General features: G+C 34.0%; 53 protein-coding genes (1 of these 53 only partly in view). 29 read left to right on the plus strand and 24 right to left on the minus strand.

The window, feature by feature from the left end; all coding sequences use genetic code 11:
• Positions 1–42: 42 nt before the first annotated feature.
• From ASG22_RS17810 to ASG22_RS17855, 10 genes are all read right to left on the minus strand, one after another.
• On the minus strand, positions 43–984 hold the full coding sequence (locus ASG22_RS17810) for a transporter (RefSeq protein ID WP_055987567.1): 942 nt from the start codon (positions 982–984) through the stop codon (positions 43–45).
• 9 nt (positions 985–993) lie between these two features.
• Entirely contained in the window at positions 994–2079 is a 1086-nt protein-coding gene (locus ASG22_RS17815) for a cytochrome-c peroxidase (RefSeq protein ID WP_055987569.1), read from the minus strand.
• On the minus strand, positions 2063–2890 hold the full coding sequence (locus ASG22_RS17820; RefSeq protein WP_055987571.1) for an MbnP family protein: 828 nt from the start codon (positions 2888–2890) through the stop codon (positions 2063–2065). The genes ASG22_RS17815 and ASG22_RS17820 overlap by 17 nt, the downstream gene beginning before the upstream one ends.
• Positions 2891–3063: 173 nt before the next feature.
• Complete coding sequence (locus ASG22_RS17825) at positions 3064–3438, minus strand: hypothetical protein (RefSeq protein ID WP_055987573.1); 375 nt, start codon at positions 3436–3438, stop codon at positions 3064–3066.
• Positions 3439–3441: 3 nt separating this feature from the next.
• A complete protein-coding gene (locus ASG22_RS17830; protein WP_055987575.1) occupies positions 3442–4116 on the minus strand; it encodes a superoxide dismutase in 675 nt (224 codons plus the stop codon).
• Between the two features lie 27 nt (positions 4117–4143).
• Entirely contained in the window at positions 4144–4824 is a 681-nt protein-coding gene (locus ASG22_RS17835) for an SCO family protein (RefSeq protein ID WP_055987577.1), read from the minus strand.
• A complete protein-coding gene (locus ASG22_RS17840; protein WP_055987579.1) occupies positions 4811–5086 on the minus strand; it encodes a YHS domain-containing protein in 276 nt (91 codons plus the stop codon). Before ASG22_RS17840 ends, ASG22_RS17835 begins: the two co-directional genes overlap by 14 nt.
• 189 nt (positions 5087–5275) lie before the next feature.
• Positions 5276–5638, minus strand: a complete 363-nt coding sequence (locus tag ASG22_RS17845) for a hypothetical protein (protein WP_055987581.1) — start codon at positions 5636–5638, stop codon at positions 5276–5278.
• Between the two features lie 124 nt (positions 5639–5762).
• On the minus strand, positions 5763–7715 hold the full coding sequence (locus ASG22_RS17850) for a heavy metal translocating P-type ATPase (protein WP_055987583.1): 1953 nt from the start codon (positions 7713–7715) through the stop codon (positions 5763–5765).
• A 44-nt stretch (positions 7716–7759) separates the two neighbouring features.
• The gene (locus tag ASG22_RS17855; RefSeq protein WP_055987586.1) at positions 7760–8179 is read right to left on the minus strand and encodes a Fur family transcriptional regulator; all 420 of its coding nucleotides are present in this window, start codon (positions 8177–8179) and stop codon (positions 7760–7762) included.
• 107 nt (positions 8180–8286) lie between these two features.
• On the opposite strand from ASG22_RS17855, the gene ASG22_RS17860 reads away from it, so the two are divergent.
• Positions 8287–9504 carry a glycosyltransferase family 39 protein gene (locus ASG22_RS17860; RefSeq protein ID WP_055987588.1) on the plus strand — a complete coding sequence of 406 codons (1218 nt, stop codon included), beginning with the start codon at positions 8287–8289 and terminating at the stop codon, positions 9502–9504.
• A gap of 51 nt (positions 9505–9555) precedes the next feature.
• Entirely contained in the window at positions 9556–9969 is a 414-nt protein-coding gene (locus ASG22_RS17865) for a type II 3-dehydroquinate dehydratase (RefSeq protein ID WP_055987589.1), read from the plus strand.
• A gap of 78 nt (positions 9970–10047) precedes the next feature.
• Here ASG22_RS17865 and pckA read toward each other — a convergent pair whose 3' ends face one another.
• From pckA to ASG22_RS17905, 8 genes are all read right to left on the minus strand, one after another.
• Complete coding sequence (gene pckA / locus ASG22_RS17870; RefSeq protein WP_055987591.1) at positions 10048–11667, minus strand: phosphoenolpyruvate carboxykinase (ATP); 1620 nt, start codon at positions 11665–11667, stop codon at positions 10048–10050.
• Positions 11668–11794: 127 nt separating this feature from the next.
• Positions 11795–12700, minus strand: coding sequence for a GYDIA family GHMP kinase (locus ASG22_RS17875; protein WP_055987593.1), 906 nt, complete (start codon positions 12698–12700; stop codon positions 11795–11797).
• Positions 12701–12714: 14 nt separating this feature from the next.
• The gene (fabD, locus tag ASG22_RS17880) at positions 12715–13590 is read right to left on the minus strand and encodes an ACP S-malonyltransferase (RefSeq protein WP_055987596.1); all 876 of its coding nucleotides are present in this window, start codon (positions 13588–13590) and stop codon (positions 12715–12717) included.
• A 70-nt stretch (positions 13591–13660) separates the two neighbouring features.
• On the minus strand, positions 13661–15589 hold the full coding sequence (locus ASG22_RS17885) for a LysM peptidoglycan-binding domain-containing protein (protein WP_055987598.1): 1929 nt from the start codon (positions 15587–15589) through the stop codon (positions 13661–13663).
• Positions 15590–15626: 37 nt separating this feature from the next.
• The gene (gene bshC / locus ASG22_RS17890) at positions 15627–17213 is read right to left on the minus strand and encodes a bacillithiol biosynthesis cysteine-adding enzyme BshC (RefSeq protein ID WP_055987600.1); all 1587 of its coding nucleotides are present in this window, start codon (positions 17211–17213) and stop codon (positions 15627–15629) included.
• A gap of 13 nt (positions 17214–17226) precedes the next feature.
• A complete protein-coding gene (locus tag ASG22_RS17895) occupies positions 17227–19164 on the minus strand; it encodes a putative porin (protein ID WP_055987602.1) in 1938 nt (645 codons plus the stop codon).
• Positions 19165–19306: 142 nt separating this feature from the next.
• Positions 19307–20905 (minus strand): RagB/SusD family nutrient uptake outer membrane protein, encoded by a 1599-nt coding sequence (locus tag ASG22_RS17900; RefSeq protein WP_055987604.1) that lies wholly within the window; start codon positions 20903–20905, stop codon positions 19307–19309.
• A 15-nt stretch (positions 20906–20920) separates the two neighbouring features.
• Complete coding sequence (locus ASG22_RS17905) at positions 20921–23773, minus strand: SusC/RagA family TonB-linked outer membrane protein (RefSeq protein ID WP_055987606.1); 2853 nt, start codon at positions 23771–23773, stop codon at positions 20921–20923.
• 328 nt (positions 23774–24101) lie between these two features.
• Here ASG22_RS17905 and ASG22_RS17910 point away from each other — a divergent pair, with 328 nt between their 5' ends.
• Positions 24102–24776, plus strand: coding sequence for a hypothetical protein (locus ASG22_RS17910; RefSeq protein WP_055987607.1), 675 nt, complete (start codon positions 24102–24104; stop codon positions 24774–24776).
• A 52-nt stretch (positions 24777–24828) separates the two neighbouring features.
• On the opposite strand, the gene infB is transcribed toward ASG22_RS17910, so the two are convergent.
• From infB to rimP, 3 genes are all read right to left on the minus strand, one after another.
• Positions 24829–27876, minus strand: coding sequence for a translation initiation factor IF-2 (infB, locus tag ASG22_RS17915; RefSeq protein WP_055987609.1), 3048 nt, complete (start codon positions 27874–27876; stop codon positions 24829–24831).
• Between the two features lie 80 nt (positions 27877–27956).
• Positions 27957–29192: a transcription termination factor NusA gene (gene nusA, locus ASG22_RS17920; RefSeq protein ID WP_055987612.1), complete on the minus strand. Its 1236-nt coding sequence runs from the start codon at positions 29190–29192 to the stop codon at positions 27957–27959.
• Between the two features lie 15 nt (positions 29193–29207).
• Positions 29208–29675, minus strand: a complete 468-nt coding sequence (gene rimP, locus ASG22_RS17925) for a ribosome assembly cofactor RimP (protein WP_055987614.1) — start codon at positions 29673–29675, stop codon at positions 29208–29210.
• Positions 29676–29893: 218 nt separating this feature from the next.
• Here rimP and ASG22_RS17930 point away from each other — a divergent pair, with 218 nt between their 5' ends.
• The 21 genes from ASG22_RS17930 (at position 29894) to ASG22_RS18030 (ending at position 50367) form a co-directional block, all read left to right on the plus strand.
• On the plus strand, positions 29894–31207 hold the full coding sequence (locus ASG22_RS17930; RefSeq protein ID WP_055987665.1) for a UDP-glucose dehydrogenase family protein: 1314 nt from the start codon (positions 29894–29896) through the stop codon (positions 31205–31207).
• Positions 31208–31211: 4 nt separating this feature from the next.
• Complete coding sequence (gene rfbB / locus ASG22_RS17935) at positions 31212–32291, plus strand: dTDP-glucose 4,6-dehydratase (RefSeq protein WP_055987616.1); 1080 nt, start codon at positions 31212–31214, stop codon at positions 32289–32291.
• Positions 32292–32294: 3 nt separating this feature from the next.
• A complete protein-coding gene (locus ASG22_RS17940; protein ID WP_055987617.1) occupies positions 32295–32756 on the plus strand; it encodes a hypothetical protein in 462 nt (153 codons plus the stop codon).
• Positions 32753–33616, plus strand: coding sequence for a glucose-1-phosphate thymidylyltransferase RfbA (gene rfbA / locus ASG22_RS17945; RefSeq protein ID WP_055987619.1), 864 nt, complete (start codon positions 32753–32755; stop codon positions 33614–33616). Before ASG22_RS17940 ends, rfbA begins: the two co-directional genes overlap by 4 nt.
• A gap of 174 nt (positions 33617–33790) precedes the next feature.
• On the plus strand, positions 33791–34639 hold the full coding sequence (locus ASG22_RS17950) for an ABC transporter permease (protein WP_055987621.1): 849 nt from the start codon (positions 33791–33793) through the stop codon (positions 34637–34639).
• Positions 34640–34672: 33 nt separating this feature from the next.
• A complete protein-coding gene (locus ASG22_RS17955) occupies positions 34673–35938 on the plus strand; it encodes an ABC transporter ATP-binding protein (protein WP_055987623.1) in 1266 nt (421 codons plus the stop codon).
• Positions 35928–36332 (plus strand): sugar 3,4-ketoisomerase, encoded by a 405-nt coding sequence (locus ASG22_RS17960; protein WP_055987625.1) that lies wholly within the window; start codon positions 35928–35930, stop codon positions 36330–36332. The genes ASG22_RS17955 and ASG22_RS17960 overlap by 11 nt, the downstream gene beginning before the upstream one ends.
• Positions 36332–37258 carry a DegT/DnrJ/EryC1/StrS family aminotransferase gene (locus ASG22_RS17965; RefSeq protein ID WP_055987627.1) on the plus strand — a complete coding sequence of 309 codons (927 nt, stop codon included), beginning with the start codon at positions 36332–36334 and terminating at the stop codon, positions 37256–37258. The genes ASG22_RS17960 and ASG22_RS17965 overlap by 1 nt, the downstream gene beginning before the upstream one ends.
• Complete coding sequence (locus tag ASG22_RS17970; protein ID WP_055987629.1) at positions 37245–37733, plus strand: acyltransferase; 489 nt, start codon at positions 37245–37247, stop codon at positions 37731–37733. Before ASG22_RS17965 ends, ASG22_RS17970 begins: the two co-directional genes overlap by 14 nt.
• Complete coding sequence (locus tag ASG22_RS17975) at positions 37723–38655, plus strand: GNAT family N-acetyltransferase (protein WP_055987631.1); 933 nt, start codon at positions 37723–37725, stop codon at positions 38653–38655. Before ASG22_RS17970 ends, ASG22_RS17975 begins: the two co-directional genes overlap by 11 nt.
• A gap of 3 nt (positions 38656–38658) precedes the next feature.
• Positions 38659–39759, plus strand: coding sequence for a DegT/DnrJ/EryC1/StrS family aminotransferase (locus ASG22_RS17980; RefSeq protein WP_055987633.1), 1101 nt, complete (start codon positions 38659–38661; stop codon positions 39757–39759).
• A gap of 2 nt (positions 39760–39761) precedes the next feature.
• On the plus strand, positions 39762–41267 hold the full coding sequence (locus tag ASG22_RS17985; protein WP_055987635.1) for a hypothetical protein: 1506 nt from the start codon (positions 39762–39764) through the stop codon (positions 41265–41267).
• Positions 41267–42139, plus strand: coding sequence for a glycosyltransferase (locus ASG22_RS17990; protein ID WP_055987667.1), 873 nt, complete (start codon positions 41267–41269; stop codon positions 42137–42139). The genes ASG22_RS17985 and ASG22_RS17990 overlap by 1 nt, the downstream gene beginning before the upstream one ends.
• 25 nt (positions 42140–42164) lie before the next feature.
• Positions 42165–42998 (plus strand): 2OG-Fe(II) oxygenase, encoded by an 834-nt coding sequence (locus ASG22_RS17995; protein WP_055987636.1) that lies wholly within the window; start codon positions 42165–42167, stop codon positions 42996–42998.
• Between the two features lie 75 nt (positions 42999–43073).
• Positions 43074–43709, plus strand: coding sequence for a hypothetical protein (locus tag ASG22_RS18000; protein ID WP_238586944.1), 636 nt, complete (start codon positions 43074–43076; stop codon positions 43707–43709).
• A gap of 3 nt (positions 43710–43712) precedes the next feature.
• Positions 43713–44642 carry a glycosyltransferase family 2 protein gene (locus ASG22_RS18005; protein WP_238586945.1) on the plus strand — a complete coding sequence of 310 codons (930 nt, stop codon included), beginning with the start codon at positions 43713–43715 and terminating at the stop codon, positions 44640–44642.
• A gap of 37 nt (positions 44643–44679) precedes the next feature.
• Positions 44680–46476, plus strand: coding sequence for an asparagine synthase (glutamine-hydrolyzing) (gene asnB, locus ASG22_RS18010; protein ID WP_055987640.1), 1797 nt, complete (start codon positions 44680–44682; stop codon positions 46474–46476).
• A 27-nt stretch (positions 46477–46503) separates the two neighbouring features.
• Positions 46504–47505 (plus strand): acyltransferase family protein, encoded by a 1002-nt coding sequence (locus tag ASG22_RS18015; RefSeq protein ID WP_082505043.1) that lies wholly within the window; start codon positions 46504–46506, stop codon positions 47503–47505.
• A gap of 2 nt (positions 47506–47507) precedes the next feature.
• Positions 47508–48440 carry a glycosyltransferase family 2 protein gene (locus ASG22_RS18020; protein ID WP_055987670.1) on the plus strand — a complete coding sequence of 311 codons (933 nt, stop codon included), beginning with the start codon at positions 47508–47510 and terminating at the stop codon, positions 48438–48440.
• The gene (locus ASG22_RS18025) at positions 48437–49375 is read left to right on the plus strand and encodes a glycosyltransferase family 2 protein (RefSeq protein WP_055987643.1); all 939 of its coding nucleotides are present in this window, start codon (positions 48437–48439) and stop codon (positions 49373–49375) included. The genes ASG22_RS18020 and ASG22_RS18025 overlap by 4 nt, the downstream gene beginning before the upstream one ends.
• A 50-nt stretch (positions 49376–49425) precedes the next feature.
• On the plus strand, positions 49426–50367 hold the full coding sequence (locus ASG22_RS18030; RefSeq protein WP_055987645.1) for a glycosyltransferase family 2 protein: 942 nt from the start codon (positions 49426–49428) through the stop codon (positions 50365–50367).
• Here the strand turns inward: ASG22_RS18030 and ASG22_RS18035 are convergent.
• The 3 genes from ASG22_RS18035 to ASG22_RS18045 all read right to left on the minus strand — a co-directional run bounded on the left by ASG22_RS18035 (position 50359) and on the right by ASG22_RS18045 (position 53636).
• Complete coding sequence (locus tag ASG22_RS18035) at positions 50359–51285, minus strand: hypothetical protein (RefSeq protein WP_238586946.1); 927 nt, start codon at positions 51283–51285, stop codon at positions 50359–50361. The two genes, ASG22_RS18030 and ASG22_RS18035, sit on opposite strands and share 9 nt — an antisense overlap.
• Positions 51286–52719 carry an MBOAT family O-acyltransferase gene (locus tag ASG22_RS18040; RefSeq protein WP_055987648.1) on the minus strand — a complete coding sequence of 478 codons (1434 nt, stop codon included), beginning with the start codon at positions 52717–52719 and terminating at the stop codon, positions 51286–51288.
• A gap of 146 nt (positions 52720–52865) precedes the next feature.
• On the minus strand, positions 52866–53636 hold the full coding sequence (locus ASG22_RS18045) for a class I SAM-dependent methyltransferase (RefSeq protein ID WP_055987649.1): 771 nt from the start codon (positions 53634–53636) through the stop codon (positions 52866–52868).
• A gap of 87 nt (positions 53637–53723) precedes the next feature.
• Here ASG22_RS18045 and ASG22_RS18050 point away from each other — a divergent pair, with 87 nt between their 5' ends.
• The 5 genes in view from ASG22_RS18050 to ASG22_RS18070 are tightly spaced (at most 39 nt apart) and all read left to right on the plus strand, a layout consistent with a single transcriptional unit that may run on beyond the window.
• Complete coding sequence (locus ASG22_RS18050) at positions 53724–54563, plus strand: glycosyltransferase family 2 protein (RefSeq protein WP_055987651.1); 840 nt, start codon at positions 53724–53726, stop codon at positions 54561–54563.
• Position 54564: 1 nt separating this feature from the next.
• The gene (locus tag ASG22_RS18055; RefSeq protein ID WP_055987653.1) at positions 54565–55722 is read left to right on the plus strand and encodes a glycosyltransferase; all 1158 of its coding nucleotides are present in this window, start codon (positions 54565–54567) and stop codon (positions 55720–55722) included.
• Between the two features lie 2 nt (positions 55723–55724).
• Complete coding sequence (locus tag ASG22_RS18060) at positions 55725–56288, plus strand: acyltransferase (protein ID WP_055987655.1); 564 nt, start codon at positions 55725–55727, stop codon at positions 56286–56288.
• Positions 56289–57440: a glycosyltransferase gene (locus ASG22_RS18065; RefSeq protein WP_055987657.1), complete on the plus strand. Its 1152-nt coding sequence runs from the start codon at positions 56289–56291 to the stop codon at positions 57438–57440.
• A gap of 39 nt (positions 57441–57479) precedes the next feature.
• Positions 57480–57671, plus strand: the 5' end (the start) of a protein-coding gene (locus ASG22_RS18070) for a serine acetyltransferase (RefSeq protein WP_055987659.1). Its footprint extends 366 nt past the window's final position; 192 of the gene's 558 nt are visible here — the first part of the coding sequence; its start codon is at positions 57480–57482; the stop codon falls past the right edge of the window.

Below are 57671 nucleotides of genomic sequence, written 5' to 3' on the forward strand. Positions count from 1 at the left end.
AAATGAAGAGTTTTTGAATAAACCTTCGTTAAAATTATTCGGTTAAATTCCAAAATTAAGGAAAATACTGAAACGTGATTTTGCTTCAATGTCACCTCCCGCCAAATTGGAATAAGCAGGAAGCATCATTTCACTTCCCAGACTGAATTTTTTGTAAGAAGCCTCAAAGCCGAGCTTTCCGTACAAAGCACTTCCTGCCGTATTGGGTAACACCTCATCAAATTGTTTATTTCCGTTGTAAACTTCTCCCTGCATTCCCAATTTTCCAGAGAAAATTACTTTTTCATTTCCTACAATCCGATAAAATCCTGTCGCTACATAATTCCACTGATTTCCGAAATGATACTGTTTTTTATTTTCTGTTTTAATAGTGTAATCGGTATTTAACAAAAATGCGACTTTATTTTTCTGAAATTTATAATTCAAAACCATCTGATAATCCCAGCTTCCTGTTCCCAACTGAAAACTAGGATTGACGCCTGAAATTCCTTTTTCATCAAATTTTCCCAAAGGAACTTTCAATCCAACTCCAGCGTTTATTTGGTGAATATTCTCATTTGAATTGAATAGCTGATAAATTCCCATCAAATTCAAATCTCCGATTCCATTGATTTTAATATTGCCCTGCATTGTTTTCTTTTCATGAAAATGAAATGGCAAACTTGCATAGACACTCAACTTTTTAGTCAGCGGAATTTTTGCCCAAAGCTGAATGGTATTAAAATATTGATCCTGCGTTAAATTTTTTACGAACAAATTTTCTTTTGCTTTATAATATTGGGCAAAATATTTAATTCCGATAAACTGAGGATTCAGTAAAGATTCAAAACCGGAAGATCCGTTTCCGGCAGCGCAACCGCAGGCATCACAGTCATCAAAAACGATTTGATTAACATGATCCGGAATAAAAAGGCTGTCGCTGACTGTTTTAGCTTGATTTAATGTAAACAAAATCAAACTTATAATTAAAAATATTTTTTTCATGTTCAATAATTATTCTGCAAATTTTGGATTAGAGATAAAACTTTTATCAGACAACGTTTTTAGAAAAGCAATAATGAGCTGTTTTTCCTGTGTATCCATTGCAATTCCGATATGCCCGTTTTGTTTTAACTGAGGATCAAGATTGGGTTGATTTTCCACGTTATTAGAATAAAAATTCATGACAGCATCCAACGTATAAAATCTTCCGTCGTGCATATAGGGAGCAGTATATTCTACATTTCGAAGACTTGGAACTCTGAATTTCATATTGTCATTCCAGTCTAAAGTCACCCGATATCTTCCTCTGTCGTCAAACTGAGTATTGTAATACATTCCCGTATTCCTGAAGCTTTCATCGGTAAACAATTCTCCGCTGTGGCAGGAAGCACATTTATTCTGAAACAATGCCATTCCCTGAGTTTCTTCGCTCGTAACAGCAACCTGCCCTTTTTTATACTGATCATATTTGGAATTCGCAGAAACCATTGTGACCATAAACTGAGAAATCGCTTTCAGAATTCTGTCTCCGGTAATATTTTCATCTCCAAAAGCAGCTTTAAACATTTTCTTGTAATTGTTATCTGAATTTAATTTTCCTACGGCTTCAGGCAATGAGCTATCCATTTCAAAATCAGTCGTAATGGGTACTAATGATCTTTCATCGAGATTATGACTCACTCCATCCCAAGTGTAATTTTTTAAGAAAGCCATATTCTGAATCGGCGGTGTATTTCTTATACCGAGCCTGTCATCAATTCCGTGGCTTACAGTATGCCCGTGATGCGTAAACGCATATTCCTGAATATGACAGAAACCGCATGAAATAGTATTGTTTCGGGAGAGTTTTCCTTCATAAAAAAGTTTTTTTCCTAATGCTACTCCATTCACAGTTACTGGATTTCCTGTGACATCAAAAGTCATTTTGGGGAAACCGGAAGGAGTTTCTAATGTATACGCCTCATCTTTCTGCAAAGGTTCTATGATTTCATCAGAACATGAAGAAAATGTCAAAAGAATAAAGATGAAAGAAATCAAAAGAGAGCTGTGATGCCTTCTTTCAGATTGTTTTATATTATTATTAATCATTGTGTACATGGTCTACTTTAAACATTTTTGTTATGTTGTCAGTAACTTTCACCAAATGCTGGTTTGAACCCATTGCCATATCATTGGAAGAATCTAAAACCAGCGCAGTCTGTCCGCTTAGATATTGATTCAAATCTGCCAGAATATGAATAGCAGGTGTAATACTTTGTGTAACTCTTGCTGTCGTCGGAAGATCAAGCGTAATTTCACGATAGAGATCTGCTGTATTATTAGCCGTTACATTTCCCATATTTCCACAGTGATTCATAAATTCTGAAGTGGGTGAAGACGTTCCGTATTTCCCCTCTAATTTGGTAAAAATATATCCCGCTGCCCAGGACCAAGCCATTCCCGCAGCTTTTGCTTTCTGCCAGAAAACGCCCTGCCCTTCCTGTCCGATCAGATAAGCCGACTGGTTGATACCTAAGCCAATTCTGATCTTTTTGTAATTGTTTTTAGGAATTTCAGTAAGATTGAGATAATTAATTCCGACAGCAGCTTCCGCCTGATCTACAATAAATGCCCCTTTGTCCGGATCGTTGTAGTGGTATTTGAATTCACCTCCGTTCTCATCAATTAATGTAATATTACTAATTACATACTTTAAAGTTGAAAATTGAAATTTCTGTCCACTGGAAGAAGTCTGAGTCGTTTGGTTTAAGACAATATCTCCGAGATTATTAAATCCATTCTCAAATTTAAGCTGAAGATTTCCTGTTGTTTCAGATGATGAATCTTCTTCATCGTTATTTCTACAAGACGTTAAAGTGAAAAAAGTAAGAGCAATAAAGAATAATGATAAAAATTTATAAATTTTCATTGTTGATTTTTTAGTGATAAATATGTTGAAATGCCCCACCGCGATAGGGATGGAAGCGGTTATCCTTTTTTTGGATTCTGACGTAAGGAAGAATCTAAAAAAAGATATGAGCGGACAGCCCGACCCAAGCGGTCGGAAAAGCTGGGGCAAGGGGATCGCCCAAAAAGATAAAATTATACACTAAAAACCGGTGGTCGGAAAATATTCTTCAGAAACAGAAAAGAATAGTCTGTTGTATAAGTAAATTTGAAATTAAATCGAGAAATCTTCTCCGTATTTTGAATTTCTGTGATTTCAGGGAGAACGTAAATATCCAGTAATTTCTGTCCTGATCTTTTTGTTTTATTTAAAGGTGAAGAATCGGTATCATTAGCTTTTGCGAGTTGTTTCTTCAGGTAACATTTTCCGTTACAGTGAAGCTCGGAATCGCTTTTATTAATACACAATACTTCGGAAATATAATCATAATTTACAGCATATTCCACCAATGGCACCAAAGGTCTGAATACCACAAATAAAGTGAGGAATATGCTGCAAATAAAGTTCATGAATTATTTTTTGGTAATCGCTTCTTCGTATCTTCTGCTGATTTCTTTCCAGTTGGTCACATTCCAGATCGCAGTTAAATAATCGGCTCTTTTATTCTGATATTTAAGATAATAAGCATGTTCCCAAACATCAATTCCGAAAATGGGTGTTCCTTTTTCTTCCACAACATCCATCAACGGATTATCCTGATTCGGCGTTGAAGAAACAAACAATTTTCCGTTTTTATCGACAGACAACCAAGCCCAACCAGAGCCAAAACGGTCTGCCCCGGCCTTAGCCATTTTTTCTTTAAAAGCATCCATACTTCCAAAAGTTTCCGTGATTGCTTTTGCTAATTTTTCTGATGGCTGCGTATTTTTTTGAGGAGTAAGAACCGTCCAGAACAATTCGTGGTTGTAATGCCCCCCTGCATTATTTCTGATCGCCGGACTTAGTTTTGAAACATTCGACATGATCTGAAACAACGTCTGTTTTTCCTGTGGAGTTCCCGCAATTGCCTTATTCAAATTTGCCACATATGCCGCCGCATGTTTTGAATAGTGAATTTCCATAGTTTTTGCATCTATATTCCCTTCTAATGCATTGTAAGCGTAAGGCAAAGGTGTCTGCTTAAACTGTCCGAACGCAAACTGCGCCGCAAATACTGCACTTAAAGCAGCAATTTTCATAATCTTCATAACGTTTTGTTTTTGTGTGGTTAAATATTATTGTAATAATTTCTTAATATCCTCAATTAATATTTCTCTATCTGGATGGTATTTTCCCGTTAATTTTGGAGTTTTCCCTTCCCTGTCTTCATAATTTAATCCTGAGTAATACAGAATCGGCACATTTTCTTTATTATATCGACAACGGATATTTCCATCCTGGTCAACAAGCGCAATCATTCCGCTGTGGTTGAGGCTTTCACTTTCATCTTCTCTGTCACCAACATAAATATTAAACTGATCTGCAATTTTACCGATATAGTCTCTATTTCCCGTTAAAAAATGCCAGTTTGGAGATTTTACACCAATTCTTTGCGCGTGTTCCTTCAATAATTCCGGAGTGTCATTTTCCGGATCGATGCTTATGGAGATGATCCCAAAATTCGGATCGTTAATTTCATCCTCGATAGCTCTCATATTGGTATTCATCACCGGACAAATCGTAGGACATTTGCTAAAGAAGAATTCCACCAAATAGACTTTTCCAAGCATATCCTTATTGGTAATTTTCCTATTATTCTGATCAGTCAGTTGAAAATCCGGAACTTTCATCACCGTATAAAGATTCTTTTTGAAGTAGCCCATTCCAATACCGATCCCTAAAAAAAGCAAAGCAATAATTACAATCGGAATGATGACTTTACTTTTTGTATTGTTTGGTTTCTTACTTTTGGACATACTTCTCCGGATTTTTTTTGAATTCGTCTTTACACAGTGAACTGCAAAAACCGTACGTTTTATTTTTATACACCGCTGTATCTTTCATTTCCGGTTCTGTAGGCATGTGACAAATAGGGTCTACTGCGTTCGCAAATTTTACCGTTTTTGTATCTATTTTTGCAACTGTTTTTGCTTTCTTATGCTTTACTTTGGGTGTTTCCTGGGCACACGCCATTAATGAAACCGACAATAATGCCGTTAAAATAATTTTTGATTTCATTTTAAATTAAATTGAAATTAATAATTGGATTGAATGGAAATTGATTGATTTTTAAACTAAACTTAATATTGAACTATTTTTATTTAAACACAACGTTCGCTAAGATTTCATTTGCAAAGACGTTAACAGTCAACAATAAATACTAATTTTCAATATTAAATTTAATTAAGAAATTAGTTTAAAATAAAATTAAGCTAAAGGAGGATGAAATATTCTAGAGAAATATTCTGAAGCGTGAAGATTGATATAATCCGAAGCTGGATTTTTTGCTGGAATATCAAATTGGGTTGTATCCGTAAAAGATTGTATTTCGTTGGATAAGAAAACATCTAATCCTGCAATTTTCACATTTTGATTATTATTGGATTGCTTTTCTGTTTTCGCCAATTCTTTTTCAATGTAGCATTTTCCTTTACAGGTAGATTGAGGAACATTTCTGTTTTCGCAAAGGTTTTTTACGATATAATCATAGTTTACAGCATAATTGATCAATGGCAAAACTGGTCGTAATGCAATCGTAAAAATTACGAATATGGAAATGAAAAACTTCAATTATACTTTTGTACCACAAATATACTACTGAAATTGTTTCTATAATTCATTTATGATGAAAGTCATTGATATTTCTTTCCGGCAGCTTGCAACTCACTGCAGGAAAATTTAATAATATAAAATTCTAAAATTTCATCCGTTGAATTCTAACTGCATTTAAAATTGCCAGTAATGCAACGCCAACATCAGCAAAAACTGCTTCCCACATGGTCGCCAAACCACCTGCGCCCAAAACCAGAACAACCGCTTTGATAGCAAATGCTAAAATAATATTCTGCCAGACTATTTTTCTTGTTTGCTTTCCAATATTGATTGCCACTGGGATTTTACTTGGCATATCGTCCTGAATAACAACATCCGCAGTTTCAATCGTCGCATCGCTTCCCAATCCGCCCATTGCAATTCCGACATCGCTTAAAGCAACAACCGGAGCGTCATTCACACCGTCTCCGACAAAAGCTACGGTTTGATTTTTAGCTTTAATTTCTTTTACTTTATTCACTTTATCTTCTGGAAGTAAATCGCCGAAAGCATTTTCAATTCCCAATGTATCGGCAACATGCTGTACAACCGAAGTTTTATCACCACTCAACATAGTGGTTTTTACGTGTAATGCTTTTAATTTATTGATGGTTAATTGTGCATCAGCTTTGATAGAATCTGCAATCGTTAAGTAACCGACAAACTTTCTATCGTACGCAACAGCAATTACCGTGTAAACAATGTCTTCAGATTTAGTATCATAATTAATGTTGAATTTATCCATCAATTTGAAATTTCCAACTAACAATTCTTTTCCGTTGATGATTGCTTTTAAACCATGCCCTGCAATTTCTTCTACATTTTGTAATTCTATGGAATGATCGATTTCTCCGACGTATTCGTGGATGGCTGTTGCAACGGGGTGCGAACTTTTGCTTTCCAAAGCATTTATGAATTTTAAAATTTCATCTTTATTAAATTCATTGTTAAAATTCACTTCCTGAACTTTAAAAACACCTTCCGTCATCGTTCCGGTTTTATCCATTACCACATTTTGAATATTCGCCAAAACATCAAGAAAATTACTTCCTTTAAATAAAATTCCGTTTCGGCTTCCCGCTCCGATTCCTCCAAAATACCCTAACGGAATAGAAATCACCAACGCACAAGGACAGGAAATTACCAAAAAGACCAAAGCCCTGTAAAGCCAGTCTCTGAATATATAATCTTCAACAAAAAAATACGGCAACAGGGTGATTCCGACTGCAAGAAAAACGACAATTGGTGTATAAATTTTTGCAAATTTCCTGATGAACAATTCTGTTGGTGCTTTTTGAGATGTTGCATTTTGCACCATCTCTAAGATTTTACTCAACTTGCTGTCTTTGTAAGCTGTCGTTACTTTTACCTGACTGACGGTATTCAAATTAATCATTCCGGCTAAAACAGTTTCACCTTTTGCTTTGGTATCGGGTTTACTTTCTCCTGTCAAGGCAGAAGTATTGAATGAGGCAGTTTCAGATAATAATTCTCCATCCAATCCTAATTTTTCGCCTGATTTTAACTGAATAATGTCTCCAATATCTACTTTTTCAGGTTTTACGGTTTCAGGTTTTCCATCTTTTAAAATTGTAACCTCATCAGGACGCTGATCGAGCAACAATTTAATATTGCTTTTCGCTTTTGTCACCGCCATTGCCTGAAAAACTTCACCAACAGAATAGAAAAGCATTACAGCAACACCTTCAGGATATTCTCCGATACCGAAAGCGCCGACTGTAGCAATTCCCATTAAGAAAAACTCAGAAAAAATATCACCGTTTTTGATACTCTCAAAAGCTTCTTTTAAAACAGGTAATCCAACAGGGATATAAGCTGCTAAATACCACACCAGACGAATCCAGCCGGTAAACCAATCGGTTTTTATATAATGATCTAAAGCGATACCTATTAACAGTAATCCAAAAGAGATTATCGCCGGGAGAAACATCTGAAACGTAGATTTATCTCCTATATCGTGAGAATGCTCGTGGTCATGAGCTTCATGATTGTGGTTGTGTTGTTTCTTTGGTTTTGTACTGCAACATTCTTCCATAACTGAATAATTTAATCAAAATTAGGCTTAAACTTAATGCAATACTATTGCAAACTTTCCAGACAGTTTTCACAGATTCCTTTGGCGAAAAGTCTGATTTCATCAATCCTGAAATTGGTCTGAACATTTTCGGGAAATGAAACATCTTCTCTACAGGTCGTCTGTTTGCAGATTTTACAGTAGAAATGAAGATGCCAGTCTTTATGAGTACTTTCATTACAACCGTCGTGACAAAGTTTATATCTTGTTGTCGTATTTTCCTGAATACTGTGAACAATTCCTTTTTCTTCGAAAGTTTTTAAGGTTCGATAAATGGTTGTTCTATCGGCATTTTCAAAATGATTTTCAATTTCAGACAAAGACAAGGCGGCTTCCTGAGAACTCAAAAAGTCATACACCAAAATCCTCATGCTGGTGGGTTTGGTATTTTTGTCGATTAACTTGTTTTCGATATTTTTATTCATGACTGTTGAAAATAAAGTAATGGTGTGCGATCGGTTTAATTCAAGCTGAAATTAGTAGTTTTGTATTTCAAAATACTGATTTTAACTTTAAAATCATATTAAATATAATGAATAACAAATATTCTGCCTACTTATTTTTCTGTATTGTACTGATCGGGATTCTGTATTTTTTCTCCATCTCAAAAGATCCGATGTTGGGAGACAGTCTCGTTTTTAATTTACAGATGTCTGAAGGTTTTATATTTAGTTCCAATGCTACTAACCATCTTTTGTACACCAATTTTTTAGTGCTTTTACATAAGATGATGCCTTTTATACATATTCATTTACTAAGTGTAAGCGTGAGTATTTTGTCTGGTGTATTATGCTTATTTTATTTACAGAAATTGCTTAAAGTTTTTGATATTTCAGATAAATCAATCTTAATGTGTACACTCATTTTAGGACTTTCTTTTACTTTCTGGAGAGTTTCCGTAATTACAGAAGTGTATACATTTTACATACTTTTTGTCATTCTGTTTTTATTGAATTTATTTAAATTTTTAAAATCTCAGAAAATAAAATATTTTTATTATTTATCAGTTTTCCTGGGAATTCTCTTCTTAATCCATATTCAGACTATTCTTTTCGGACCGCTTTATATATATCTGATTATTAAGAATTATAAAATATTAAAACAGCATATTATTTACGGTGGATTTATTACTTTTTTACTTGCTTTTATCTTGATTATTCCTGTACTGATGGGCAAACATGGATTTATCAATATTTTCACCATGGAGATTGATAAAGGTTCTATTTTTCAGACTTCTCTCCCTATTATTTTAAAAAGTCTTATCAGAAATTCAGGATTTTTCATTTACAATTTCCTGTTTTTCAGTATATTTATTTTTTTCGGACTTAAAAATAAAACCTATCTTAATTATATTTTGATTGGCATTGCTCCTTTTTTGCTTTTTTGTCTAAAGCATGATGTTTCGGATTCTTACGTTTTTCATTTGGTTCCTTATGTATTTTTGATGATTTTGATAGGACGGGGATTAGATTATTTTCCTAAAATCTATTTCGCTCTTCCTTTATTGCTTCCTATTTTTTATTTTATTTCATTTAAAATTGTAGAACAAACATCTGTTGGAGAAAATTTTGAAAAAGAAAAAGGATTTAAAGGTGGAACACGATATATGCTTTTCCCGATGCTGAACGGAAATCCTGACCTTGATTATTTTTTAAAGCAGTACGAAAAAGATTCATTATATAAAAAACCGGAACTTAAAGCAATGCATCCGTTGGTTTTGAAATGGAAAAGTATTGAAAATAACCATTGATTTATTTGCGTCAAGCAAAGTTTAATTGAAAAAAGTTCTTACTTTTATTCTATGAAAATTTTAATTGTGAACGGTCCGAATCTTAATCTTTTAGGAACCAGAGAACCAGAAATCTATGGAACTGTTTCGATGGAAGATTATCTTGAAACTTTAGAAACCCAGTTTTCTTCTTTTGAATTAGATTATTATCAGTCAAATATTGAAGGAGAAATCATTAATAGGCTGCAGAAAGATAATTTTGATGCATTGGTCATTAATCCCGGAGCTTTTACCCATTATTCTTACGCCATTGCTGACTGTTTAAAAAACATTCAGAAGCCTAAGGTTGAAGTTCACATCAGTAATATTTACAAAAGAGAAGAATTTCGACAAAAGTCTGTAACCGCTGCAAATTCAGACGCCGTTTTATCCGGCTTTGGTATGGATGGATATCGATTGGCCATTTTAAGTTTAAGTAAATTTTGAAATTTGTAGATGCTTCGACTCCGATTAGCATGAAAATTACATAAAAAAATCCTCATCAAATTGATGAGGATTTATATTTTAGTTAGTTGTTTGTTCCTGCAACTGAGGACCTGAAGCAATTAACTTTTTACCTTCTTCCGTATTGCAATATTGTTCGAAGTTTTTGATGTATTTTGCAGCAAGATCTTTTGCTTTTTCTTCCCATTCAGCAACATCGCTGTAGGTATCTCTCGGATCTAAAATTCCTTCAGAAACGTTTGGCAATTCTGTAGGAACTTCAAGATTCATAATCGGAATTCTTGTTTTTGGAGCATCTTCAATGGAACCATCGATGATTGCATCAATAATTGCTCTCGTGTCTTTCAGAGAAATTCTCTTTCCGGTGCCGTTCCAACCCGTATTTACCAAATATGCTTTAGCTCCGTGCTCTTTCATTTTTCCGATCAATGTTTTTGAATACATTGTTGGATGTAATGTTAAGAAAGCTTCACCAAATGCCGGTGAGAAAGATGGTTCAGGTTCTGTAATTCCTCTCTCGGTTCCTGCTAATTTTGAAGTATATCCGCAAAGGAAATGATATTGTGCCTGATCTTCATCCAAAACAGAAACCGGAGGCAATACTCCGAATGCATCTGCCGAAAGATAGACAATCTTGCTTGCGTGTCCCGCTTTTGAAGGCAAAACAATTTTATTAATATGATAAATCGGATAAGAAACTCTCGTGTTTTCTGTAATTGATCCGTCTGTATAATCAGCGATTCCGTCGTTCACGACAACATTTTCAAGAAGTGCGTCTCTCTTGATAGCTCTGAAAATATCAGGTTCTTTTTCTGCTGAAAGGTCAATCACTTTTGCATAACAACCCCCTTCATAATTGAATACACCGTTATTATCCCAACCGTGCTCATCATCACCTATCAAATATCTTTTCGGATCTGCTGACAAAGTAGTTTTTCCTGTACCCGAAAGTCCGAAGAAAAGAGCAACATCGCCTTCTTCACCTACATTTGCAGAACAGTGCATTGATGCCATACCTTTTAACGGAAGGTAATAATTCATCATCGCAAACATCCCTTTCTTCATTTCTCCGCCGTACCATGTTCCACCGATGATCTGAAGTTTTTCAGTAAGGTTGAACATCACAAAGTTTTCGGAATTTAATTCCTGTTCCTCCCAGTTCGGATTGGTAGTTTTAGAACCGTTGATTACTGTGAAATCTGGTTCTCCAAAGTTTTCTAATTCATAATGAGAAGGACGGATGAACATATTGGTAACGAAATGCGCCTGCCAAGCTACCTCAACGATAAATCTTACTTTTAATCTTGTATCTGCGTTGGTTCCACAGAAAGCATCTACAATGTAGATTTTTTTGGCATCAGAAAGTTGGGTAAGCACTAATTCTTTACAAGACTGAAAAATTTCCGGTGTTGTAGGCAAGTTTACTTTACCATCCCAGAAAATCGTGTCTTTTGTAACCTCATCCTGTACAATGTACCTGTCTTTAGGCGAACGGCCTGTGAAAATTCCTGTTTTTACCGATACTGAACCAGATTCCGTAAGCTCAGCCTTTTCAAAACCCTGGTTTTCAGGAGAAACTTCAGCCTGATACAATTCTTCGTAAGAAGGATTACAGACGACTTCGTAATTTCCTTTAATCCCTAATTTTTCTAAATCTTGGATGATTTTAGTGTGTTTCATTTTACTTATATTTTCTATTTCTTTTTGACGTTTAACAAGATTAATATTAATTAATTGTTAAAAGTGGTTTAAATATAATGATATAAGTAAGAATAGCAAATAAAATATAGAGTTTACAATTGTTTGATTATAAGCAAATTAAGTCTTTCCATTCAAAGATAGTGCGAAAACCTTTTCCCCAAAAATAGTCCTCAAAGCCATCAAATTTTGAGCTCATGATAAAATCTCCGCCCCAGGCGCCCAAACTTTTCACAAAAACAGGGCAATCTTCAAAAAACTTAGCCTTAACTGTGGGAATTTCAAGGAAATTCGATATTTTTTGCTCATGAATTAACATTAGTTCAGAAAAATTTTCCAATTCATTACATAGTAAAATATTTCTTGTAAGATTCGAAAATTCATCGACCAGTTTTTGAGACTTATTTTTTGACTTATAAAAACTGATTCCTTCACGGCTATCCTGCTTCTGATTTAAATGAATAAAAATCAACTCATCTTTAAAAGAAGGACTGAAATTCACCTTCTCATATTTAATCTCAGGAACACTTTGGTATAAAACAGCAGATTTCTCCTTTGCTACCGCAATATCATACCCGCTTCCACCCAAACTTATCGTATTTAAATAGAAAGGATCGATCTCTGCCCACTCTGCAAGATTGTTCATTAAAGTAGAGCTGCTTCCCAAACCATAATCCGCAGGAAACTGAAGATTGGTCTTTAAATGATAGGTAAAATCGTTTTTGAATTTAATTTTAGAAAGTGTCTGAACGTTTTTTAATGTCTTTAAAATGAATTCAGCACTTGTAGGAATATTGGTTTTTAAGATATGCCAGTTTTTATAATCGATAACAGCTTTCAACCATAATTTGTTCTGATGATAAGCTTCCCAAAAAATCAGGAATTTGTTATCATTTTTTTCTTCAAAAAAAAACTCTTGTCCAAGCTTTGTGGGTACAGCAAGGACAAGAGCTCCGTCTATTGCGAAATATTCTGAAGTAAGCATCAGCTTTCCCGGTGAAAATATTTCGCCCATAATTTTTAGTTTAATTAAATCGCAGATGCAACATCTACGGAAGAATCAATTTTCTTGATTAATCCCTGAAGTGTTTTTCCCGGTCCAACTTCAATAAAGTTTGTTGCACCGTCTTTAATCATATTCTGTACAGACTGCGTCCATTTTACAGCACCTGTTAACTGTGCAATAAGATTTTGCTTAATTTCGTCAGGATTCGTAACTGCTGTAGTTGTGATATTCTGATATACAGGAATCGTCGCTTTTCTGAATTTTGTCTGCTCTATCGCCGCCGCCAATCTCTCTTGTGCAGGCTGCATCAATGGAGAGTGGAATGCTCCGTTTACAGGCAATAACAGTGCTCTTTTCGCTCCTGCTTCTTTTAATTTAGCACAAGCTTCTTCAACCGCAACTGTTTCTCCGGAAATTACCAACTGTCCCGGACAGTTATAATTGGCAGGAACTACAATCCCGCTGATTGTTGCGCAGATTTCTTCCACTTTAGCATCTTCCAATCCTAAAATTGCAGCCATAGAACTTGGATTGGCATCACAAGCCGCCTGCATTGCTTTTGCTCTTTCGGAAACCAATTTCAGACCGTCGTCAAAAGACAATACTCCGTTGGCAACTAATGCTGAGAATTCTCCCAAAGAATGTCCTGCAACCATTTCGGCTCCAAGACCGTTTACCGCTTTCAACGCAGCAACCGAATGTATAAAAATTGAAGGTTGGGTAACCTCCGTTTTTTTAAGATCTTCATCCGCTCCATTAAACATAATAGAAAGGATATCAAACCCTAAAATTTCGTTGGCAGATTCCATCAGATCTTTAATGTCTTTTCTAGAATCGTACAATTCTTTTCCCATTCCTACGAACTGAGAACCCTGCCCTGGAAATACAAGTGCTTTCATGTATTAATTTAAAATATTACGCAAATATAAATATAATGTTAACAATATTCTTTAAACTGATTCAAATCATTTATGGAACCAGTCTAATCACACGATAACCTGTATTTACATAAGCTCCGTTTGCTTTAGCTTTTACAAACTCAAATTTGGTAGCCAACTGAGTCTGAACTTTATTAATTTGTCTGAAGATTTCTCCTTTTTTGTTTTCTCTGGTCAACATATCGTTTACGACATCAAAACCTACAATCGCATATCTAGGAGGAGTTTTACAGTATTTACTTTTGTATGCAGCAAGAATTTCTTTTTCAAAATTTCCTTCTGTATTGATTTTTCTATCCATCAGATAAACCAGATTTGCCTGACTTAAATCATCTACTCTTCTCTCGAAAACAGGAGCATAATACATACTAAATGCTTTTACACCCTGAACTTCTTTTGACAAAGCAATTACTTTATTGGCAAAAGCTTCACCTGCGGCATCATTATCAGACGCCAAAATTGCGATTACAGGAGCAGATTGCCCCGTCATCATATTCTGATCAAGCTGAATGTCTGCAGGAGAATTTACGACTACCACATTTGCATTTTTTACTGCTTTTTCAATTCCTGCCTTAATATAATTTGCATTTTCCTTTTTACTGTCTGCAACTACATAGATTTTCTGATCAGAATAAGCGGCTTTCACTTCATCTACAATTTTATCTGCATAGGTTGCATCACTGGTTTCAATAATAACCAGATTGCTGTAACCATACAGTTCCGGAGAGTTGGCAAAAGGTGCAACAATCGGGATTTTCTGATTTTTGGTGAAATCTAAAACGTCAACAACATTCGACTTAAAAAATGGCCCGATAATTAAATCTGTATTATCAGGATTTATCTGCGTTAATGAATTTCTGAAAGATGCTTCGTTTCCTGAATCCACTATTTTTATATCTAATTTTTGTCCGTTTCTGGCATTTCTTTCGATCGCAAGTTTTGCACCTGTCAGGAAATCTATTGCCATTGCTCTGTACTGGGTTTCACCTGTACTGTATCCGAAAGGAAGCATTATCACAACGCTTAATGCATCACCGTTTTTCTTAACGTAAGCAGGATCCAGTTTTTTAATTTTCAACACCATTCCAGACTTTAATCCGTGAGATAATTCCGGGTTTAAAGCGATTAACTCATCAATGGTAATTCCGAATTTATTAACAATAGAAAAAACCGTATCGCCAGACTGAACCGTGTAGGTCACATAGTCGTCTGCTACCACTGTATTGGTATTGGAAGAAGATCTTTCGTTTCCGGAATCTACTTTAGCCTTTGAATTTGTTTTCTCTTCAAAAACTGCAGTTGCCGTATAAGTTGCTCCAGATTTTTTTACTTTAATAGATTCTCCCGGTTTTAAACCTTTATCTTCCAATCCCGGATTTAAAGCAAAAAGTTCTTCTTTGGTAATATTGAACTGTTTAGAAATTCTGTAATAATTATCCTTTTGCTGAATAACATATTCATTATCTGAAACCGTGGTTTTTGTTGTATTTTCAACAGGTTTTACAGTTGTTGTCACAACATTCTGCTGATCTCCGCCATATTTTTTTATATTTTCTAAAGGAAGAACAACTTCATCACCTATTTTTGTATGAGAATCCAATTCAGGATTTAATTTTCTCAAATCAGTTTCAGAAATATGGTACTGTTTTGTGATTCCGTAAACCGTCTGTTTAGGCTGAAGAATAATTTTCCCCAGCTGAGAATTGTTTGTCGGTTTTGCAGCGACCACAGGCTTCGGAGTTGAAGCAGGAGTTTTATCGTTTTTAACCGTCAAAACATCACCAAGTGCCAGCTTTCCGTCTTTTACTTTAGGATTCAGCTTCAGCAGTTCATCTACCGTTATTCCGTACTTTTTGGCGATATTATACGGAGTATCTCCTTTGATGACGGTGTGTGATTTCTGAGCTGAGACACCCAAAAACAGACATAAACTTGATAGAACAAAAAACCTCTTTAACATATTTGATGATTATGGTTACAAAAATACTTCTTTAAAATTAAATGGCAAGAATTATTAGTTTCGACTCTCTTATTTCCATTTCTTCTAAACAAGTCTCAAGCCAAGAATATCCATAATCTGCGAAAAATACGCTAAAATTATAAACCCTTTCCTGCCATGTTTTAGAAGGATGTACATCTAAAAAGATATTTTCCAGTCTTTCTAATAATTCGTTTTGTTTTATTTTTTCTGCGTGAAGAAGGCGTTTTTTAAGTCTTTTAAAAGATTTCAACTGACGAACTTCTTCGGCTTTCACCATATTTCCAAAAGATTTTTCGGTGGTTTCGGCGATTGTTTTTAACTCAGAAAACTGGTTTAATAAAATATTTTCTTTCTCATTCAGCAATTTCAGAATTTCGTTATTATCTAATACCTTTCCGTTGGTAATTGTTGTGAAGTTTTGAAAAAAATCTTCAATTTTAAGATCTAATTTTTCAATTTTATTTAAAGTTTTTTCCTTTAAAAATAACATCGAATTTCTGGGAATCAGAATTGGGAAAGGAATATTGATTTTGGTGAAATAATCTTTCAATTCAAGCCAATACATAATCTCTGCGTTTCCACCGATATAAGCCAGATTTGGCAAAACTGTTTCCTGATAAACAGGTCTCATTAATGCATTCGGGCTGAATTTTTCAGGAGAATTTTCCAATTCATTTAAAATTTCTTCTTCTGTGAATTGAATATTTTTATCAACAATATTATAATTCTGTCCGTCGAAATCTATTCTGTCGCGCGTTTCTGAAAGATAAAACAAATTAATTTCACGCGGATTAACCTGAACTTTCCCGTATTTCTTTGTTAACAAGTTTACTTTTTCCTGAGAAGTTTTATGCAAACTGAAATTCAGTAATTCGTCTCTGAAAGTATCTTTTATCTGATTTTTTAATTCCTTAGAATCTCCATCAATAATCAGTAAACCAAAATCTGAGAACAATCTGTTCACCAAAATCTGAATCGCTTGTGTTAAAGTATTTCCCGGTGTATACGCTTCTTTCAACATTAAAATCAACTCCGTTCCAAAAATAGAATCCTTGAATTCTTTCTCAAATTCTGAAATGAAAAAAGTATCGTTGATTTTTATTCTTCCGACTGCCCCACCCGATTTTTCATTGATTTCGTAGTAATTATTTTCGGTTTTAAAATGATTGATTTCGACAAAATCATGATCTTCCGAAGCCATCCAATAGACAGGAACAAAATTAAAATCAGGAAAATTTTCCTTTAAATAAAAACAGGTTTTAATCGTCTGTAAAATTTTATACACGAAAAAAACAGGTCCTGAGAAAAGATTCAATTGGTGACCGGTAGTAATCGTAAATGTATTTGGACCTCTTAAATTCTCTATATTTTCGATTTGTTTTGAAGAAAGTGTAAGACCGGAAAGTTGCTTATCAAAAATACTTGACAAAACATTTCTTTGATCTGATGTAAAAGAATTCTGCTTTAAATGAATCTGCTTTTTAAAATTATCTAAAGAAAATGTGCTTTCTTCAAACCCCTCAATATCGTGATTCAAAAAATCTTTTATTAATTGAGGAATGCTTTCTATATCGTGAAATGATATTTTATTGATTGTTTTCAACTTTGATTAAATTTTAGTTGAACAAATACCAAACAATCCCAATATTTAACCTGAAATCATACACCGGATAACTTGGAAATGCGTAGGCTTTATTATTTGAAAAAACAGTCCCGATCTGTTGTCCTTCGATGAAAAAGAACATTTTTTTAACTTTTAAATTAAAATAAATATCGGCAATCGGCTGTCCTCCAATTGAAAATGAGTTGGAGTTTGGTAAAATATATTCGTTAATAATCGGGAAATATTGTCTGGACGCAAATTTTGAAAAATAATAAATCTTAATTCCCGCCTGAATTTCTCCCGCTTTTTTAAATGCTTTTGACTGATAAAAAATATTGGCACGACCGATGAATCCGGGCATTGGCAACAAATCTTTATTGGTAAGTGCATTCTGAAACTGCAATCTTGTATTCAAATGAAAACTTCCATAACTGAAAGTTGCATCACCTCCAATCTGAGAAATATTCAGAGAATTGGCACTTTGTCTCGGCATTGCTGCAGCATCAAAATAGGTGTAATTATCAATTCTGAAATAATTGGCAAATAGTTCTGTCTTAAACCATTTTAGATTAATACTTCCACCTAATTCAGTGACCGCCTGATTTTTAGCATCCTGAAGATAATAATTGAAATTATTGTAATTCGAAGTATTAATTAAATAATTGAAAGATGGGTAAACACTTTGAAAATTACCTTTAAGCGTAACAAAATAATCTTTAATGGGCTCAAATTTCAAATTGTTTGTCGTTCTTACATAAGTTCCGAATCGGCTTCCATTGGAAAATTCTGCAAATGAATTCAACTGAAATTTATCGAAAAGTCTGATCTGTAAATTCCCAACCGCTCCAATTCTACTTTCTTTTAATTCTGTCGGAATTTCTAAGAGTGGTAACACAATTGAACTGCTTCCAAATTTTAACATCTGATAACGCACTCCCGCATCAAGCTTAAATTTTTCATTATCCCAAACCAAGCTCACTGTATTGCTGAAATTGTCGGAATACTTTTTTGACTGAAGCGGCGCACCTTCAACGAGTTCTGCAGGACTGTCGTACCAATAAGCTTCTGCTGAGGTTTGATTATAGTAATATTTATTTCCCTGATGAGAAATCGTGTGTCTGATTCTGAAAGGGTATTTTTCCGGATTAAAAGGTGTAAACTGATGCGTCAGATAATATCTTCTGTAAGAAAACTGTGAACTCGATGCTGCAAGATTTACCTGCATATTCTGCCTGTTGCTGGAGTTGCTGTCACCATTTAAGAAGAGACTGTCTACAGCAATTCCTCCATTTTCCTGATTGTTGACATTTTGATGTAAATAATGTGCGAACAATTCGTAATTTCCACTTTTGGAAACATAATGACCTGAAAATAACGTATTATTATTTGCGGCTAATGTATTTCTGTACATTCCCTGAGAACGCAATCCCATATATTCCACCGCAAAGTTGAATCTTTTCCCAATATTTTGAGTATATGTAGACTTCAAAGCAGCCCCGTTTTTCATTGCATTATGATAAACGAAAGTTGCTGTTGGTGTTTTAACATCATAGTAATGAATATCATCAATTCCTAAAATTCCGTATGATTTGTTGGATGGCAATAATGATAAATTCTGCTCGGCATCGACTTCATAAGATAACGGATTAAATCCAGCACCTATGTTAGCAACCTGAGCTCTTCCAAAATTATCTCTGTTGTTATATTGTGAGAAAATATAGGTTTTATCGAAAGTCATTACAGTATCAAATACCTTTTTCTCTCCAAACTGTTTTTGGTACAGATAGTCATTAATTGTCGGTTTAAAGATTTTTAAAGAATCTTTCTTTCCAGAATCGATTACCAAAGTGTCTTCTTTCTGATCCGGAAGTTTGTTGGAATCTGTCTTATTCACAACCTGTGCTTGAGCCGTGAGACTGAAGAAGAGTATTATTGAAAGTATATACTTCATGCTTTATTTATATTTTCAAACTTCAAAGTCAAAACAATTTGCATTGAAATTTTGTAAGGCAAAAATAAGAAATAATAGGGAATAAAAAACCCACATCTATAATGTGGGTTTATGTAAAAAATATTCAATTTAATTTTGATTATTAATAACCAGGATTTTGTTGAGCATTCGGATTAGCCGAAGTTTCTTTTACTGGTATAGGTAAAGTATACTTATAACTATTATTTGGAAGATTAGTTACTGGAACTGTATCATCTATTTCATTTCTATCCATAGTAACACCTGCCAAAGTAGCCAGTCTTTTTAAGTCTAAATAACGGTGTCCCTCTAATGCTAACTCAATCCTACGCTCTTTTAAAATATCAGAATATGCAAATTGTGCATTAGTATAAAGAGGAGTTGTTGCTAAATTTGCGTAATTTCTCGCAACTCGTACTTGTTGGATCAAATCATGAGCCACAGTTAGATTACCTGCTGCAACTTCAGCTTCAGCTAAAATGAAATACATTTCTGACAATCTAAATACTTTGATATCATTTCTCGTTGCCGCACTTGTTTTACCCGGATATTTATCAATAATTAATGCATCGTCTAACGGGTCTTCATTTGGATCCTGATAATTGGGATTTGGTTCTGAAGATGGATCCACATAAGCGTACTTTCTGATATCTCCAGGGATATTCTGAAATAGATTGTATAGATTTCTTCCCCATACCCACATTGGTACTCCATTAATACTAGATTGATTAGTATTCCATCTAGTTCCGATACTTTGTCCGGCTCCTAAAGGAAGTCTATTGAGAGAAAATATAATTTCTCCCCTTGCAGAGTCATTCCATAAGTTTCTGTAAGGATTAAATGAAGATGCAGTTGCATAGAACGCAGTATTCCAAGTTGCTGAACCTATTGCAGGATCACCAGTTGGTTGAGATGGTGTTGCAACAGTAAGAGAAAGCCCAGAGTTAGTAATCACATCTTGAGCATATTGTTTTGCTAAAGCAGTATTTCCTCTATATAAATTAAAACGAGCACTAAGTGCATTAACAAAACCTCTACCTACAATATATCTAGACGCAGCAGTATTTGAATATGTTAATATTGCTCTTGCATAATCTAAATCTGAATTAATCAGATCATAAACATCTTGGTTTTTAGCTCTTGGTAATTTTGCATCAGTAGCAGGAACTCCGGGTACAATGATTACTCCTAAAGCATTAGGATCTTTCATATTAGTGGAAAAATAAGATTCCAGCTGAATATAGCAGAAAGCTCTTATGGCTCTTGCCTGAGCAATAATACTGTTATATGTACCTTGCTCAACCGTAGAAGTAGGTGTAATGCTTTTTGCACCTTCTAACAACCTATTTACTCTATTAATAACTCTATAATTATTAAGCCAAATACCATCGCTAGTTGTTGTACTTACAGTACCACCACCAACAACCTGAGTAGCAGGATCTAAAAAATATCTATGTAATTCGAATTCTTGGCCCCCACTTCCGAAACCTGGTTTCAGCTCATCAGTAAAAACTCCAGTAAAATATATTTCATCGATCGGATCTAATTGACCGTAAATAGATCCGTTCAACACGTCATTTAAATTTGAAACACTCGTATATACTTCTTCTTCCTGTAATTCACCAGCTTGCGTAATATCAAGTGCATCACGACAACTATTCAACATTATAGATGCTGATGATAATGTTGCCACAATTAAAACTGTATTTATAATTCTTTTCATAACTCTATCTATATATTAAAAATCAACATTAACTCCAACTGAGACTGTTCTAGGATTAGGATATACATTCAAAGAATAATTGGTAATTGGCTCTGGATCAAACCCTTTCCAATCGCTCCATGTATATAAATTTTCTGCTTGTACAAATACCTTGATTCCTCTCACTGGTAACTGACCTAACTGCTCTTTAGTAAAACTATATCCTAAAGAAATATTTTTAAGTCTTATAAAATCTGATTTATATAAAAACCTATCAGAAGAACCATCTAGGCCAGCATTTGCAGCTCTTAATGCAGGTACATCAGAACCTGTATTTTGGGGAGTCCATGCATTTAATAAATTAGAAGATACATTAATATTATTAGCAGCATAATTAGGATTCATAACCCATGAATATAAGTTATCATAGATGTATCCACCTTGTTGGAATGAGAATAATGTATCTAAAAACCATCCTTTATGCTGGAAATTGAAACCAAAACCTCCCGTAAATTTAGCATAAGGTGATTTACCTGTTAATACTCTATCTGCCGAGGTTGGAGTCTCAGTAGAATTTCCATTCTTATCTAAAAATAACATGTTTCCATTTGCTGAATTAACTCCAAGATATTGATATAATTGATATTGGCTAGCTGGCCCTCCAATAGCATTAACAATATCATCTGATAAATCCTCATTGCTCATTGACACAATCTTATTAGAATTATAAGATGCATTTACAAAAACTGACAATTTAGTATTTTCTGTTTTTATTGCATTGTATCTGATTAAACCTTCAATTCCCTTATTGTCAAGAATTCCATCATTCCCTCTAAAAGAATACGTTCCTGTTATAGCAGACCTCTGCAAGTCATTAAACATTCTCGTCGTTCTTTTTTGATAGTAATCAATACTACCTTCTACAATGCCTTTATAATTATAATCTAAACCAATATTTGACTGTTTTACCTGTTCCCATTTTAAATATGGATTAGATAAGTTTACAAAATTATATCCTAATAAATTTTGATAACCCGAAACCCCTGAATAAAGATCCAAGAAATTATTAGGAAGTAAAGCCAAAGGATTTTGGTTATTCGCAGAAATACCTAAATTTTGATTTCCTGTTGTACCTATAGAAGCTCTTATTTTAAGTAATCTGAATCCAGAGTTCTCCATAAAATCTTCTTTATCTATGTTCCATCTAACAGCCGCTGACCAAAAAGTTTCCCATCTATTTGTCGGCAGAAAACGATAAGATCCATCTCTTCGCACAACTCCACTTATTCCATACTTGTCTTTGTAATCATAATCAACAGTTCCGAAATATGCCAATGTTCCTGCAGTTATCTTTGACGCAGATACAGTTGGTCTATAAATATTGGGTGTATCTGGATTAAACGGAATATATCCTGTACCAGCACCAAAAGACCATTGTAATGGATTTAATCCATTTTGTACCTGTTGATTAGTCATTACATGTGCCTTTATATAATCCATATAGGCAGCCGCAGAAATCGTATGATCACCAAATGTCTTATTAAATGTAATATTAGTAATATTATTAAAAGTTAAGTCTTGAGTTGTTGTAAATTGCTCAAATCCTCCATATTTAGCTCCCTGCCCCGTCGCAACAGAAATTGCTAAATATCCTTGTGGTGATCTGGCAAATATTCTTTCATATTCTTTATATTCAATACCTGTTCTATTTCCAACACTTAACCAGTCAGTCAATTTATAATTGACATTAGCATTAGCAGAAATACTTAATTCCGTAAATCTATTTTTAATACCACCATTAATATTATCCTGAAGAATATATGCTCTATTAGCAGCACTACTTTGTCCTATAGCATTAAATAATTCTTGTCCATTAGCATATGGAGATGGAGCTACATATGTAGGCGATAGTACCCCCCCAAATAATGGATTTTGCAAAACGTTACCAGCAATACCTGTATTAGTTTCATCATCTAATTGATTTCTTTTAGAATACCCTAAGCCAATTATTGAACCAAATGTTAATCTCCCATCTTTGGATTTCCCATTTAAATTATTTCTTAATGTAAATCTTTTAAAATCGGTTGATTTTATAGTTCCTTCACTATCTAAATATCCTAATGACAAATAATTATTAATATTTTCACCTCCACCAGTAATCGCTAAATTATGTTGTTGAGATACACCAACTTTCGTAAATTGCTTATTCCAATCAGTATCTATCGCCCAATTATCAATTTCATCTTGTGTTTTAGTATTTCCAAAACCGCTTTTTAAATTTTTTTGAACTTGTAACATCTGTCTTCCACTAGACATATTATAATCAGTCTTAGGGAATGTAGAAAATGACGTTAAAGCATCATAAGATACTCTTAGTCCAGAATTAAATCTTCCTCCTTTTGTTGTTATTACAACAACACCATTCGCAGCCCTATTACCATAAATAGCAGTTGCCTGAGCATCTTTAAGAATACTGAAAGTTTCAATATCATAAGAGTTAAGGTTTCTAAACTGGGAACCAGAAGTAATCACTCCATCAACTACATACAACGGATCAGTAGAGCCATTTAATGAACTCATACCTCTAATTAAGATATTGAATTTTCCAGAACCTGGAGATCCTGATGCAGAGTTTACGACAATTCCTGGTGCAGTACCTTGAATTGAATTCAACACAGAAATGTTGGGTCTATTTTCTAAAGTTTCAGATCCCACCGTAACAGATGAAGTTGTCGATTTAGCTTTTGTTGATGTTTTACTGTATCCTAAAACAACTACCTCTTCAATCTTCACCTCTTTAGTTGAATCGTTGGTTTTCTTCTGAGCTAATACAGCTTGCCCCGTAAAAAACAAAACTCCAGCCGTTATTACACGTAATTTCACATTCATATTAACAAATTTTAATATTAAAGAATAGCAAATATGTTAATAAATTTTAACATCACCAATTTTCTTAAACCTAATCATTAAGCGTATATTTTGATAGATAGATTTTTACATACGGTAATAATAATGATTAGTTGAATCTTTATTATTATGTACTTAATTATGAACAGACATTAAACATCTTTAACTAAATTTTGTCATTATGGTGTTTATTTATTTAGAAGACTTATAAATTACCACAAAAGCAATGCGTAGCATTGTTTATCTTTATGATAGTCTACATATTATTTTAGTATTTTTATAATATTTATTAATTATAATATTATTTTCAATGAAACAAACACTATTTCTCTTAACATTTATAGCATCCAAATTACTATTAGGTCAACAAACTTTATCCGTAAACAAAGTAACCGGTGACCAATCAGTTTTTTCAGGAATCGTTTCTACTACAGGAAAAAATTTAAGTTATGATGAAATACAAGGCTCTCCATATTTAGATAAAAATTTCTATCAGGCTAGAGTTGCTACTGATTATGAAGAAGTACCTGTAAGATACAACAGTTATAAAGATGAAATTGAATTTCAAAAAGATGGCAAAGCGCAAGTTTTGCCTAAAGATGAAAAATTTTCAAAAATAGAAATAAAGTCCCCAATACAAACATTTATTCTTTTAAAAGGACAAGATGACATTGCTGGATATTTTATAGAATTAGTAAATGGTAAAAATTCCCTTTATAAAAAAGTAAAAACAATTTTTAGAGATGCTGTTCCAGCGGCTAATTCATATGCTTCTGATAAGCCTGCACAATTTAAAATACAAGATCCGGTGTATTATATCAAAATAGAAAATTCATTTATAAAGAAACCTAAAAATCAGAAAGAAATTTTAGAACAATTTCCAAACAGAAAAGAAGAAATAAACACATTTTTTAAATCCAATAAAATCAAATTTGATAAAGATGAAGATTTGATAAAATTAGTCACATTCCTCAATCAAAATTAAACAAAAAACCACCCCAAATAAGGGTGGTTTTTTGTTTATATCAAAAATTAAATTATTTTAATTTTTTCTTAACAGCTACTTCTTCATATACTTCAAGAATATCACCACTTTCAATGTCGTTATATCCTTTTAAGTTCAATCCACATTCGTAACCTTTTGTAACTTCTTTTACATCGTCTTTGAAACGTTTTAAACTTTCAAGTTCACCATCGAATTTAACGATACCATCTCTTAGTAGACGTATTTTAGACTGTCTTGTAACTTTTCCGGTAAGAACCATACAACCTGCGATTGTTCCCACTTTAGAAATTTTGAATACCTCACGGATTTCAACGTTACCGATTACCTGCTCCTGAATTTCCGGAGAAAGCATTCCCTCCATTGCTTCTTTTACTTCGTCGATTGCCTTATAGATGATAGAATAAGTTCTGATCTCAATTTCCTCACGATCTGCAAGTTCTTTTGCATTAGCCCCGGCTCTTACGTTGAATCCGATGATAATCGCATCCGACGCTGCCGCTAAGTTAATATCAGATTCAGTAATTTGTCCGACACCTGAGTGAAGAATTTTAACACTGATTTCTTCTGTTGATAATCTCTGCAATTGATCAGATAGTGCTTCCACAGAACCATCCACGTCACCTTTAAGGATAATGTTCAATTCTTTGAATTCACCTAAAGCGATACGTCTACCCAATTCTTCAAGTGTCGTATGTTTTTTAGTTCTGATTGATAATTCTCTCTGAAGCTGCTCTCTCTTATTGGCAATAGCTTTACCTTCACTTTCGTCAGCATATACACGGAATTTATCACCTGCTGTAGGTGCTCCGTCTAAACCTAAGATCGTTGCAGGAATTGATGGACCAGCCTCTTCAAGGTTTTTCCCTCTTTCATCAAGCAAAGCTTTCACTTTACCATGATTCTTACCGGCTACTACATAATCTCCAACTTTTAAAGTTCCGGATTGTACCAACATTGTTGCCACATAACCTCTACCTTTATCTAAAGATGCTTCAATTACAACTCCTGTTGCAGCACGTTCAGGATTAGCTTTTAATTCAAGCATTTCTGCCTGTAACAATACTTTTTCTAATAAAAGATCCATATTATTACCCATTTTAGCTGAAATTTCCTGTGCCTGTACATTTCCACCCCATTCTTCAACTAAAACCGGTGGGTTTAAGCCTGAAAGTTGCTGACGGATATTATCCGGATTTGCATTTGGTTTATCAACCTTGTTGATTGCAATAATCATTGGCACTTGCGCAGCCTGAGCGTGAGCAATTGCTTCTTTTGTTTGAGGCATTACATCATCATCCGCAGCAATTACAATAATTGCAATATCGGTAATCTGTGCACCTCTTGCTCTCATCGCTGTAAAGGCTTCGTGACCTGGAGTATCTAAGAATGTAATTCTCTGACCATTTTCCAATTTCACATTATAAGCACCAATATGCTGCGTAATCCCCCCTGATTCACCCGCAATTACGTTAGTTTTTCTAATGTAATCCAATAGTGAAGTTTTACCGTGGTCAACGTGTCCCATTACAGTAACTACAGGAGCTCTTGATACTAAACTTTCTTCAGTATCGATTTCATCTTCTGCATCTGTTTCTTCAAGATCTGCATCAGAGAATTCGATTTTGTATCCAAATTCGTCAGCTACCAATAATAAAGTATCCGCTTCCAATCTTTGGTTCATGGTAACCATTACACCTAATGAGAAACATGCAGAAATTACTTCTGTAGGAGAAACATTCATTAAACTCGCCAATTCACCAACAGTGATGAATTCCGTTACTTTTAATGTTCTGTCTGCTGCATCAATTTCCTGCTGACGCTCATCCTGTTCTCTGCGGTAATTTCTTTTGTCTTTTCTGTGTTTAGCAGATTTAGATTTACCTCCTTTATTGGTTAATTTTTCAAGGGTTTCCTTGATCTGGTTTTTAACTTGCTCATCCGTTAACTCAACAGGCATGGTTCTCTGACCTGGTCTGTTATTGTTTCCAAAACGGTTTCCTCCGCCTTGTCCGCCCTGACCTGGTGGACGATTTCCCTGACCACCTTGACCTGGTGGACGATTTCCACCTTGGTTGTTACCAAAACGGTTTCCTCCGCCTTGTCCGCCCTGACCTGGTGGACGATTTCCTTGTCCACCTTGACCTTGAGGACGGTTACCTTGTCCACTCTGTCCCTGAGGACGGTTTCCTTGGTTGTTACCACCTTGGTTATTGTTGTTATTTCCGCCATGCTGATTATTGTTTCCACCTTGTTGGTTGTTATTACCACCAGGTTTTTCAATTCTCTTTCTTTTCTTTTTAGCTTTAGGCGCAAATTGTGTTAAATCAATTTTTTCTCCAACGATTTTAGGACCGTCAAGTTTTTGATAAACAGTTTCAATTTTTTGAGGCTCTTGTGATTCCTCTGCTGGTTTTTCAGCTTCTGCTTTTACCTCAGCCGGTTTAGCCGCAGGTGCAGGCGTTGGTTCCGCAACAGGTTTTGGAGTTTCTTTTACAGGCTCCGCTGCTACTGGTTTTTCAACAGGTTTTTCTTCTGCTTTTTTCTCCTCCACTTTGGGTTTATCTTTTTTAGCTGGTCTATTTCTAGATTCTATCTGAGACAAATCTATTTTATCCAAAACTTTAAATTCCTGTTTTTCAGGAACTGCTTTTACTTCAGGCTCAGGTGTTGTTGGCACCACTACCTCTTCTTTCTTTTCTTCAACAACCGGTTTTTTCTCCTCAACCACAGGAGCTGGTTTTTCAACAGGAACTTCTTCAACCTCAGGTTTTTTAGACTCTAAGTCTATTTTACCTAAAATTTTAGTTTCTGGTTTATTAGCTTTAGCTCTTATTACTTCAGGGGCTTTCTCAATTTCCAATTTTTCTTCCGGAACTTTGGTAATCACCACCTCATGGGATGCTTTACGCTGTTCGCCGTCTTTGGCAAACTCAGCCTCCAATGCAGAATATGCCGCTTCTTCTAATTGAGCGTTAGGATTGCTTTCAACCTCGATACCCTTAGCCTGTAAAAACTCTACTAATCTGGACATCGAAATATTGAATTCCTTAACCGCTTTATTTAATCTTATTTTTGGCATCTATATTATTTACTGTTTTTTTTAATTCTTAAAATTAAAGTATTTCTTTTTTACTGTTTATTAAAATTTATTTAAAAATCTTAATCTTCAAACTCTTCTTTCAGAATACGTTTAACGTCTTCAATGGTTTCTTCTTCAAGATCTACCATATTAAGAAGGGTTTCAGTTTCTTTATCCAAAACTGATTTTGCAGTAGTAAGACCTACTTTTTTAAATTCATCCAAAATCCACTGCTCGATATCGTCATTAAATTCTCTCAAATCTACATCGTCATCCTCGCTAGCTTCTCTATACACATCAATTTCATATCCTGACAGCCAAGAAGCCAATCTGATATTCTGTCCTTGCTTACCGATTACTTTAGAAATATCTTCAACCGGCGTATATACTAATGCATAGTTTGTATCCTCATTGATGTCAATTTTATTGACTGTTACATTTCCTAAAGCTCTTTTCACCAAGATTTCAGGGTTTTTCGACCACTGAATAACATCGATGTTTTCATTTTTCAACTCTCTTACCACGCCGTGAATTCTTGAACCTTTCACCCCAACACAAGCTCCTACAGGATCTATTCTGTCGTCGTAAGCATCTACTGCAATCTTCGCCTTCTCACCAGGAATTCTTACTACTTTTTTCAGCATAATCGTTCCGTCCTGGATTTCAGGAATTTCCAGCTCCAATAATTTCTCTAAGAATTTAGGTGCAGTTCTGGAAATAATAATCTGTGGTTTTGAACCTTTAAAGTCTACTGTTTCTACAATGGCTCTGATATTTTCACCTTTTTTGAAGAAATCAGAAGGAATCTGGTTCTCTTTAGGTAAAATAAATTCGTTTCCTTCATCATCCAATAGGATTACGTGTTTGTGACGAATATGGTGAATTTCCCCGATTACAATTTCCCCGATTCTGTCTTTAAACTGCTCGTACAACATAGCATTGTTGTGTTCCTGCAATTTCGTAGCCAAAATCTGTTTCAAAGTAAGGATATTTCTTCTTCCTAACTGAGCAACAGGAATTTCCATTGTAAAATCTTCTCCCACTTCAAAAGTAGGATCAATCTTTTTTGCTTCAGAGATTTCAATTTCCAGATCATCATCTTCCGACATTTCGTCTTCTACGATTGTTTTATTTAAAAATATCTGAAAATCTCCTTTATCAGGGTTTACAATCACATCAAAATGATCATCCGAATCAAATCTTTTTCTCAAAAGTGTCTTAAGAGAATCTTCAATGATTGCCATAAGATCGATCTTGCTGATCCCTTTTTCGTCTTTGAAATCACCAAAGGATTCAATCAACGCTATATTGTCCATCTTTTCTTTTTTCTTTTAAAATTTAATTGTCACTAATGCTTTCTTAATCTCAGAGTAAGGAATTTCTTTTTCCTCCTCCACATCCACTTTTCCTTTGCCTACTTCTTTCGGCTTGCGATAACGCAGAATAAGTGTGATTTTTTCTTCATCCACTTTTACCAGTTCACCGTCAATTTCTGCAGAGTCATTTAATAAAACTTCAATTTCTCTACCTATATTTTTAGCAAACTGTCTCGGAGTTACGAGAGGTTCGCTTAATCCCGCTGACATTACCTGCAAGCTGAAATCATGCTCCTCACGATCCATATTGAATTCTATTGCACGGCTTGCATCAAGGCAATCCTGCAGAGAAACCCCGTTATCTCCATCTAAAATCACCGTAATATCATCCCCTGCAGAAAACTTTAAATCAACAAGAAATAAATCTTTTCTGGTCTCAAGGAACTCATTTAATAATTCTTCAATTCTTTTTCTAAACTCCATACGTTATTTAAAATCTTTGATTTACCGTACGAAAAAAGGCTTTCTTTCGAAGGCCTTCCCATGTTTTCCCATAAATCCAATGCAAATATACGACTTTTTCTTAAAAATGCAAAACATCTTATTATCAAGCGAGTAAGTTAATTTTTATTTACATTAAATTAAAGACTGTAATGATGGTATTTTTACTATTTTTGTCACTTAATTTAAAAACATACATTTTGAATATAACGATTGTAGGAACAGGTTATGTAGGTCTGGTTACAGGAACCACCCTAGCAGAACTTGGCAATTCAGTATACTGTGTAGATATTGATGAGAAAAAAGTAGAAGGTATGAAAAACGGCGTAGTTCCCATCTATGAGCCGAACCTTGAAGAGATGTTTCTGAGAAATATTCAGGCAGAAAGATTATTTTTCACGACTGATTTAAAAGAAGCATTAGACAAAAGCGAAGTGATTTATCTGGCTTTACCCACTCCTCCCGGAGAAGACGGTTCCGCAGATCTTTCTTATGTCATAAAGGTAGCAAATGATATCGGTAATATGATGACAGATTATAAAGTTGTCGTTAACAAAAGTACTGTTCCCGTTGGTACGGCCGATAAAGTAAGAGAAGTTATTTCTTCCAAAACTCAAATTCCTTTTGACGTAGTTTCCAATCCTGAATTTCTAAGAGAAGGTTTTGCCGTTGAAGACTCTATGAATCCTGCAAGAGTGGTAGTAGGATGCAGTTCTGACACAGCAAAAGAGGTGATGGCAAAAATTTATCAGCCATTTACCAATATTGGGATTCCTATTATATTCATGGACGAAAAATCTTCTGAATTAACAAAATATGCAGCCAATTCATTCTTAGCCGTAAAAATTACGTTCATGAATGAAATTGCTAACTATTGCGAAAAAGTAGGCGCAGACGTTGATAAAGTAAGACTTGGAATGGGAAGCGACGACAGAATCGGACACAGGTTCTTATTCCCAGGAATAGGATACGGAGGAAGCTGTTTCCCTAAAGATGTGAAAGCATTAATCAACTCAGGAAAGCAGGAAAATTTTAATTTCCAGATTTTAGAAGCGACAGAAAATGTAAATATTGCCCAAAAAGTAATCTTAGTTTCAGAAATTGAAAAATATTTCGGAGGAAACATCGAAGGAAAAACAATCGCAATGTGGGGATTAGCTTTCAAAGCAAATACAGACGACATTCGTGAAGCCTCTTCATTAGATAATATCGCTTTATTGTTAGAAAAAGGAGCAAAAATCATTGCTTACGATGCCATTGCAGAAAGTAACGTTCAAAAAACCCTAGGTGATAAAATTCAATATGCGAAAAGTATGTATGAAGCGTTAGAAAATGCAGACGCTTTATTTATCGCAACAGAATGGCCTGAATTCAAAAATCCAAATTTTGAATTAATGGCTGATAAAATGAATAATAAAGTAATTTTCGACGGAAGAAATATGTATCCGTTGGAAATTCCCGAGCAGAATGGTTTCTTTTATAAGAGTATCGGACGTAAAACAATTGTAAATTAAAAAAATGAAAAATATAATCATTACAGGAGGAGCTGGTTTTATCGGCTCGCATGTTGTAAGAGAATTTGTAAAAAACAATCCTGATTCTACGATCATCAATCTTGATGCGCTTACGTATGCAGGAAATCTTGAAAACCTTAAGGACATTGAAAATGAGCCTAATTATGTTTTTGAAAAAGCAGACATTACAAAGCCCGAGGAATTAAGAAAAGTTTTCGAAAAATATAACCCAGATGCTGTAGTACACCTGGCGGCAGAAAGTCATGTAGACAGAAGCATCACAGATCCGATGGCGTTCATTAATACCAATGTAAACGGAACTGCCAATCTTTTAAATCTTTGTAAAGAATTCTGGACATTAAATCCGGATCACACGCACGGAAGATTTCCAAATGAGAAAAGGACAAATTTATTTTATCATGTTTCAACAGATGAAGTATACGGAAGTTTAGGCGAAACAGGATTTTTCTTAGAAACAACTGCTTACGATCCTCAATCACCGTATTCCGCTTCAAAAGCAGCTTCTGACCATTTGGTGAGAGCTTACGGAAATACATATGGAATGCCGTTTATCGTTTCAAACTGTTCAAACAATTATGGTCCGAATCACTTCCCTGAAAAACTAATCCCCCTTTGTATTTCAAATATTCTTAATGGAAAACCATTGCCAATCTACGGTGATGGAAAATATACAAGAGACTGGTTATTCGTAATCGATCACGCCAAAGGAATTCATCAGATTTTTAATGAAGCTAAAACGGGAGAAACGTACAATATCGGAGGTTTCAATGAATGGCAGAATATCGATTTAGTAAAAGAATTAATTAAACAAATGGATGAAAAGCTTGGTAATCCCGCGGGTCATTCAGAAAAATTAATTACTTATGTGAAAGACAGACCGGGTCATGATAAGCGATATGCTATTGATGCGACTAAGCTAAACTCAGAACTTGGATGGAAACCATCTGTGACTTTTGAAGAAGGTTTAGCACAAACCATCGATTGGTACCTGGCAAATAAAGAATGGCTGGAGCACGTTACGAGTGGTGACTACCAGAAATATTACGAGAAGCAATATAACTAAAAGATGAAATCCGTTTTATTTTTCTTCTTCATGCTTTTTTCAACACTGGGATATTCTCAGGGGCGAATTGCACCACCGGCAACGTCAAATCTTTCAAAACAAAAATTGATTGACGAACTTATAGAAGTTGCCCATTATAAGGAATCTGTGCTGAATTATTCAAAATTTTATCTCGAACTTAAAATGTTTGATTATAATGTTGAGCCTCCAAAACAACTCCTTACAGAAGAAGAAGCAAAATCTATCATCCGTAATTTTAATTTCGGTGGTTTAAAAACTTCATTCTACAGTGTATTTTCATTTATTTCAGAAGAAAATTTGAAAGAATTAATCATTTTTTACAAAAATATAGGAGGTAAGCTCTCAAATAATAATTCGATATTTTTAATGAGTCCGACATTGGATTTAAATATTAAAAACCAGCTGGATTACGCTATAGAAAATCTCAAAAAACAACAAAAATGAAAGGAATAATATTAGCCGGAGGTTCCGGAACAAGACTTTATCCTCTTACTATCGCCGTAAGTAAGCAATTAATGCCTGTTTACGACAAACCAATGATTTACTACCCATTGTCAACGTTATTGTTGGCGGGGATTAAAGATATTTTAATTATTACAACTCCACACGACCAGGAAGGTTTCATCAAATTATTAGGAGACGGTTCACAAATCGGTTGTAATATCGAATATATGGTTCAGCCAAGCCCGGATGGTCTGGCTCAGGCATTTATTTTAGGAGATCAATTTATTGGAGATGATGCTGCAGCATTGGTTTTGGGTGATAATATTTTCTATGGTTCCGAAATGGGAACTTTGCTTAAAAACAAAACAAATCCGGACGGAGGTGTAGTTTTCGCTTACCACGTTTCAGATCCTGAAAGATATGGTGTTGTAGAATTTGATGATGATTTTAAGGCAGTTTCTATTGAAGAAAAACCTTTACAGCCAAAATCAAACTATGCCGTTCCCGGATTATATTTCTATGATAATGACGTTGTGGAAATTGCGAAAAATATCAAACCTTCCCCAAGAGGCGAACTTGAAATCACAGATGTGAACAACGTTTATCTTCAAAAAGGAAAACTGGAAGTTGGTGTTCTCGACAGAGGCACTGCCTGGCTGGATACAGGAACATTTGATTCCCTTAATGATGCTTCAGAATTTGTAAGAGTAATCGAAAAAAGACAAGGCTTCAAAATTGGATGTATTGAGGAAATCGCTTTCCGAAACAAATTTATTAACGAAGAAAAATTATTAGAAACGGCAATTAAATATGGCAAAAGCGGATATGGTCAATATCTGAAACAATTAGTTAACAAATAATAGATTTTTTAATAAATCGTAAAACTATTTGCAATAAAACCAATAGTTTTTGTTAATAATAACAAATATTAATATATTAGTTGTTATTTTCCTATTACGTATGAATAATAATTCATAAAATTGGAAATATCAGATAATATAATTATTATACATTTGCATTAAATTTTTACACAGATGAATGAACCACAACAAAAGTGGACCGAAACGATTGGCGCCGACCATTCCTTATTTGACCTAAAACTCAAAGAAGTATGGAGATATAAAGATCTTGTTTACATGTTTGTAAAAAGAGATTTTGTATCAAGTTTTAAGCAAACAATCTTAGGACCAATTTGGTTTTTTATTAATCCCATTTTAACGACAATTGTTTATTTAATTGTTTTCGGAAGAATTGCTAAACTTCCGACAGACGGTGCTCCTCCATTACTTTTCTACCTTGCAGGAATTACACTTTGGAATTATTTCTCATCATGCCTTTTAGGAACTTCTTCTACATTCGTAGGAAATGCCAGTATTTTTGGAAAGGTATATTTCCCAAGGTTGGTTACGCCTTTATCAATTGTAATTTCCAATCTTATGCGTTTTGGAGTTCAGTTTTTATTATTCATTATTGGCTGGGTTTATTATTTATCTAAAGGTGAAATACATCCTAATCTTTGGATTTTAGCCACCCCATTTCTTATTATTCTGATGGCACTTTTTGCTTTAGGCGTTGGGATGATTTTCTCGGCACTGACGACAAAATACAAAGATTTGAGCATGCTGTTAGGATTTGGTGTAAGTTTATATATGTATGCTACACCCGTTATTTACCCAACTTCAGCCCTGCCCGGATTCTTTAAGAATTTATCATTTTACAATCCTTTAACAGGTATTTTTGAATGTTTCAAATATGCATGGCTAGGCGTTGGAGATTTCTCTCCGCTCATGTTGATCATCAGTACTTTTATTATTCTTATTTTGTTGGTAATCGGTACATTCATTTTCAATAAGGTGGAAAAGACATTTATGGACACTGTTTAAAAAATTTATTAATTCCCAAAATCAATTATACAAATGCTGGCTCTAAAAGCAGAAAACATATCAAAACAATATCGCCTCGGTCAAGTAGGAACAGGCACTCTATCCCACGATCTCAACCGATTCTGGCATAAAGTGAGAGGAAAAGAAGATCCTTATCTTAAAATCGGTGAAACCAATGACAGAACGAAAAAAGGGAATTCCGAATACGTTTGGTCGCTTCGTGATATTAATTTTGAAATCAAACAAGGCGATGCAATAGGTATTATCGGAAGAAACGGAGCCGGAAAATCAACTCTTTTAAAACTTTTAAGCAAAGTAACAAAACCCACCACAGGGCAAATATATACCAACGGTAGAATTGCGTCCCTTTTGGAAGTCGGAACAGGATTTCACCCAGAAATGACAGGTCGTGAAAATGTTTTTCTAAACGGCGCAATTCTGGGAATGACCCGTAAAGAGATTTCAAGAAAATTTGATGAAATTGTAGATTTTTCAGGAGTGGAACGATATATTGATACTCCTGTAAAAAGATATTCATCAGGAATGTACGTCCGTCTTGCTTTTGCAGTTGCCGCTCATCTGGAATCTGAAATTCTGATTGTAGACGAGGTTTTAGCGGTAGGTGATGCAGATTTTCAGAAAAAATGTCTGGGAAAGATGAATGATGTTGCAAAAGGAGAAGGCAGAACCATACTTTTTGTAAGTCATAATATGACCGCTGTAAAAGAGCTTTGTAATAAAGGTATACTTTTAAGTCAGGGGACATTGGCATACGAAGGAGATATGCTGAATACTATTATCGAATATCAAAAAAGCAGTTCAACCACAAGTCATTATCATTATAACGGCAATATTAATGAAGCTTTGGGAAATGAAAATATCAAAATAAAAGAATTTTCTGTACAACCTATTCACGGTAATTTAATTGATATAGATTCAGGAGTTCATGTAAAGCTGGTTTTCGAGAATTACTGTCCGAACATCACACTTGACACCACTTTTGAATTAAAAAATTATGAAGAACTGGTTATTTTCCATGTTGGATCTTTTGTTGCAGATAACAATGATTCAAAAGTGGGAGAATATATTGTAGAATTTGATATTCCTTCCGGCTCATTGAATGCAGGAAATTATTATTTTAAATTATATTTCGGAAAAGACCAAAGCGTTCTGATGTACGGAATTGACAATATTGTAGGATTTGAAGTAGAAAATGTAAAGGTTGGAAACAAAATGCATATTTATCCGGGTGTAATAAGACCTAGTTTTGATTATAAAATTAATTTCCATGGAAAATAATAAAGCTCGATACATAAACCTGGATAAAATCGGTAGTTCGTCACTGGGCTTTATTACCGTTGCCGAAAATTTGAAAAATGTTCCTTTTGAAATTAAACGGGTATACTGGACGTATTATACTCCACAAGACGTCATAAGAGGAGGGCACGCACACAGGAATCTTGAACAGATCATCGTGGCTGTTTCCGGTATTATTGAATTTAATACGGAAGATAAAGAAGGAAATAAGGAAACATTTATTCTGGACAATCCGTCTACGGGCTTGTATTTGCCGAAACTGATTTGGCGTGATATAAAATTTTCTCACAATGCCGTTCTTTTATGTTTAGCTTCAGAGTTTTATACTGAAAATGACTATTTTAGAGATTATAATGATTTCAAAAAATATAAATAATGATTTTTCATAAAGAACAAATAATAAATCCTGATAGTTTCAGACAACCTTCTTTTTTTATCAGCCCTTTTACTACTGCTGATTTAAAAAGAAATGCTGATATTGTTAAAAACAGTTCTTTCTGTGAAAAAACAGTCAGCAGCTACAACGATTTTTTCGGACAGCATGAATATTTTTTAAGTGGAAAAGAAGCCATTTTTAAAGCTCTGAGCCATTATGATCTTACAAAAGAAGATGAGGTTCTCATTCTTACTCCGTCTTCAAACCTATATGTGAGCAGCTGTGTCACAAATGAAATTGAAAAAATATGCACTTGGTCCAGAGAAAAATCAGACAAAACTAAACTTATATTTGTAATCCATGAATTCGGAAAGATTTTTCAGGATATGGAGACCATAAAAAATTATAATCTTCCGATTATTGAAGATTGTGCGATGAGCCTGTTTTCTAATAATGCTGATCATCATATTGGCAGTTACGGAGATTTCACCATTTACAGTCTTCCTAAATTTTTCCCTCTACAGTTTGGTGGAATTCTGAAAATCAATAAACCAGATTATGTAGTTATTGAACATAAACCATATCATGATTATCTTCAAAAGCTGGTCATGCATTATCTGGATGATGCCACAAATATTATAAATAAAAGAAAAGATAATTATAATTATCTACTATCTGCTTTAAGAAGATTGGGTTTTAAAAACTTTACAGAATATTCTGAATTTGAAACTCCTTCTGTCTTTATGTTTGAAAATAATGGTTTACATCTCTCAGATTTTAAAATCTTTATGCAGAAAAACGGTGTCGAATGCAGTATATTTTACGGAAAAGATGTCTTTTTTATTCCCGTACATCAAGCTTTAGGAGTATTTGAGATGGATTATATTATTAACCTTATTGAATTTTTTATCCATGAAAATAAGTAATATTTCTTTAGGTGAAAATGTCATCATTGATCCTTCTTCATCAATAAATAATGTAAAAATTGCAGACAATGTTAAGATTGCAAAACTTTGTAGTATTTACGGTTCAGAAAACAACCAATTGGAAATTGGAGAAAGTTCTTATGTAGGAATGTTCAGCATTCTTAATGGTTTTAAAAAGAAACTTACCATCGGCAAGCATGTTTCGATCGCTCAAAATGTGAACATTATGACTGATTCCGGACCTAATGCAAGTGAAGAAATGCAAAAAATTTTCCCGCTGATTGAAGGCGAAATATCTATAGGCGACCACAGTTGGCTCGGAGCTAATGTCGTCATTATGCCGGGAGTACAGTTAGGTAAATTCTGCGTGGTAGCTGCCAACAGTTTTGTCAACAAAAGCTTCCCGGATTACTCGATGATTGGTGGAAATCCTGCAAAACTTATAAAAACACTTCCAAACCCCGATGAAATTTGAAATCGTAAAATACAACAGTTCCCATAAAGACGAATGGAATTCATTTATATCAACTTCAAAAAGTGGCTTTTTCCTTTTTGACAGAGATTTTATGGATTATCATTCTGACCGGTTTACAGACCATTCTCTGATTATTTTTAATCATAATAAAATCGCAGCCGTGTTTCCGGCAAATGAATTAGACAAACAGATCGTTTCCCACGGAGGACTTACCTTTGGATCATTAATTATTTCGCATTACGCAAAAGCCAGCGAGGTTCTGAAAATCTTTAGCGAAATAAAAAAATATTATCAGGAACAGTCTTTTGATGAAATAATTTACAAGGCAATCCCTCATATTTTTCATAAATATCCTGCGGAAGAAGATTTATATGCATTGTTCCGTCATGAAGCTTTAATTTTCAGAAGAGATATTTCATCGGTTATCGACCTCTCCAATCCGATCCGTTTTTCCGAGACCAAAAGACAGTTGGTGAGAAAATGTGAAGAAAAAGGAATTACTGTTGCTGAAACTAACCAATTTGAAGAATATTGGAGTCTGCTTGCGTCCGTTTTACAAAAATTCGATGCAAAGCCTGTACATTCCTTAAAAGAGATTACTTTACTTTCAAAAAAATTCCCGGATAATATTCGATTGTTTGAAGCAAGAAAAGACGGAAATCTTCTAGCAGGAATCGTCATTTTTGATTTTGGAAATGTAATTCATACCCAATATATGGCGGCATCGCAGGACGGAAGAAAACTAGGAGCTCTTGATTTTATTAATTATACGCTTATCAATCTGTTCGGCAACAAAAAATACTACAGCTTTGGTATTTCTACGGAAAGCCAGGGGAAATATTTGAACGAAGGCTTGATTCAGCAGAAAGAAAACATGGGAGCCCGTGGAATTACTTTAGATTTTTACTCCATTAAACTTTAAATTATGATTAAATTCCTTGATTTACAAAAAATCAATCTACAATATCAAAACGAAATCGAAGCAAAACTTATTGAAGTTTTCCGTTCAGGATGGTACCTGATGGGTGTGCAGCTTTCAAATTTCGAAAAAAACCTATCTGAATATATTGGGGTAAAAAATGCTATTGGTGTTGCCAATGGTCTTGATGCTTTACGACTTATTCTGAGAGCTTATATGGAGTTGGGTATAATGAGTGAGGGCGATGAAATTATCGTCCCTTCCAATACGTATATTGCATCTATTCTTGCCATTTCAGACAATGGTTTAATTCCTGTATTGGTAGAACCGGAAATCAATACCTATAATATTGATATTTCTAAAATTGAAGAGAAAATTACTCCGAAAACAAAAGGGATTCTGATCGTTCACCTCCAAGGAAGAATTATTTTTTCTGATCAGCTCAGAGAAATTGCATCAAAACACAGTTTAAAAATTATTGAAGATAATGCGCAAGCTATCGGCGCAGCGTGGAGCGGCATTAAATCAGGGAATCTTGGCGATGCTTCAGGTTTCAGCTTTTATCCAGGAAAAAATCTGGGAGCATTGGGGGATGCGGGTGCTGTAACAACCAATGATGACGAATTGGCAAAAACCATAAGAGCATTGGCAAACTACGGATCCAATCAAAAATACGTCAATATATATAAAGGCTTAAATTCCAGACTTGATGAAATTCAGGCTGCGGTTTTGGATGTGAAGCTGAAATATATAGATAATGAGAATGCCATAAGAAAACAGATCGCAAAACGTTTTATTGATGAGATAAAAAATCCTGCAGTTATTCTTCCGGAATATCCTGCGGATGAAAATGAACATGTGTGGCACGTTTTCGTTATCCGTTCTGAAAAAAGAGATGAATTACAGGATTATCTTACAGAAAAAGGCATTCAAACTTTAATTCATTATCCTATTCCACCGCACAGGCAGGAAGCTTACAAAGAATGGAAAGATCTGTCTTTCCCTATCAGTGAAAAAATACATGCTGAAGTGTTGAGTTTGCCGATTTCACCTGTAATGACCGAGGAAGAAATACTTAACATTATTGAAACTGTAAATACATTTTAAGAATGTCCAGATTACCGGAAAATAAAAAATATCTTAAGAAAACCCTGAAAATCGCTGAACTTCTTTATAATTGTGGAAGGTACAACGATTGTCTGCTGTATATAGAAAAAATTTCGCATTCTGCTTGGTTTAATTTTCCGGGTTATTATACCATAAATGCTCTTGAATCTATCATCAGAAATATTGCTCTGAAAAATATAACGTTTGAAGAACAGATTGTCCCTGAGCATCAGGAAGACAGAACATTACATGTTTTTTCGGAAATATATCCTGTGGGTGGACATTCAAAACTCATGTTTAACTGGATTGAAAATGATGATTTCAGTAAGCATTATCTTTTAAGTACAAGACAAGATCTTGATTCTATATCTGAGATTGCAAAAGTCTACAATTTTGTTATCGACGGTAATGTGTTTACCTATGATAAAAAGCTTACGCCCATCGTAAAAGCACAGAAAATAGCAAATACTCTAAGCGAAAATAATTTTAGCAGGATTATTTTACACATTCATCCGAATGATGCAATTCCGTCTATGGTTTTTTCGTCCGAAAAAATAAAAAGTCCGGTTTTCTTTCTTAATCATGCTGAGCATACATTCTGGCTTGGTGCTCCAATAATTGATTTTTTACTTCAAATAAGAGCTACTAATATCCAGAAAGATTCCGACAACAGAAATATTCCGGCAGATCACCAGTTTTTTCTTCCAATTCCTGTCAACCAATCATATAACCTTAAAAATGGGGATAATAAGATTTTTAATATTGTATCTATGGGTACAGAATCTAAATATGAACCCAATGAAGAATATAATTTCCTGGAAGAGGCTTTACAAATTGTAACAAAGTTTGACCATGTTATTTTCAGTATCATCGGGATTTCAGCAAATAATCATAACAGAAAAAAATATCAGCATGAAAGGCTTGTTTTTGTTGAGCCCACCCGTAATATCAGTAAATACATAGAAATATGTGATTTATATGTAGAAGGATTTCCCGTGCCATCCTTCACTTCTCTTCTTGAATCTGCTCTGACCGGAATTCCTTACGTTCTGCATTATAATCCTTCAGACGTCTATAAAGTTTTTGAATTGACAGAGAAAGACGGATTTACTTATCCTAAAGATATTCAGGAGTGGCATAACACCATAGAAAAAATGATTTCTGATGAAAGTTACAGAAAACATATGACTAAAATTCAATGTTCATACGTAAAGGATCATTTTTCTCTGGATGCATGGAAAAATAAATTAAATACGATAAAAAAGAGTACAAAAGATACAAAACACAGCACTCGGGATATTCCTGACCATGAAGTTTTCAGGGATGGAAAAGATGAAGAAATTGTTTCAGTGATAGGTGCACAAAAAGTGGATCACTACAAATTTACAGAGCGTCTCGGATTTTTTCCAAAGCTGAAGGTAGTCATGTTATCTTTTAATAATCCTTCGTGGGTAAGAATTTTATCAAAAAAAAAGATATTGCGATATTTAATCTTAAAATATATTTAATGCTATCCATCATTATTTCATCATATCAACCGTCTTATTATGACCAGCTTGTTAAAAATATAAGCGATACGATCGGCAGTGGCTTTCAATATGAAATCATTCAGATATGGAATCCTAATTTGATGAGCATAACTAAAGCTTATAATCTTGGTGCATCGAAAGCTCAATATGAAAATTTTCTTTTTTTGCACGAAGATCTCATTTTTCACACCCATGAATGGGGTGAAAAATTAATTTCTCATCTTGAGAAATTTAATGTAGGAATTATAGGAGTTTCCGGTTCTTCCTATGTTCCTATCGCTCCGTCAAGCTGGACGGTTTCAGAGGAATATCAACAGACAAATATTCTTGAAAGCACTAAAGAAAATCCAATTCAAATTCATACATGCACAATGCAGAATACGATGAATAAAGTATACGGAGTAGATGGTGTTTTTTTAGCCTTAAAAAAAGAAAATTATTTAAACTATAAATTTAACGAAGAACTAAAAGGTTTTCACGGTTACGATTTAGATATAAGCTTGAGGGTATCAAAAACTCTCCAAAATTACACAATTGATGACATCCTAATAGAACATTTTTCTATGGGAAATCTAAACAAAATCTGGTTTGACACTAATATATCTATTCGGGAAAGGTTGGGTGCCTCATTTCATAAGAAAAATCCTGAAACAGAAAAGAAGGCTTTTTTAAGTTTTGTTAGCAGATACTTTCAACACTACCCGATAAATAGGAAGAGTATTTTATTTACATTAAAATTTTATCCATTCAAATACCTTAATATAAAAGGACATTACCTAATTTTAATAAAATATTTTAATTACATACGTTATTCTTTTGATATCAATAAGAAGAATAATACCATAAGATAAATTAATTTTTTAATAAGACATCACAATGAAAAAATTTTTAAACACCCACAATCAAGATTTATTAAAGTTTGCAGAAGATCATGCAGCAAAATATAAGAACAATGCACCATTCCCCAGTATTTCATTCGACAATTTCTTTAATCCTGAATTTTTAGAAGAAGTCTTACAAGAATTTCCCGATCTTTCGAAACAAGATTCAATAAGTTTTAATGATCCTCTTCAAAAAAAGTTTGCCGGTAAGGGTGAAAAATCTTTTGGACCTAAAACCAGAGAACTCATGTATTTCTTAAACTCAGAACCTTTCCTTAATTTTGTAAATAAACTGACAAGTATAGAAGAGGTATTATATGGTGATCCTTATTTTTCAGGAGGAGGGCTTCATGAGATAAAAAAAGGAGGACTTCTAAAAGTACATGCCGATTTTAATAAAAACCCTATCAATGGTTTAGATAGAAGAGTTAATATTTTGGTATACTTAAATAAAGATTGGAAAGATGAATACGGAGGTCATTTCGAATTATGGAATCAGGAATTAACGAAATGCGAGACAAAAATAGCTCCTACATTCAATACAATCGCAATGTTTTCAACCACATCCAATTCCTATCATGGTCATCCTGATCCTTTAAATTGCCCTGAAGACAGAAGCAGAAAGTCTTTAGCATTATATTATTATTCAAACGGAAGACCCGAATCTGAGGCTATTGCGTTTAAAGAAAATCACAACACCCTTTTTGTGCAAAGAAAAAACTCTGCTCAAGATACAACCGCATGGGATGAAAATACAAAAAGAAAAACACAAGATTACAAAAAACCATCTCTGATGAAAAGAGTGTATTACAAATTTTTTGGAAATTAAATATTTTTTTAATTAGATAATTTTATAAATAATTAAATATTTATGATAATTGGTTCCGGCCTTGTTGCAAATTCATTGAAAAGCATAGACTCTGAAGAATATTTATTTTTCGCTTCGGGAGTCTCTAATTCCCTCGAAACACGAAATTCAGAATTTGAGAGAGAAGTTTCACTATTAAAAAACAGTATAAAAGCCCATAATAAAAGTAAACTGGTTTATTTTTCCACGCTGAGTGTAAAAGACCAATCAAAACAAGACAGTCAATATGTTTTACATAAACTTCACATTGAAGAATTTATAAAAAACAACTGTGAAAATTATCTTATTCTAAGGATAGGAAATATCGTAGGAAAAGGCGGAAACCCGAATACATTATTTAATTTTCTTAAAAACCAGATTACCAATAGCAGTCAGTTTAAAGTTCACAGTAAGGCTAGAAGACTTTTGTTGGACATCGATGATATAGCAAGCTTTCTTAGCACCAATTGTCTTTCCATCAAAAATGAAACGCTGAATTTTGCTTATCCCTATTACTATGATCTGAAAGAAATTATTGGTGCCATTCAGGAGCATATACAAAAAAAAGCAGATTATATTGAATCTGATGAAGGTGATTTTTACAAAGTACATTTTAATGAGACAACGAATTCTTTCTTTAAAGGAATTACTGCCGATCAATATTTAAAAACTTTAGCTGAAAAATATATTTAATCAATGCAAATTCCTAAGATCTATATCATTATTATCACCTACAATGCAATGAAATGGGCAGAGAAATGTTTTACAAGCGTAAGACATTCCAGTATTCCTCTACATTGTATTGTTATTGATAACGGCTCTACAGACGGAGCTCAAGAGTATATTAAAACTCATTTTCCGGAAGTGGATTTTGTTCGGTCTGAAAAAAACTTAGGCTTCGGAAAGGCAAACAATATCGGAATAGAGAAAGCATATAAAGAAGGTGCCGATTTTTTTTATCTAATGAATCAGGATGCATGGTTGTATCAAGACAGCATGGAGAAAATGCTGAAAGTTTACAATGACTATCCTCAACAGAATGAAATCGGAATTATAAGCCCAATGCATATCGACGGATCGGAAAACCATATGGATATTTACATGGATCGCTATATTGCACAAAATACCGAGAAAAACAGATTGATTTCAGATCTTTATATGCAAACTTTGAAACCATATTATGAAGTAAAATTCATTAATGCTGCCCATTGGTTTATTCCAAGAAATACGGTAGAAACTGTTGGTGGTTTTAGTCCCTACTTTTTTCACTACGGCGAAGATAATGAATATGTAAACCGCATTCATTTTCATCAGAAAAAAGTTTTACTGGTACCTTCTGCCAAAGCGGTACATGATGGTGTACAATCCTTTCATAAGATTGATTTAAAGAAATATCCGGATATGCGTATAGAAACCAATATCATGAATCCGGGGTTATCTCATGCCTTGCAACTTGAAAAGAAGTCTTTAAGACAAAGTATGATTAAGAATTTTATTGTTGGAAATATGGATCAATATAAAATATTGTCAAAGAAAAAAGCAAAAATCTCCAAAGAGGAAGAAATGCTGAAAAGTCTTCGAGATCAGGTGGCTCAGAAAGGACCTACTTTTCTTAAATTATCGTAAATTACCTTGACATATTAATGATGAAAAATAAAATATTATGTGTGGAATCGCCGGAATAATTGCCAATAACGCCAGAAATTACCACGAAGAATTAAAAAAAATGACCGATGCCATAGCGCACCGTGGTCCCGATTCTTCTGACTTTGAATTTTATGAAAATGCCGCTTTAGGACATCGCAGACTTTCCATTATTGATCTTTCTGAAAACGGAAAACAGCCGATGCTTTCCTCTACAAAGAATGAATGCATCGTTCTGAATGGCGAAATTTACGGTTACCAGGCTATAAAAGCGCAATATCCAGAATATCCTTATCGCGGAAGTTCTGATACGGAAGTGATTTTGGCAATGTATCAGAGAAAGCAGGAAAATTTAATTCATGATCTTCCCGGTATGTTTGCTTTTGCAGTCTGGGACAACGGCAAGCAGGAATTATTCTGTGCAAGAGACCGGTTTGGTGAAAAACCATTTTTCTACGCCATCGGAAAAAACAACGAATTTATTTTTGCGTCAGAAATTAAAGCTATTTTAGCATCCGGACTTATTCAGCCAAAAGTAAATCAGGAAGCGATTTCCTATTATTTGCAGTATGGTTATGTAAGCACATATCACAGCATTTACGAAAATATCTACACTCTTCCTCCCGCTCATCAATTGATCTGGAAAGACGGAAAGTTTACTATATCAAGATATTATAGCCTTCCGGCAAAAGATAGCGTTTTAAGTTTGTCTGATGCTAAAGAAGAATTTACTTATCTTTTAAAAAATGCAGTAAAAAAACAATTGGTTGCTGATGTAGAAGTTGGCAGTTTTTTAAGCGGTGGATTAGATTCATCCTCTATTGTAGCTTTAGTTGCAGAGTTTTTACCAAAACAGACCACCATCAGTTTTGGATATGATCATGAAGGCAGCGAGCTGAAATATGCCAAAGAAATTGCCGATAAATACAAAACAAATCACATTGAAGTTCATGAGAAAAAAGAAGATTTAGCAACTTCACTTTTAAAAATTTCTCCTTTTTTTGATGAACCTTTTGCAGATATTTCTTTCATTCCTCATTTTGAGATTTGTAAAAATGCTAGAAAAAATCTTACCGTTGTCCTTTCGGGAGACGTTGGTGACGAATTATTTGGCGGATACAATTTTTACCGAGTTGAAAATCAGCTAAGAAAACATTTCAGTTACAAGAATATTATTGCTAAGTTTGGACTCAATTTATATCAAAAAGTAAGACCAATTTCCTTTGTTTCACAAAAGAATATGGCACATGAAAACATTTTGGATTTTCATCAGAATTTTGTAAGAAATTCTTTTAATCAAGAAGAAAAGAATGCGTTAGGAATTGCCTCAACCTATTCTCAGCCTTATAGTTTTAACCCAAATCCGGATTCATTGAATGACATCATGAGAGTTGATCTGGAGGGTTACGTTCCAGGTAATATGATGGTAAAATCCGACAGAATGGCAATGGCAAATTCTCTTGAGGTAAGAACACCCTTTCTTGATCTTGATTTTGCTGAATTCTGTATCCAGCTTTCTGAACAGCTAAAAATTGATAATGAAAATGATAAAATTATTCTCCGTGAAGCCATGGGATCTTACTGGACAGAAACCATCAGAGCCCGTCACAAGCAAGGTTTTGGAATGAGTGTTAAAAGCTGGTTTGAAGAAGAAAATTTAGTTAATCTCTCCAATGATTTATTAAAAAATCCTGATCAGAAAATATTCAATTATATTGATTTTAAAGCAACACAAAAGTTTTTAAATAAAGATCATAAGCACTGGAATTTACTACAGTTGGCTCTTTGGGCGCACAATAACCAAAATGTATTATAATACCTGCCATTGATCCAATATAGTCTTATGAAATTAAATAATTTACAAATCTTAAGGGCAATATCAGCACTGCTGGTTTGTTGTTTTCATTTTAAGAATTATATAAATTTTGAAGAATTGAAATTGGGTGATATTCTTTTTAAAAAAGGAAGCATTGGCGTTCCTATCTTTTTCGTTATCAGCGGATTTATCATGGTTTTCACAACAGAAAAGTTAAATTTTAATAAAAATAATTTAAAGCAAATAATATTGTTTTATAAAAAAAGAATCATAAGAATTGTTCCGCTTTATTATATTCTTACGTTATTATGGATGATAATAGGCGGGAATTTTTTTTTGTATTTTACTGATAAAGAATTATATACAAGATTTATTCACTCGATTTTATTTTTACCACAAAAAGACATATTCCCAATTCTATATTTGGGATGGTCGCTGAATTATGAAATCTTTTTTTATCTGATTTTCGGGATTTCATTACTATTTAAAAAGAACAGATATTTCTTTATCATTATATTTTTTATCATCACCAGTATTTTAGGGTTAATCTTTACATTTAATAATGGTTACTCAAATATGGTGACAAGTCACCTCAACTTATATTTCATCATAGGAATTTTATTTGCTCTACTGTTGGAAAAATTTTCTGTTCCCAAGAAATGGGCAATTCCTATAAGTATCATTGGTATTGCTTCCTTTATTCTTTTTTTATTAGATTTAATTTCCATAGATAATGAACTGCTTGTTATTCCTATAATCTCATTGTTTGTATTCTCTTTTTTACTTTTTGATTATAGTTTTCATTTTAAAGGAAAAAAAAGTCTTGTTTTTTTAGGCGACATCTCTTACTCTTTATACCTTTCCCATCCTTTTGTGGATATTTTTTTTAGAAAATTTAAAGTAGATGGCTATCTTAATCTTCCTTATTTTATATTTAAAATTATCATCGTAATTATTGTAGCGGCATTTCTATACCATTTTGTTGAAAAGAAAATAACCGAATATCTAAAACTAAAATTGAAAATATGAATATGGAAATCTCAGTAATCATCCCCGTTTATAATGCAGGTCAGTTCTTGGAGAAATCTGTAGAATCTGCAGTACATTTTGATGAGGTAAAAGAAATTATTTTAGTTGAAGATAAATCCACAGACAATTCGTTGGAAATTTGTCAGAAATTAGCTTCTGAAAACCCTAAAATAAAATTATTTCAACATCCTGACAAAGGAAACTACGGCGCCGGAGCAACCAGAAATCTTGGACTTGAAAAAGTAACAGGAAATTTTATTACATTTTTGGATGCCGATGATTATTATCTTCCCAACAGATTTGATGCTGAAAAAAAATTATTCGAAGATCCAAAAATTGACGGTGTTTTCGGAGCAATCGGAATTGAATATTTGACAGAAAAAGGAAAACAGGAATATCAGTCAAAATTTAAAGATTCATCGCTTACAACCGTAAATTACCATGCAGAAGGTCAAGAAGTTTTCAGAGGTTTATTAAGCTTATCAACTAAAACTTTCGGTACATTTTTCCACCTGAATGCTTTAACAATAAGAAGAAGTGCCATTGAAAAGCATAAACTCAGATTCAACGAAAATCTTCGTGTACATCAGGATTCGGATTTTATCATTAAATTAGCATATCACTGTTATCTAAAATCAGGAATAATTGATGAAGCCATTGCTATAAGAGGGATTCACGATGATAACAGGATTACAAAAATTATTCAATATTCACCGCAATATAACCAAAGACAATTGTTGTATTGGACATCTCTAAACGATTGGGCGAACCAAAACCGTCTATCTTCAGAGGAAAGAAAAAGAATTTATTTGACGTATAAATCATTTGATTTATCTCAAAAAAAAGGACTTTTAAAATATTTCTCAATTGCTTTGGAAGGCATCAAAAATCCGGAAATATTGAAGACAAAGTACCGTTTTAATTATTATAAATGAAAATTTCCGTAGTTATTCCTGTATATAATGCAGAAAAATATGTTGAAAATGCCGTAGAGTCTGCTCTTCAGTTTGATGAAGTATGTGAAGTTATTCTGATTGAAGATAAATCGCCTGATAATGCACTGGAAGTTTGTCAGTATCTATCAGATAAATATGAGAGAGTGTCACTTTATCAGCATCCCGACAAGGAAAACCATGGCGCTTCGGCTTCACGAAATTTAGGGATAGAAAAAACAACAGGAGATTTTATAGCTTTTTTAGATGCAGACGATTATTTTTATCCGAACCGTTTTGATGCAGAAAAAGAACTTTTCAAAAATCCCTACGTAGAAGGAATTTATGGAGCATTGGACGTTCACTATTATTCTGAAAAAGCAAAAGAACAGCATTATGATTTTTTTAAAGATCATTTAACGACTGTTTACCAAAAGCATGATCCCAAAGACGTTTTCCCCGGGCTTATCTACCTGAGAGGGAGTTTTGGGCAATTCAGTTTAGACACTCTAACGGTAAGAAAAGAATCTCTGCAGAAAATGAATTCTTTTTTTAAAAATTCATTAAGACTTCATGAAGATACCGAGTTTTTGTTACGCCTCTCCTATTATCTCCAACTGTATCCCGGAATTATTGACAAAGCCATCGCAGCAAGAGGTATACACGAGGAAAACAGGATTACAGAAGTTAATTCAAAAAAAATAAGCCCTTCATTAACGCGAGCAATCTTTTGGAAAGAAGTAAATGATTGGGCTCAGAAGGAAGAAACTATCCCTCAAAATATCAAAATACATTTAACAAGAATTGAACGCAGTTTTATGATCGCAAATGCCTCAAAAATAAAAAAATGGGGAATGATTATCAAATACTTACTAACAGATTATACAAGCATAAGATCTGGTTTGTATAATATAAATTTCAGACACACCATATTATAAATTATTAATAAACAACACAATTGTTAATAATAAAATAAATATTTAAACCGATGAAAATATCTGTAATTGTTCCCGTTTACAACGCCGAAAAATACGTAGCTCAAGCTGTAGAATCTGCTCTCCAGTTTGATGAAGTGTATGAAGTTATTTTAATTGAAGACAAATCTCCTGATAATGCCCTGGAAGTTTGCCAAAGACTGGAGCAGCAATACGAAAGGGTAAAACTCTTTCAACATCCTGATAAAGAAAATCATGGTGCCGGACCTACACGAAATCTCGGGCTCATGAAGGCAACCGGGAACTTAATAGCCTTTCTGGATGCAGACGATTATTACCTGCCCAACCGTTTTGATGCAGAAAGAAAACTTTTTAAAGACCCTAAAGTAGAAGGTGTTTATGGAGCCTTAGGGGTCCACTATTATTCGGGAAAAGCTAAAGAACAGTATTATAAGCTTTTTGGAGATAAATTGACAACGGTTTATAAAAGACATGAACCTAAAGAAGTTTTTCCGGGTCAGATTAATATGACAGGAAGCTTCGGACTTTTCAGCATCGACTGTTTAACCATAAGAAAAGAGGCGCTGGATAAAAAACTGAGTCCCTTTTTTAAAACCCATTTAAGACTTCATCAGGACACAGAATTTCTTTTCAGACTTTCTTATTACCTCGACCTTTACCCCGGAATTTTAGATAAGGCAGTTGCAATAAGAGGGGTTCATGAAAACAACAGAATAACTGCAGTAGACGCAAAAAAAATAAATCCTGCCACAACAAGAGTACTTCTTTGGAAAGAAATAAATGATTGGGCTCAAAATGAAAATACAATGCATCAGGATGTGAAAAAACATATCAGCAGGATGCACCGCAGTTTTGAAATTGCACTTGCCCCTCCTGTTAAAAAATGGAGTATGATTATTAAATATCTGATTACAGACTATACAAGCATCAGGTCTGGGCTATATAATATCAACTTTAGAGAATATTTATTTTAAACTTTTTTTGTCTAAAAGTATGGAATCTGCAATCCGGGAAGTGAAAAATTTTCCGGATTCTTTATACATATGGTTTCCGTCTGTATATTCATAATCATTGGATCTGGAGGAAAAATCGAAATATCTCACACCATTTTTGTCCGAAATAGCTTTAATTTTTTTGTTGAAATCCGGTGCGTAAGAATTTTCAATCGCCATAATTTTTTCGCCTGTAGGAATTCTTACTAAGTAAACCGTCCCTTTATTTTTAAGAAATTTAATAATATCTTCAAGTGCAGTAAGTCTTACCTTAGACATACTTTGAGTTTTCGCAACATCTTCACCGAAAAACTTTTCTTTTTCAAGTTCTCTTTTCGCTAAAGAATCCTTTTGCATGGTAACGTTAACTTCCAGCCAACCGTCTTTATGTAAAAAAGTATTGGATCTGCCTGATTCTTCTCTTTCTGTATAAATTTTGAACCAGCTTCGGGAATAATTTTTAAGAAGATATTCGTAATTAGGAGACTTATCGTAAAAATACATATTCTTTAGCGGAGAATGTTCTTCCGGAAAATTTTTCAGTTCTTTTATGGTATTATTTAAGGATAAATTCCATGGATCAACCGTCAGAATGAAAATTCCATTTTTTGTATCAGGATGAATTTTTCTTTTTATTGCTTCCAAATAAACCGGTCCGTAAGGCGACTGTACAACATTCAAGGCAAAATTATCAAATTTCAGATGAAGCTTTCCCTTCAGCACACTCGGCAAAATAGCCTGAGAACCTCTGGAATCACCCAAAATAATATTATGTGGCTTCTCTACGGCAAAGTGCATATAATTATCGTCGATATTTCCATCTGCGAATGACCCCAGCAAGCCGAATAATAAAATCCCGCCTACCAGATAGAATGATAGTTTGAATAAAAACTTTTTCATCTAAAATTGAAAATAAATAAATTCATTATTACCGAAATTAGCATAACGCAGAATAATATAAATAATTCCTACATATAATATTCTTCTCACCCAAGGGTTAAATCGTTCTATTTCCAGACCATGTACTTTTGTTCGGTTTACCCATTCAATAATTAACATCAAAAGAATAAGTACCAAAACTTTATAAGGTAACTGATGAGGAATTGAAAATAATGTAGAACTGAATATTCTCCTGATATAATCAATCGCCTGAGATACTGATTCTGATCTGAAAAAAATCCACGCAAAACATGTTAAAGAAAAAGTAATCAATATCTGGAAAATTTCTTTTAGTGAAGGAATAAATCTTCCCATTGCCACAACTTCAAGATTCTGCCGATTCTTATTCGAAATCAATAAAGGCATAAAATATAATGCATTCAAACCTCCCCAGACAATAAATGTCCAGTTAGCACCATGCCAGAATCCCGAAACCAGAAATATGATAAAGGTATTCCGTATTTTCATCATTAATCCGCCTTTGCTTCCGCCCAACGGAATATAAAGATAATCTCTGAACCATGAAGAAAGCGAAATATGCCATCTTCTCCAGAATTCTGCAATATCTCTTGAAAAATATGGGAATGCGAAGTTTTTCAACAATTCTATTCCGAACAATTTTGAAACACCCAATGCAATGTCTGAATATCCTGAAAAATCTCCGTAAATCTGGAAAGCAAAAAGAATTGAACCCAAAGCAAGGTTACTCGCACTTTCGGTTTGATAATGGGTAAATATTTCGTTCACCAAAGGCGCACAATTATCTGCGACAACCATTTTTTTGAATAATCCCCACATAATTTGACGCATTCCGTCTGCTGCAAGCTCATAATTGAAATATCTTTTCTTCTGAATCTGCGGCAAAAGATGAGTCGCCCTTTCAATGGGTCCTGCAACCAATAATGGGAAATAGCTTACAAATACCGAATAATCAACAAAATTCCGTTCTGCCGTAATTCTTTTCTTATAAATATCGATCACATACGACAACCCGTGAAATGTATAAAAGGATATTCCGACGGGAAGTACAATACTTAACAGCCAAGGGTTTACTTTAAAACCGACATTAGAAAGAAGGTCTACAAAACTTTCAACAAAAAAATTATAATATTTGAAAAATCCTAAAAATCCCAGATTTATGATAATACTGAGAGCCAGCCAAAACTTAGCTTCACTACCCGTCTTACTTTTTTCTATCTTTAATCCCGAAAAGAAATCCAGCCCGATAGAAAATACCAGCAAAAATAAAAATCGCCAATCCCAACAAGCATAAAAATAGAAGCTCGCTACAAGAAGCAGTATATTTTGAAATTGATACTTTTTGTTAAAAACAAACCAATATAATATAAAAACTATTGGAAGAAATATCAAAAAACCAATTGAATTGAATAACATATAATACGATTAAAAAGTTATTAATGTATTCTTCTGAAACTATTTTGAAAATGTAAGGTAAATCTCAGTTGAAAACCAATGCTACAGCCGGAACTCAACTTTGAATTCCATGGAAGCACCTGATTATCTTTACAATATACGTGTGATTATTTTACGAAAACCCCTATATATTTCCCTTCGTATTCTACGACAGTTGTTTCAATACTATTTTTTTCACAGAAATCCTGATATGCAGAGTTGTCTCCGATATCATCACTAATGAAAACTCCGCCTTTTCTCAAATGCTTGTAAAGCTCTGTATAAGCCCAGAATCTTCCATTGTAACTTTTATCTGAATCATAATGTACAACATCAAAGCTTGTGTTGTCTGTAAAAATTTTAGGTAAAGATTCTTTATCAGCAAAACGGAATAATTTCCAATTTGGTTTTAGGTTTTGAGGAACAATATACCCTACGTACTGATCGCCATCCTGAGCCAAATAAGGCATATCTGAACTATACAACGTTCCACCTCTTTTTTCCAAAGAAAGCAATGCTGCCAAAGAAGACCACCCGTAAGCAACTCCTGTTTCTACAGCACTTTTTGCGTTGGTAAACTCACAAGAATAAAAAATTAATTCCAAAGCTCCCGCACCACCCATTTTGATCGGGCATTCGTTTTCTTTTCTTTCAGATTCTTTAAGGATTTCAGAATAGGTACTTCTAAAAGGGGTAATGTCTATATTGAAAAGTTTGGCAACCGCTTCTTTTTGGGAAATAGATTTCGAAGCTGCCCAGGAATTTGTTTTTTCTTTCCCTTTAAAGGCATTGCCTCTGTTTACGGTGTTTTTTACGATCTTCCTGCCCAACTCGGGATACAGATCCGGTCTTTTCAGATAGGCAATAAATGTCTTGAGAACTCTTGATACTTCACTCACTGTGTTAAATTTAAGACACAAAAATAAAGATTTTTCTCTTATCTTTAATATATATTTATATTTGTAAAAATTTATTAACACAAAAGGATGAAATTTTCTGTTCTAATCGCCAATTATAATAATGGAAAGTTCTTTAAAGATTGCTATAATTCAGTACTTTCTCAGGAATTTAAAAACTGGGAAGTTATAATTATTGATGATCGTTCTACAGACAATTCCGTTGAAATCATCAACAGTATTATTGCTGATGACCCTAGATTCAAACTCTACGAGAATGCAACGAATTCCGGAGTTGGTGTTACAAAATCAAAATTAATCGAACTTTCTACAGGTGATATTTGTGGTTATCTTGACCCCGACGACGTAATAAAACCCAATGCCCTGAAAAGTGCTATGGAAGTTCTGGAAAAGAAAAAAGACGTAGTTCTCACCTATTCCCGGTTGGTAAAATGCGATGAAAAACTGAATCCTCTTAAAGAATTTAAAGGTGCAATGCAGATTCCCAATGGACAAAAACTTTTCTTTAATTTCCCGATACAGATAGCTCCGTTTGTTGCCTTTAGAAAAAATATTTACATGAATACTCCAAGGATAAATCCGGAGCTAAGAATTGCCGAGGACCAGGATTTATATTATAAAATGTACGAAGCGGGAAAAGTGCAGTTTATAGATCAGACCAATTATCTATACCGTGCTCATGCAGGAGGAATTTCGCAAAACGAAAACAAACAGAAATCATATCAGTATTATGCCTTTGCCATCTGGGAAGCCATGAAACGCAGAAATATTAAAGAAATTAACGGAAAACCCGTTCCAGAAAATTATGCTGATCCGAGAGAAATTTTCGATTTACTGGAATATCAAAATAAACTACCATTCAGATTAAAGAAAAAAATATTAATTATAGCACAAAAAATATTTGGATAAAATGCCGGAAAACAACAAGATAAAAGTTTTATTCAGGCACCGTTCTATGGAAATGGGAGGTGTGGAAAAGGTAATTTTAAGCATGCTCAATCATCTTAACAAAGATAAATTTGATCTCACCCTTTGCCTGAATATCAACCAGGGAGAACTTCGGAACGAGATTCCGAAACATGTGAGAAAAGTTTATCTTACAGATGGAAGAGAAGACCTTTCAGCAAATTCAGTGGTTCAGAAAGTACAATTGGTAAAGAGAAAATTGAGACTTCAGAAAGCTTTGAAAAGTCCTACTGTTGCTCAGAAAATCCTCAATGACAATTACGATATAGAAATTGCACCGACCTACGCTGCTTTTTCTGCCGTTCTGAATTCTGTAAATAAAAATTCAAAAAAAATTGGCTGGTTTCATTCAGATATTACGTTACCGAAACTTCAACCGCTTGTTCCTGAAATCTTAAAGCAAATTCCTCAGTTCGACTATTTTATTTTCGGTTCGCAGCAGACGAAAGATATTTTAATTGAAACCTATCCTGATCTTAAAATTCCTGAAAATCAGGTAATTTTAAATGCAATTCCAATTGAAGAATTAAAGCAAAAAGCACAAGCTTTTAAACCTGATTTCCCCGAAAAGCCTGTTTTTGTTTCTGTAGCAAGACTTCACAGCAGAAAGGGATTTCATAAATTAATGGAAGCTCACGCCAAATTATTAAAAGACGGTTTTGATCATCATATTGCCGTTATCGGTGACGGTGAAGAAATGGGAAATCTTAAAAAACAGGCAGAAGATTTAGGCGTTACACAAAGTTTTCAACTGCTAGGCTCTTCTATGAATCCTTATCCAGAGGTAAAAAATGCAGATTTTTTCATCCTTCCATCAGAATCTGAAGGCTGGCCGTTAATTATTGCAGATGCTTTGATTCTTCAAAAACCTATTATTTCAACCAATGTTGGAGGAATTCCTGAGATGATTGAACATGGAAAAACAGGTTATCTTATCAATTACGAAACCGACGAAATGTATGAATCTATGAAAAAATTTCTTACAGAACCTGAATTAATTGCTGAAATTAAAGAGAACCTGACCAATATTGAGGAACAATTTGACAATCAGAAGATCTTCAATTCAGTTGAAACAATCATCACTAACTTAGTTAAAAAGTAAATATGCTTCTAATCTATCGTATCATCCTGAAAATTCATACGATGTATCAGTTTATGATACAGAAAATTTATCTGAAAATCTGCTTAGCAAAAGGATTAAAAGTAGGTAAAAATGTTCGTTTTGTAGAAGTTCCCCAGTTTGGAACCGAATGTTTTTTAATAGAAATTGGTGATGAAACTACTTTTTCTAACAATGTGCGGTTTGTAAATCATGACGGAGGTCAAAATGCCTTACATTTTTTTGATAAGTATAAAGATGTGAGAACTTTCGGAAGAATAAAAATTGGCAAACGATGCCTTATCGGTGCAGATACAATAATAATGTTGGGTGTGGAGATGGGCGATAATTGCGTTTTGGGAGCTGGGTCTATTTTAACATCATCTATGCCTTCCGGAACGGTTTATGCAGGCGTTCCCGCAAAATATATTTGTACTATTGAAGAATATGGTGATAAATTACTGGCAAACAATGTAATGTATCCTCGTGAGTTGGAAAAAGACAGACCAAAACTAGAAGCATATATTAAAGAAAATCTCCCTCATAAATACAAACCTGTAAGAAAATAAATGACCGAAAAAAAGAAAATCCTCATTCGTATAGGCTCTCTGCGTCACGGTGGAGCAGAAAAAGTGCTTGTAACATTTTTAAAAAATCTCCCTCAGGATAAATATGAAATCGATTTATTATTAAATCTTTATTCAGGAAAATATTTACCGGAAGTTCCGGATTGGATTAATATTTTACACCTCCACAAAGGAGAAATGATTACAACAAACCGTCCTCATGAAATCCCAAGAAAAGTGGCAAGAGTGCTTCATGAAAAGTCACTGAAAAAATTCCCTAATCTGCTTTACAAAAAGAAACTAAAAGGTAAAAAATACGACATTGAGTTTGCCGCAATCCACGGAATGCGTGACGAAATTCTTGGATCTCCATTAAAATCGTCAAAAAAAATTGTCTGGATTCACAATGATCTTTCAGAAGTAAAAGGATATACCAACGATGAAATCAAAAAGTTTTTCGGTTTTGATAAAATTATGGTGATTTCTGAAAAAATTGAACAGCTTTTCCAAAGTTTAGCCAAAAATGATATTGAAAAAAAGAAAATCGTAAGAATTTATAATCCTCTGGATACAGAAGAATTTTTAGCTAAAGCAGAAAAAATCACCATTAATTATAATTTTGATAATACAATTCCCACTTTTGTTTCTGTAGGAACAGTTTTCCCACAGAAGGGCTTCGATAGACTTTTAAGAGTTCATAAAAAACTATTGGATGAAGGATTTCAACACACAGTTCTGATCGTAGGTGACGGTTATGATTTTGAAAATATTAAAAAACTCAAATCTGAACTTAGTGTTGATGCAACAGCGACAATGCTTGGCTTTACAGATAACCCTTACCCTTATTTCAACAATGCAGATTTTTATATTTTGAGTTCAAGATACGAAGGTTTTCCGACAGTACTTTTTGAAGCTATTACGTTGAAAAAGAGAATAATTTCCACCGAAGTTTCAGGAGCAAAAGAAATGTTAAATGATGGTAAATTAGGTTTAATCGTAGAAAATTCTGAAGACGGAATTTATAAAGGAATGAAAAAAGCTTTATCTGAGCCTGAATCTTTCCAAAAATATTCTGATCAGTTGAAAGATTACGAAATGCCTTTTAATCTTGAAAATTCAGTGAATAAAATAACTTCAATTTTAGACGAATTATAATTCCGTTCCATAAAACCTAAGATTTCTTACCTTTATTGTATGGCAGACCAACATTCTACGCTTCAAAAAGATTTTTACCGTGAAAGCGGAAAATGGCTTCCCACTTTTGAGATTTGGGCAAAATGCATCAATCCCAACCTTCATTTCATTTATGTTTTAAGAAAAGCCCAAAAATACCAAACAACACCGGTTTTAAAAACTATCTGGAAATTTATTTTGCGACATTATCAG

This window comes from Chryseobacterium sp. Leaf405 (genome assembly GCF_001425355.1).
GTDB lineage: Bacteria > Bacteroidota > Bacteroidia > Flavobacteriales > Weeksellaceae > Chryseobacterium.

What these genes read in the sequence shown, in the direction of transcription:
- ASG22_RS17810 (WP_055987567.1), bottom strand. Translation starts at nt 984, where the DNA reads ATGAAAAAAATATTTTTAATTATAAGTTTGATTTTGTTTACATTAAAT.
- ASG22_RS17815 (WP_055987569.1), bottom strand. Translation starts at nt 2,079, where the DNA reads ATGTACACAATGATTAATAATAATATAAAACAATCTGAAAGAAGGCAT.
- ASG22_RS17820 (WP_055987571.1), bottom strand. Translation starts at nt 2,890, where the DNA reads ATGAAAATTTATAAATTTTTATCATTATTCTTTATTGCTCTTACTTTT.
- ASG22_RS17825 (WP_055987573.1), bottom strand. Translation starts at nt 3,438, where the DNA reads ATGAACTTTATTTGCAGCATATTCCTCACTTTATTTGTGGTATTCAGA.
- ASG22_RS17830 (WP_055987575.1), bottom strand. Translation starts at nt 4,116, where the DNA reads ATGAAGATTATGAAAATTGCTGCTTTAAGTGCAGTATTTGCGGCGCAG.
- ASG22_RS17835 (WP_055987577.1), bottom strand. Translation starts at nt 4,824, where the DNA reads ATGTCCAAAAGTAAGAAACCAAACAATACAAAAAGTAAAGTCATCATT.
- ASG22_RS17840 (WP_055987579.1), bottom strand. Translation starts at nt 5,086, where the DNA reads ATGAAATCAAAAATTATTTTAACGGCATTATTGTCGGTTTCATTAATG.
- ASG22_RS17850 (WP_055987583.1), bottom strand. Translation starts at nt 7,715, where the DNA reads ATGGAAGAATGTTGCAGTACAAAACCAAAGAAACAACACAACCACAAT.
- ASG22_RS17855 (WP_055987586.1), bottom strand. Translation starts at nt 8,179, where the DNA reads ATGAATAAAAATATCGAAAACAAGTTAATCGACAAAAATACCAAACCC.
- ASG22_RS17860 (WP_055987588.1), top strand. Translation starts at nt 8,287, where the DNA reads ATGAATAACAAATATTCTGCCTACTTATTTTTCTGTATTGTACTGATC.
- ASG22_RS17865 (WP_055987589.1), top strand. Translation starts at nt 9,556, where the DNA reads ATGAAAATTTTAATTGTGAACGGTCCGAATCTTAATCTTTTAGGAACC.
- pckA (WP_055987591.1), bottom strand. Translation starts at nt 11,667, where the DNA reads ATGAAACACACTAAAATCATCCAAGATTTAGAAAAATTAGGGATTAAA.
- ASG22_RS17875 (WP_055987593.1), bottom strand. Translation starts at nt 12,700, where the DNA reads ATGGGCGAAATATTTTCACCGGGAAAGCTGATGCTTACTTCAGAATAT.
- fabD (WP_055987596.1), bottom strand. Translation starts at nt 13,590, where the DNA reads ATGAAAGCACTTGTATTTCCAGGGCAGGGTTCTCAGTTCGTAGGAATG.
- ASG22_RS17885 (WP_055987598.1), bottom strand. Translation starts at nt 15,589, where the DNA reads ATGTTAAAGAGGTTTTTTGTTCTATCAAGTTTATGTCTGTTTTTGGGT.
- ASG22_RS17895 (WP_055987602.1), bottom strand. Translation starts at nt 19,164, where the DNA reads ATGAAGTATATACTTTCAATAATACTCTTCTTCAGTCTCACGGCTCAA.
- ASG22_RS17900 (WP_055987604.1), bottom strand. Translation starts at nt 20,905, where the DNA reads ATGAAAAGAATTATAAATACAGTTTTAATTGTGGCAACATTATCATCA.
- ASG22_RS17905 (WP_055987606.1), bottom strand. Translation starts at nt 23,773, where the DNA reads ATGAATGTGAAATTACGTGTAATAACGGCTGGAGTTTTGTTTTTTACG.
- ASG22_RS17910 (WP_055987607.1), top strand. Translation starts at nt 24,102, where the DNA reads ATGAAACAAACACTATTTCTCTTAACATTTATAGCATCCAAATTACTA.
- infB (WP_055987609.1), bottom strand. Translation starts at nt 27,876, where the DNA reads ATGCCAAAAATAAGATTAAATAAAGCGGTTAAGGAATTCAATATTTCG.
- nusA (WP_055987612.1), bottom strand. Translation starts at nt 29,192, where the DNA reads ATGGACAATATAGCGTTGATTGAATCCTTTGGTGATTTCAAAGACGAA.
- rimP (WP_055987614.1), bottom strand. Translation starts at nt 29,675, where the DNA reads ATGGAGTTTAGAAAAAGAATTGAAGAATTATTAAATGAGTTCCTTGAG.
- rfbB (WP_055987616.1), top strand. Translation starts at nt 31,212, where the DNA reads ATGAAAAATATAATCATTACAGGAGGAGCTGGTTTTATCGGCTCGCAT.
- ASG22_RS17940 (WP_055987617.1), top strand. Translation starts at nt 32,295, where the DNA reads ATGAAATCCGTTTTATTTTTCTTCTTCATGCTTTTTTCAACACTGGGA.
- rfbA (WP_055987619.1), top strand. Translation starts at nt 32,753, where the DNA reads ATGAAAGGAATAATATTAGCCGGAGGTTCCGGAACAAGACTTTATCCT.
- ASG22_RS17950 (WP_055987621.1), top strand. Translation starts at nt 33,791, where the DNA reads ATGAATGAACCACAACAAAAGTGGACCGAAACGATTGGCGCCGACCAT.
- ASG22_RS17955 (WP_055987623.1), top strand. Translation starts at nt 34,673, where the DNA reads ATGCTGGCTCTAAAAGCAGAAAACATATCAAAACAATATCGCCTCGGT.
- ASG22_RS17960 (WP_055987625.1), top strand. Translation starts at nt 35,928, where the DNA reads ATGGAAAATAATAAAGCTCGATACATAAACCTGGATAAAATCGGTAGT.
- ASG22_RS17965 (WP_055987627.1), top strand. Translation starts at nt 36,332, where the DNA reads ATGATTTTTCATAAAGAACAAATAATAAATCCTGATAGTTTCAGACAA.
- ASG22_RS17970 (WP_055987629.1), top strand. Translation starts at nt 37,245, where the DNA reads ATGAAAATAAGTAATATTTCTTTAGGTGAAAATGTCATCATTGATCCT.
- ASG22_RS17975 (WP_055987631.1), top strand. Translation starts at nt 37,723, where the DNA reads ATGAAATTTGAAATCGTAAAATACAACAGTTCCCATAAAGACGAATGG.
- ASG22_RS17980 (WP_055987633.1), top strand. Translation starts at nt 38,659, where the DNA reads ATGATTAAATTCCTTGATTTACAAAAAATCAATCTACAATATCAAAAC.
- ASG22_RS17985 (WP_055987635.1), top strand. Translation starts at nt 39,762, where the DNA reads ATGTCCAGATTACCGGAAAATAAAAAATATCTTAAGAAAACCCTGAAA.
- ASG22_RS17990 (WP_055987667.1), top strand. Translation starts at nt 41,267, where the DNA reads ATGCTATCCATCATTATTTCATCATATCAACCGTCTTATTATGACCAG.
- ASG22_RS17995 (WP_055987636.1), top strand. Translation starts at nt 42,165, where the DNA reads ATGAAAAAATTTTTAAACACCCACAATCAAGATTTATTAAAGTTTGCA.
- ASG22_RS18005 (WP_238586945.1), top strand. Translation starts at nt 43,713, where the DNA reads ATGCAAATTCCTAAGATCTATATCATTATTATCACCTACAATGCAATG.
- asnB (WP_055987640.1), top strand. Translation starts at nt 44,680, where the DNA reads ATGTGTGGAATCGCCGGAATAATTGCCAATAACGCCAGAAATTACCAC.
- ASG22_RS18015 (WP_082505043.1), top strand. Translation starts at nt 46,504, where the DNA reads ATGAAATTAAATAATTTACAAATCTTAAGGGCAATATCAGCACTGCTG.
- ASG22_RS18020 (WP_055987670.1), top strand. Translation starts at nt 47,508, where the DNA reads ATGGAAATCTCAGTAATCATCCCCGTTTATAATGCAGGTCAGTTCTTG.
- ASG22_RS18025 (WP_055987643.1), top strand. Translation starts at nt 48,437, where the DNA reads ATGAAAATTTCCGTAGTTATTCCTGTATATAATGCAGAAAAATATGTT.
- ASG22_RS18030 (WP_055987645.1), top strand. Translation starts at nt 49,426, where the DNA reads ATGAAAATATCTGTAATTGTTCCCGTTTACAACGCCGAAAAATACGTA.
- ASG22_RS18035 (WP_238586946.1), bottom strand. Translation starts at nt 51,285, where the DNA reads ATGAAAAAGTTTTTATTCAAACTATCATTCTATCTGGTAGGCGGGATT.
- ASG22_RS18040 (WP_055987648.1), bottom strand. Translation starts at nt 52,719, where the DNA reads ATGTTATTCAATTCAATTGGTTTTTTGATATTTCTTCCAATAGTTTTT.
- ASG22_RS18050 (WP_055987651.1), top strand. Translation starts at nt 53,724, where the DNA reads ATGAAATTTTCTGTTCTAATCGCCAATTATAATAATGGAAAGTTCTTT.
- ASG22_RS18055 (WP_055987653.1), top strand. Translation starts at nt 54,565, where the DNA reads ATGCCGGAAAACAACAAGATAAAAGTTTTATTCAGGCACCGTTCTATG.
- ASG22_RS18060 (WP_055987655.1), top strand. Translation starts at nt 55,725, where the DNA reads ATGCTTCTAATCTATCGTATCATCCTGAAAATTCATACGATGTATCAG.
- ASG22_RS18065 (WP_055987657.1), top strand. Translation starts at nt 56,289, where the DNA reads ATGACCGAAAAAAAGAAAATCCTCATTCGTATAGGCTCTCTGCGTCAC.